Source organism: Empedobacter sp. ULE_I140, assembly GCF_053482575.1.
Genome location: NZ_JBQMTX010000001.1, coordinates 922,741 through 980,411, shown reverse-complemented (window position 1 = coordinate 980,411; position 57,671 = coordinate 922,741). Strand labels below are relative to the sequence as shown.

Genomic DNA, 57,671 nt, shown 5'->3' with positions numbered 1-57,671 from the left:
CCAACGCAATTGCTTCTGATCCTGATGCACAGTAACGATTTACTGTAACACCTGGAACTTTGTCTGTGTCTAATCCCATTAATGAGATAAGACGTGCCATATTCAATCCTTGTTCTGCCTCTGGCATTGCACATCCAACGATTAAATCGTCGATACGTGCTGGATCTAAAGTTGGATAATCTTGCATTAAGCGCTTGATTACTGTAGCTGCCATTTCATCTGGACGCGTAAAACGCAATGTTCCTTTTGGCGCTTTTCCTACAGCTGTTCTATATCCTGTAACTATATATGCTTGTTTCATTTTTTTTAAGTATTATTAGATTGTACAATGTAAAATGTATGATGTACAAAGTATTTAATTATAGTTCTGAATTAATTTGACCAACATATTCTGTATATGTTTTAAATCTTTTAATAAATTATCCGAAATCTCTACTTGAATAAATTCTAAATCTCTTGCTAAAATAATTTGACATTCCAATTCGAAAGACGAACCTAAAGCTATATTGAGAAAATTAATAAATTGAGCATTCGAATTTCGACCAGCACCTTCTGCAATATTTGAAGCTATCGATACGCAAGCTCTTCTTGATTGAGAGGTCAAACCATAAATCTCACTTTTAGGATAATTTGAAGTAATCTCATAAAACCTTTTCGTAAAATTCATTGTTTTTTGCCAAACGATTAACTCTTTAAAATCATGCATAAATACTTTTTACATGTTACTTTTTACTTAATACAAATATTAATTACGCAACGGTTTACCTGTTTTTAACATATGCTGAATACGCTCTAATGTTTTTCTTTCTCCACAAAGAGATAAGAATGTTTCGCGCTCTAAGTCTAACAAGTATTGTTCTGAAACATAAGTTGATTCAGACAAATTACCACCTGTCATTACATATCCTAATTTATTCGCAATTAAACGATCATGATCCGAAGCAAAACGTCCAGCAACCATAGAATCTGTTCCAACATAGAACATTCCCATTGCTTCTTTTCCTAACACTTCTACTTTACGTTGAATTGGTTGTGTATAACCTGCTTCTGCCATAATAATTGCATGTTTCTTCGCTTCTGCAATTTGACGTTCGGCATTTACTACAACAATATCTTGCTCACGAATAATTCCCATATTCTTCGCTTCATAAGCTGAAGTTGCCACTTTCGCAGTTGCGATATTCATGAAATTATCACGTAAATGATTTACTTTTACATCATCTTTTAAAGCGAATTCAGTTGCACGGCGCGCAAATTCTTTCGAACCTCCACCACCTGGGATTAATCCAACTCCAACCTCAACCAAACCAATGTAAGTTTCGGCAGCAGCTACAATTTTATCCGCATGCATTGACATTTCGCAACCTCCACCAAGCGTCATTCCGTGAGGAGCAACAACAACTGGAATAGATGAATAACGAACACGCATCATTGTATCTTGGAACATTTTGATTGCCATATTCAATTCCCACCAATCTTGTTCTGCAGCCATCATCATAATCATGGCTAAATTAGCACCAACAGAGAAATTATCTCCTTGGTTACCAATTACAACTCCACGATAATCTTTTTCTGCTAACTCGATTCCTTTATTGATTCCTTGTAAAACTCCTCCTCCAAGAGAATTCATTTTAGAACGGAACTCAATATTGATGATTCCATCTCCTAAATCTTGAATAGATATTTCTTGGTTTGACCAGATTTCATTTGTTTTTCTGATGTTATCTAAAATAATAAATGCATCTTGACCTGGAATTAATTCGAATTGTTTTGATGATTGATTATAGAATAATTTCTTACCATTTTCGATTTTATAAAAAGAATCTGCACCTGAAACAGCTAATTCTTTTACCCAATCCGAAACCTTGAAACCTTCTGATTCTACTAATTGAATTCCGTTTTGTAACCCAACCAAGTCCCATGTTTCAAATGGACCATATTTCCAAGCGTAACCTGTTTTTAAAGCGTCATCAATTGGATAAAGTACATCTGTAATTTCTGGAACACGTTGAGAAACGTAAGCGAATAATGAAGCAAAATGTTTGCGAATCAATTCTCCAGCCTTACCAGAATCTTTCAATAAAATACCTAATTTATTACGCATAGATCCTGCATTTTTAGCAGTTTCTACAGCTGTAACTTTTGCACGTTCCATTGGACGATACTCTAACGTATCAAGATTTAAGGCAAAACGATTGGTATTCCCTTCTTTATCAATTTCTTTATAATAGAAACCTTTTTTCGCTTTATCTCCTAAGAATTTATTTTCGATTAAGAAATCCAAGAATTTTGAATCTTTCAAACCTTGGATCATTTCGTCATTTGGCGCATTTTGCTGTAAACCTTTTGTTACATTATATGCTGTATCCAAACCAACCAAATCACCCAATTTGAATGTTCCCGTTTTTGGACGACCCAAAATAGAACCTGTCAAAGTATCAACTTCTTCAATCGTTAATCCAATTTCTTGCGCCAATTCCATCACTTTCGCCATCGAGTAAACTCCTACTCTATTCCCGATAAAACCTGGCGTATCTTTACATAAAACTGGTGTTTTACCTAAAAATAAAGATGCATAGTTTTGGAAAAACTCAACAACAGATTTATCTGTTTGAGGAGTTGGGATAATTTCGAATAATTTTAAGTAACGTGGCGGATTGAAGAAATGCGTTCCGCAGAAATGTTTCTGAAAATCTTCTGAACGACCTTCAGCCATCAAATGAATTGGAATACCAGAAGTATTAGAAGTGACTAAAGTTCCTGGTTTACGGAAGTTATCTACACGCTCAAAAATAGATTGTTTAATATCCAATCTTTCGATCACAACCTCTATTACCCAATCCGAGTTTTTAATCTTCTCGAAATCATCATCAAAATTCCCTACAGTTATACGAGAAGCAAATGCTTTGTCATAAATTGGTGAAGGATTGCTTTTTAAAGCAGCATCTAAGTGAGTTTGAGCAGTTCTGTTACGAACTACTTTACTCTCTAAAGTAAGTCCTTTCGCTTGCTCTTGTGGTGTAAGCTCGCGAGGAACCATATCTAACATCAAGACTTCGACTCCGATATTTGCAAAATGACATGCAATACCAGAACCCATCACTCCTGATCCTAATACAGTTACGTGTTTAACGTGTCTTCTCATAATTGTTTTTAAATATTTTTTTGTCCGATATTAATTGGTTAATCTTATAAATCACTTCCAAGAAAATTTGCATTTTCTCTGGTTCGATGTGATTATTAATTGATTCATTAAATTGCAAAACAAAATGTTTTGAAATATCTCTCATTTTTAATCCTTCTTCAGTCAAAGTGATCAACACACTTCTCCCATCTTCTGGATTTGGTTTTCGAACGATAAAATTTCTTGCTTCTAAGTTTTTTAATGTTCTCGACAAGCTTGTTGGCTCTATTCCCATCTTTGGTCCTAGCGACGTACTTGGCGTACCTCCTTTCGGATCTATTGATAATAATGTAAAGGCATACACCATTGTAGAATCGTAAGCACCTGCTTGCTCATTATACATTTTCTGAACTGACAACCATGTTGAACGCAATAAATAATCTATCGTTAAATCTTCTCTTAACATATTTTAGTGTATGTCTAACAAATATAATCTTTTTTTTATTATGCAAGCATAATAAAGTTTTAAAATTTAATTTTGTTTAACAAATAATGATTCAATTTACTATTTCTCAATGAAATGTAACTTTAAATTATGATTAATAAAATAAATAGTATGATTAAATAATACTTAAATTTATTCCATTAATAAAAAACCGACTGTAGTAGTGTAAAAATACGCTATAATTAGTATCGAAAATAAGTATAATGTTGGTTTTGTATTATAAATAAATAAGATTGTTTAATCTCTTTTCAACGGCATACATTCGTAGAAATTTTAAAATACTGCTTATGGAATCAAACCATACGATGAACAAAGTAACAGCGGCAACGCTCTTAATCGCATTTGGAATCATTTACGGTGATATTGGAACAAGTCCTTTATATGTAATGAAAGCGATAATTGGCGAGAATCGCGTGATTGAAGAGAGCATTGTCTACGGAGGCGTATCATGTGTTTTTTGGACTTTGTGTTTTCAGACTTCTATCAAATATGTATGGTTGACACTAAAAGCGGATAATGATGGCGAAGGAGGAATTTTTTCTTTGTATTCATTAATCAAGAAAAAAGGTAAAAACCTAATTATTCCAACCATCATTGGAGCTTCTGCTTTGCTCGCCGATGGAATTATCACCCCCCCCGTTTCCGTCTCTTCTGCTGTTGAAGGACTACGAATGCTAAACGGACTCGAAAATCTACCTACTATACCTATTGTCATCTTTATCCTTTCGATGTTATTTTTCTTCCAACGATTTGGAACAAATAAAGTAGGAAAAATATTTGGACCATTTATGGTTTTATGGTTTACAATGCTTCTAGGCTTAGGAGTTTTACATATCGTACATCATCCAAGTATCATCAAAGCATTAAACCCTTATTACGCGTATAACTTGTTAATGAATTATCCTCACGGATTCTGGATTCTTGGTGCTGTATTCTTGTGTACAACAGGTGCTGAGGCATTATACTCCGATTTAGGACATTGTGGTCGAAAAAACATTAGAATTAGTTGGTTGTACGTTAAAATTTGTTTAGTAACAAACTATTTAGGGCAAGCAGCTTGGTTAATGCACCAAGACAACCCTATGTTAGACGGTAGAAATCCTTTCTACGAAATGATGCCAGATTGGTTCTTGATCCCTGGAATTTGTATTGCCACAGGTGCAGCTATTATTGCATCACAAGCTTTGATTACAGGATCTTTTACATTAATCAATGAAGCAATTAACTTAGGTTTCTGGCCAAGAACATTAATTATTCAACCAAACGAACACAAAAGCCAAGTTTATATTCCTACAATCAATTTTATGTTATGGGCTGGCTGTGTCTTTATCGTTCTATATTTCCGAGATTCGTCCCATATGGAAGCCGCCTACGGTCTTGCCATAACGGTTACCATGTTAATGACGACTTTCTTGTTATCCTATTATCTTAATTATTATACAAAATTCAACAAAGTATTTATTGTGGCAATTTTGTCGATTTTCGTAGCAATAGAATCTTCATTTTTCGTAGCAAATGTTGTCAAATTTGTTGATGGTGGCTATTTAGCATTATTAATGGGATGGCTGTTCTTTGTAATAATGTATTGTAGTTTTTACGGAAAAATTCTTAATTCACGAAACTTAGAATTCGTAAAAATAAAGCGCTACGCAAATGTATTAACAGAATTGAGCGAAGATAAAACAATCAATAAATACTCGACTTTCTTGTTTTACTTAACGAAATCTACGAATCCAAAAAATATCGAAAAATACAGTATTCAATCTATTTTATCAAAACGCCCAAAACGTGCAGATGTTTATTGGTTTGTAAACATTAACCGAGATAGTGAACCCTATACGTTGAGTTATAAAATATTGCCAATTGTCGATCAAAAAATATATCGAATTACATTTAATGTAGGATTTAGAGTTCAACCAAAAACAGAACAATATATCAAAAAAGTAATCAACGATATGTATGCAAATGGAGAATTAGAATTAAAATACCTGAGTACCTGTTTGAAAAAATACAATCAAGATCCTGACATGAAATTTGTTTTGATTGAGAAATTTCCTTCAATTGAAACCAAATTAAGTATGAAAGAATTTTTCACACTAAAAGTTTATTATTTATTAAAGAAAATAGAATTCAACATTCCGAAATCTTTTGGTCTAGAAAAGAACGACGTTGTTATAGAACACATTCCTCTTTATATGCACAAACATAATATTGACGATTTAAAAAGAATTCAATAAGAAATAGAAATCCTGAAATAATTTTTCAGGATTTTTTTTGTAAATATTTTATAGATTGATAATTATCAAATAATTTTTATAAATTTATATCAATCAACAAAATAAAATATTTATAAAAAATTAAATTATGTTCGAAATTTATCAAGACAAAGCAGGAGAATATCGTTTTCGTTTGAAAGCTAAAAATGGACAAAATATTTTGGCAAGCGAAGGTTATAAACAAAAAGCAAGCTGCGAAAACGGAATTGAATCTGTTCGCAAAAATTCGCAAGATGATTCTAAATACGAATTAAAAGAAGGTGCTTCTGGTAAATGGCATTTCAATTTAAAGGCAACAAATGGACAAGTAATTGGGACAAGCCAATCGTACGAAACTGAATCTGGCGCTAAAAATGGAATTGCTTCTGTAAAAACAAATGCTGCTGATGCAGAAATAAAAGAAGTAGAAGGTTAATTACAAACCGTCATAAAAAGCTGAAGCCTTGGATAAATCCAAGGCTCAACCTAATTAACACTAATATGAATTAACACTAAAAACTTATGAAGTAAAATAATGTTCAACTTTATTTTAGATGCGATCCAAGCATCCAAGCAGTTTTTTGATGTTGTTCTAATAAACCAACTAAGAAATCCGAAGTTGAGATATCATGAAATTCATCAATTTCTACTACAGCCTGCGCCAAAAAGTCAATAATAACTTCGTGATCGTGTAGTAAATCAGCAATAAAACTTAAACTATCTTTGTTTTCAGTTTTTCTTGTTTCTGATAAGTGAGCTAACTGCAAATACTCTGCCATAGTTGCTGGTGCATAAACATCTTTTTGACGAATTTTTTCTGCAACATCATCTATAACAATTTGTAACTCGTTATATAACGATTCAAAATACACATGTATTGTCTGAAAATCAGGACCTTCTACATTCCAATGTGCATTTCTTGTTTTTAAGTATAAAATATGTTCATCAGCTAATAATTTAATTAAAATATCAGCGATTTTTTGCTTTTTTTCTGGCGATAATAATTTCATATGATTAAATTTTATATTGTCTATTTGATTAACTTTACTAATGCAAATATAAAACCAGAAAATGAATGAATTATAGATTTATTAAATCTTATTTCTATTCTTTTATAATTAAAAACTATGAACGACTCGAATTAACTTAAAATAAATAATGATGTTTACTTAAAAACAGAATTACTATTTTTGATAAGACAAATTTATAGTGGTTTTTTCAATTAGAGCCATTTTTAAAAGTTAAAAATTAATTAAATTTCTATGAAAAAGTTTCTTTTATTTATCATTTCTTTAACCCTAAGCAATACTTCTTTTTCTCAAACAAATCAAAATCAAACACTTAATGACAATTGGCGTTTCGGTGGTGGTTTGGGACTATCTTTTGGGAATAATAGTTATTTTGGATTTAATATTTCTCCAAGTGTTGGATACATGGTTGCAAACAATTTAGAATTGGGTGCGACAGCTGGCTATCAGTATGCAAAAGATGATTATGTAAAACAAAATTTGTTTAATGTTGGTCCTTACATTAACTTTTTTCCAATCGAAAATATTTTCTTGAGAGCCAATTATATGTACTACACAGGAAAACAAAAATACAACGATCGTACGCCATATTACAACAGTATTTATGAAGCTAACATGGACGAATCTGCGTTATGGTTGGGAGCTGGATATCAATCGAGTGGACCAGTAAGATTTCAAGCTGGTGTGATGTACAATGTTTTATACAAAGAAAACGAAAGTATATTTTCTTCAGGATTACAACCTTTTATGGGCGTTTCAATCGGATTATAAGTCATAAAAAATCCATCTAAAGTTTTTAGATGGATTTTTTTATATTTATTTCAATTCGTCTTTTAAAAATTTTCCTGTCACACTTTTAGAATTTTTAGCAATTTCTTCTGGTGTTCCTTCGGCGACAATTTTACCTCCTTTACCTCCACCATCAGGACCAATATCAATCACATAATCAGCCAACTTTATCACATCTAAATTATGCTCGATGATGATAACCGTATTTCCAAATTCCACAATTTTATTAATCACTTTCATCAACACATTTACATCTTCGAAATGCAAACCTGTTGTCGGTTCATCTAAAATATAAATTGTTTTTCCTGTCTGTTTTTTTGCCAATTCTGTTGCTAATTTCACACGTTGCGCTTCTCCTCCACTCAATGTTGTCGACTGCTGACCAAGCGTGATGTACCCCAAACCTACATCTTGCAACATTTTTACATAACGATATATTTTCGGAATTGCTTCAAAGAATTCTACCGCTTCATTTACCGTCATTTCTAACACATCCGAAATCGATTTTCCTTTATAGCGAACCTCCAACGTTTCGCGGTTAAATCGTTTTCCATTACATGTTTCACATTCAACATGAATATCAGGTAAAAAATTCATTTCAATTACACGCAAACCTGCTCCTTGACAAGTTTCGCAACGTCCACCTTTTACATTAAATGAAAAACGTCCAGGTTTATAACCTCTAATTTTCGCTTCAGGTAAATTTGTAAACAACGTACGAATATCAGAGAAAATTCCCGTATAAGTTGCAGGATTAGAACGAGGCGTACGACCAATTGGCGATTGATCAACTTCGATTACTTTATCCAAATGTTCTAAACCTTCGATTTTTTTGTAAGGCATTGGATCTTTTTCTGCTCTAAAGAAATGTTGATTCAGAATTCTGTACAATGTTTCATTAATCAACGTTGATTTTCCAGAACCCGAAACACCCGAAACCACAACCAATTCACCCAAAGGAATGGTAAGATTTACATTTTTTAGATTATTTCCTGATGCACCAAAAAGTTTCAATTCTAATCCATTACCTTTTCTTCGTTCTTTTGGAATTTCGATTTGTAACTGATTGTTTAAGTATTTTGATGTTAATGTATTTGATTTCAACATTTGTTCCGGCTCACCTTCCCAAACAATTTGACCACCATTTTTTCCTGCTTTTGGTCCAACATCAACCACATAATCCGATTCCAAGATCATGTCTTTGTCGTGTTCTACAACCAAAACCGAATTTCCGATATCGCGTAATTTCTTCAACGAATCAATCAATCTGACATTATCGCGTTGATGCAAACCAATACTTGGCTCATCTAAAATATACAACACATTTACCAGTTGAGAACCAATTTGAGTTGCCAAACGAATTCGCTGCGCTTCGCCTCCAGAAAGGGTTCTCGAAGAACGATTAAGACTCAAATAATCTAATCCGACGTCTAATAAAAAAGATAAACGTGTATAAATTTCTTTCAGAATCTCGTGCGCAATTTGTTGTTGATTCGACGTCATCGAAACTGGCGCATTTTCAATCCATTTTTGCAACGATTGAAGATCCATTTCTGCAACTTCTCCAATATTTTTATTGTCAATTCGGAAGAAAAGCGATTCTTTTTTAAGGCGTTTTCCTTCGCAAGTTGGACAAATAACTTTCTTTCCAAACTTTTTGCTAATCGAACTTGAAGACGGATTATTTTTATCTTCCATTATTTCAGAAAGAAATTCATTCAATCCTTCAAAATCAATTTTATATGTTTTTTTGACTGATGCAAACTTAAGATCAACATTCAAGGTTTCTTTCAAACCATTCATTACATCATCAATCAATGCTTGAGGAAGTTTTTTGAATGCTACTTTTTGATCTACATTATGTTTGACAAAAATCGCTTCCAATTGTTTTTCTATTCGAGAAGATGATTTTAACGCTTCAAATAATTCTTCCAAATTATCAAACAACGATTTTTCGCTATCTTGAAATAATTTTTCGTGATTAACCACTTTCAACTCACCTAGACCTGTACAAGTTGGACAAGCTCCTTTTGGCGAATTGAACGAAAATGTATTCGGTTCTGGCAACGCATATGACATTCCTGTCGATGGGCACATTAACGAACGAGAAAAGAACTTCGTTTCATTGGTTTCGTAATCCAAAATCATCGTAATTCCGTTTCCTTGCTGCATTGCATGATCGATACTTGAACGCAAACGTTGATCGTTTACCTTATCATTCAGCAACATTTTATCCACAATCAACTCAATATCATGCGTTTTGTAGCGATCTAACATCATTCCTGGTACAATATCTTTCAACTCGCCATCAATGCGCATTTCAAGAAAACCTTTTTTAGAATATGTCACAAAAACCTCACGATAATGACCTTTTCTTGAACGTACAATTGGTGCTAAAATCGCAATTTTCTTTCCGCTATATTGTGTACGAATCAACTCAATGATTTGCTCTTCTGTATAAGCAACCATTTGTTCGTTTGTTTCAACAGAAAAAGCCGTAGAAGCACGCGCATACAACAAACGAAGAAAGTCATAAATTTCTGTAATTGTACCAACAGTAGAACGCGGATTTTTATTGGTCGTTTTTTGCTCAATTGCAATAACTGGTGACAAACCATCAATTTTATCAACATCTGGACGTTCCAAACCACCTAAAAATTGACGCGCATAAGCCGAAAAAGTTTCGATATAACGACGTTGTCCTTCTGCATAAATCGTGTCAAAAGCCAACGAAGATTTTCCACTACCACTTAAACCCGTGATTACCACAAGTTCGTTTCGAGGAATCTTTACATCAATATTTTTCAGATTATGTTCACGTGCACCGTAAACTTCAATAAAATCTTTGTCCATGTTCGTTTGTAAGAAGTTGCAAAAATACAAAAAAAGCCACATTTCTGTGGCTAAGTGTACTTTAAAAATTGTTAATTCTTAAGTATTTATTGTTTCTTAATTGGAATATAAATTCGAGAAATTAGTTTTAAACTATCAGTTTCCTTCGGATCGTTTAACATAATCTCTAATTGTTTTGTATCCAATTGTAGTTTTTTAGATTTTGCATAATTCTTCATTTTTTCGATTGTTTTCGCACGCTTAGAACGAGGTCCTAAATGCAATGTCAACAAATAATCTCCACCAGGAACAACCACTTTTTTCATCTCTTTTTGCAAAGGCAAATCTTCTATTAATTGTATTCCAGCAAAAAATGTTGTCTTATCTTTTTCTTTATCAAAATCAGTAAAATAGACATATGGGAAACCTAGATCGAAATCAAAACCACCTTCATCTTTATTCATTAATGATTTATAAATCACCTCAAAAGCGCCATCCACTTTAGCCATTATATCTTTTTCTGCTAAACTTGACTGTTTACGAATTGCTAATAAATTTGTTCGACCTAATTCTACAATTCGATATTCACCATAATTCAATCGACCTTCTTTTTGATCCTTATCTAATCTAACTTTCACTTTTTGATTGAGGTTATCCAAAGATTTTTCAAATTTAGATTCAGGATTTTTGAAAAAAGCAAAATAGCGGTAGAAATAAGGAATTTCTTGACTTAAATAATTCAATTTTGCAGTTGTTTTCCCATTTTCTTGTTGTTCAAATTTAACATTAAGACTATCTAATTTTTCCCAACCATCATACTTTATCGTATAATTGACGAAACGATTTATCGAAAAATTTTCAATCGTTACTTTTCCAGAAGCAATTGAAGCATCTTCAGAATCCCAAATCATATAATTTTCGTCCTCTTCTTTTGTATTAGAAAATTTCTTGATTGTCAAAGAATCCGCAGCTGTAAATTGTTGCCATTTCGAAAATTGACGAAGATTATAAAATTCGTCGTACACCAAACCAACAGGGGCATCAAATTCATATTGCATTTCTTCATCGAAACGACTTGGTAAAACGATTGGCAATAAAGCCAAAACCGCAATAATGATTACTAAAAAAAGATTTATTTGTTTCATTTACAAAATTGATTGTACAAAAATAGAAATACTTTGTAGGACTCTTAATATTAATCTGAATTAATCTGTTAAAAATAGTATATTTGAGTAAATAATATAAACTTATGGACTTTACAAATTTAATTCAGGGTGCAATGGGACAACAAATTGTTGGTTCTGCTGCAAAACAATTAGGGATTAATGAATCTCAAGCTCAAACTGCTGTTGCAGCAGCTGTACCTTTTTTATTGTCTGCTTTAAATAAAAATGCACAAGGCGGAGGTGCTGAAGGAATTTCGAATGCTTTAAATCAACATGACGGGAGCATTTTGGATAATCTTTCTGGATTTTTAGGTCAAGGAGGAAATCAACAAGATGGATTAGGAATTTTAGGTCACGTTTTAGGAAATAAACAACAAAATGTAGAATCTGCAATTTCTCAACAATCTGGATTGAATACAGCACAAGTTACTCAAATTTTAGCGTTAGTTGCACCAATTGTAATGGGCTATTTGGGTAAACAAAAACAGTCTGCTGGATTAGATTCAAATGGAATTGCTGGTTTATTAGGCGGTTTAGTTGGTGGTTCTACAACTCAAACAAACCAAAGTGGAGTAAATTTAGGTGGTTTCGAAAAATTGTTAGATCAGGATGGTGATGGACAATTAGGAATTGGAGATGCCATGAGTTTATTGGGTGGATTTTTTAAAAAATAAGTCTTGTCTTAAACTGAATAAAAATACAAAATTTATTAAGCAGGAAATTTTCCTGCTTTTTTTGTTTCAAAAATTATCAACCTATATATTCTAAGTATTCGAAATTATCAAATTCATAAATATTAAAAGTTTGATTTAAAAAATATATTATTTTATTTGTTATTTATTATAATTTTATCAACAATAAAACACAAATAGCATGGATACTTTATTTTACTCAGAAAAATTCATTCAAAGAATTAAATCAAAAAACCCTAACGAAAAAGAATTTTTACAAGCAGTTGAAGAAGTTTCCGAAACCATTTTACCATTTGTAGAAGAAAACCCTAAATACAAAAAGTTCAAAATTCTTGAAAGAATTGCAGAACCAGAACGTATTATTCAATTTAGAGTAACTTGGGTTGATGATAAAGGCGAAATCCAAATCAACAAAGGTTATCGTGTACAAATGAATTCTGCGATTGGTCCTTATAAAGGTGGTTTGCGCTTTCATCCATCTGTTAATCTTTCTATTCTTAAATTCTTAGCTTTTGAACAAGTTTTCAAAAACAGCTTGACAACTTTACCTATGGGTGGCGGAAAAGGTGGTTCTGATTTTGATCCAAAAGGAAAATCGGACATGGAAATTATGCGCTTCTGCCAATCTTTTATGAGCGAATTATCTCGTCATATTGGTGCAGATGTCGATGTTCCTGCTGGTGATATTGGCGTTGGAGGACGAGAAATTGGTTATTTATTTGGTCAATACAAACGAATGCGAAACGAATTTACAGGTGTTTTAACTGGAAAAGGATTAGAATATGGTGGCTCTTTGATTCGCCCAGAAGCTACTGGTTATGGTTTATTATATTTTGTAGAATGTATGTTAGCCGAAAAAAAAGAAACCTTAAAAGGAAAAACAGTTTCTATTTCTGGTTCTGGAAATGTTGCACAATATGCTGCTGAAAAGTCTCTGGAATTAGGCGCAAAAGTGGTTACACTTTCTGATTCTTCTGGATATATTTATGATGAAGACGGTTTTGATACAGAAAAACTAAATGTCATTTTCAAAATTAAGAATGATGATTACGATAGAATTTCAAAGTATGTTGATTATTATCCAAACGCTAAATTTTTCTCCGACCAAAATCCTTGGAAAGTTCCTTGTGATATAGCTTTGCCATGTGCAACACAAAACGAATTGGATTTACAAGATGCGCAAACTTTACATCTCAATGGTTGCAAATTGGTTGCCGAAGGTGCTAATATGCCAACAACTCCCGAAGCGGTTCATTATTTTTTGGATCATCAAATTTTATACGGTCCTGGAAAAGCTGCGAATGCTGGTGGTGTTGCAACTTCTGGATTGGAAATGTCTCAAAATTCGATCCGTCAAAATTGGAACAGAGAAAAAGTAGATTATCGATTAAAAGAAATTATGATAAAAATTCATCACCAATGTAAAAAATATGGAAAAGGTGAATTTCAAGAAAATATAAATTATTACAAAGGCGCTAATATAGCTGGTTTCGTAAAAGTTGCCGATGCTATGATTGCTCAAGGAATATAAAAATCCATTTATAAAATTCGGTTCCCTTTACTGAATTTAGAATTCAATTGTTTGTTATTAAAGCTGGACTTCTGTTCAGCTTTATTTTTTTAGAGTGGAAAATTAATTTTAAAACCAATACCTCGAACAGATTCAAATTTTATCATTTCGTCGTTCTGAAAATATTTGCGCAAACGTGTCATAAAAACATCCAAACTTCTACCCATAAAATAATCGTTTTCACCCCAAATTTTTTCTAAAATCTCTTTACGACTCACTAATTTTTGATTATTCTGAATCAAGAAACTCAACAATTCTGCTTCTTTTTCTGTTAACTGAAATTTTTCTTCTTGATAAGATAATTGCAATTGATTTGGAAGAAAAACATAAGCTCCAATTTTGATCAATTCTTCTAAAACAGGTTGATTTCGTTTCAAAATATTTTTTATTCGCAAGACCAATTCTTCAGGATCGCAAGGTTTTGTGATATAATCATCTGCACCTAATTTCAAACCTAAAACACGATCAAAACTTTGCGCCTTAGCAGTCAAAAATAAATATGGAATTGTAATGGTTTCGGCTAATTTTTTCGCCAAAGAAAAACCATCAATTTCGGGTAACATGACATCAAAAATGATTAATTGAGCTGATTCCAACGATTCTATTTCCTTCAATAGTTTTTGTGGATGATCAAACCAAGTCACTTCAAAATCAGAAAATTCTAGATATTGTTTGAGAACAGTTCCCAAATCTTGATCATCTTCTACTAAAATTAATTTAGTTTTCATTCGGCAAAATGATTAAAAATTGAACACCTTTGTCTTTATTATTCTGAACGTTAATTGTTCCTAAATATCGTTCGATTGTATTCTTGACCAAAAATAATCCAACACCCAAACCGCTTACATTTTGGTTAATAGAACGATTCACACGATAATATTTATCAAAAATAAGAGGCAAATCATTGGTTGGAATTCCAATTCCATTATCCGAAAAATTCAATGTTATTTTTTTTTGAAATTTAAAATCTAATACAATTTCAGTAGCTCCATATTTGACTGAATTTTCAATTAAATTCTGAGCAATTTGTTTAAAATCGTTTGTTTTCAGTACATTATTTTTCTCGAAAATACTTTGATTAATAAGTTTAATTTCTGGATATTGAAGTTGAATCTTTTGGATAATTTCATTCAAAATAACCTCATCTAACAATTCAGAATTTTCGTCATTTTTCACAAAAATAGAATCAACAGTTTGCTCCAAACGATTAATTTGTCTGTTCATCATTTGTTGCGTTTCTGGATGTTGAACTTGATGCAAAGCAAATTTCATCGTCGTAATTGGCGTATTCAATTCATGCGCAATAGAGTCTATTGTCAAATGTAATTGATTGATTTTTTCTTCTTGTTTCGATAAATTTTTAAGACTTTTCCAATACAAAAAGACAATTAATCCAACAATCAACAAACTCACAATGATTAAAGGAATAATTTTCTTGAGAATTAAAAATTTCAAATTCAGTAATTCAAAATCTGTCTTTCCTCTAATTTTATATTTATGACGTTCATTTTTATTAATTCCTAAATCAGAATCTGTTTGATTACTAATATCATCCGATGACCAAACACTTTGATTAATATTAGTTGGTTTCGCAATTTTATTTGTCGTTTCGTAAATCACATACTTTTTCTTTGGCAATAATTCTTTATGATTCAATTCATCATAAACCGAATAAACATCTGTACGAAGCGCTATTTCAAAATTATTTTCCTTAGAATAAACGTCTAATAGAGAATCTACAATTGGCGTATAAATCTCATAATTATAATCTACTTTCGTTCGAATTATTTGTAATTCATCAAACTGTTTTTTTTCATCATGATTCAGTTTTTTGAAATAATCTAAAATCTTATCATCATTAGAATCTGTTTCATATTTTGACATAAAATTCATCACTTTAACTCCAATTTCACACGCCTCTTTATTCATATCTTTCTCAATCAATCGATACAAATTGTAGATATAATACCCTTGCAATGCAACCAAAACGATCAATGCAAAAGAGAAAATAAATGTATAATGTTTTTTAGATAATTTCATAAGCTTTCCATCAATTCAAAAATACATTGTTTTCGCACATAAATTACACATTAACTCATCGTTAACCGTTCATTAACCAAGTAAAATCGAAACTTGAAAGAGATTTGTTAAAAATCTGAACCATGAAAATAGTAATGACCTTTTTTTTATTACTTCCTAATTTAATTTTTGCACAAATTATTTCTGGAAAAATTATAGATGAACAAAATCAACCAATCAAAAACAGTTCTATTGAAGTTGAAATTCCTTCACAAGATCCGATTGTAACTGAATCGAATGAAAATGGCGAATTTAATTTTGAGCTTCATCAAGCACAATCATTTACAATTTACATTAAAGAATTTGGTTACCAAGAATTTGAAAAGACATATCAAGCTAACTCAGAAAACTCTTTGATTATTACGCTTCAAAAAGATGAAACAATTAACTTAAAAGACGTTGTTATTTCTGGTCAAAAACCTTTATTGAAACGAAAAATTGATCGAATAGAATTTAATGTCGAAAATACGCCTTTGCAAAATTTAAGTGCTTGGGACATCGTAAAAAATACACCAAATGTTCTTCTAAAAAATGATCAATTAAGTGTAAGAGGAAATACACAAATTTTGGTTACTATAAATGATAAAAAAACACTAATGTCCCAAGATGATTTGAAACAATTGTTAGAAAATACAGATGGTGCCACAGTTTCTTCGGTTGAAGTCATTACCAATCCGCCTGCAAAATATGAGGCTTCGGGAAGTGCGATTATTAACATTAAAATGAAGAAAAATGTACTTTCTGGTTACAAAGGACAAATTGCGACACGCTATCATCAATCGATTTATAGCAAAGGAATGTTGGGAACTTCGCAATCTTACAACACAGAAAAATGGCAATTGACAGGAAGTTATTATTTTGTGAATGGAAAATATATTCGCAAGAATTTTGATGTAACAATTTATGAAAAAGATCAAACCCGCTGGGAAAGTGACATGATTCGCCGAACAGTCGCGAAACAACAACATATTTACAACTTTGCTTCTCAATATTCAATCGATAGTTTACAGAATTTTCAGTTTGGAATAAATGGTTCAAGAAATCCTGCATCAATTGGAAATTATAACGTTCCGACGAATATTTACAATACAACAAATAATCAACTTGAATCATTTTATAAAACACAAAATCATCGTCGCGAATCTTCAAATAATTTTAATACATATTTGGTTTATGACAAAAAATTTGGGCAACATAATTTGACGTGGAGCAACAATTTTAGTCATCCTTATTACAAAGAAAATCAAGATGTTTTAACAAAATTGAATTTCAAGGATAAACCTTATGAAGAAAATCGTTTTTTGAGCGCGGCACTTCAAAAATTGAATCTATTTTCTACACAAATTGATTATAGCTTGACCGAAGAAAATTATGGTTTGGAAGCTGGAGCGAAATATAGTTTTGTGAAGAATGATAATGATTTAGATTTCTTTGAGTCGATTCAAAATCAAATCGAATATCACCCCGAAAAAAGTAATATTTTTGATTACAAAGAACAGATTTTTGCGTTGTATATTTCTGGAAATTACAAATGGAAAAAATGGGAAGCAAAAGCTGGTTTGAGATCTGAAACAGCTCTTATAAATACGATTTCTGATAATCCAATTAGCCAAAATAAACGAACAAATACCGATCTTTTTCCAACTTTATATGTACTATATAATTTTGAAAATGCTGGACAAATTGGTTTGAATTATGGAAAAAGAATTGATCGACCAGATTATAATTTCTTGAATCCTTCAAAATCATATTACAATCTGTTTTCTTATTTTCAGGGCGATGCCAATGCGATTTCTACGATTATCCACAATTTGAGTTTATCTTACACTTTGAAAGATTGGAATTTTGAAGCCTATTATCGATACGAGAAAAATCCAACGATGGAAATTTCTATTCAAAATCCTGAAACTTTCGAAACAGTTTATCATTTTACAAACATCAAAAATGGAGAAGCTTTTGGAGCAAATCTTTCGAAAAATTTTAATCTAAAATCGTGGTGGAAACTGAATTTATTTACAATGGGAGAATATAATCAAAACTATTATTTTGGGCCAGATAATCTGCAATACAAAAACGATGTCTTTTTTTATCACCTTTCATTGAGCACTCAATTTGATTTAGACAAAGCAAAAACATTTAATATTTCGACAGGATATCATTATAATTCCCCAGCTATTCAAGCTTCATTTGATATTAGTTCTTCTCAAAACACCTATTTGATTTTAAACAAAAAAATATGGGATAAACGTTTTGAAATTGGTTTGGTTTTCAATGATATTTTTAAAACTGATCGCAATACGATTTCTACGAAATACGCAAACCAAAATCAATATTTCAAAGATTATCGCGATACACAATATTTTATGTTGAATTTGAAATACAATTTCGGAAACCAGAAAGTAAAAGAAGCGAAACAAGCGGAAAAAACTGCAGAACAAAATAGAATTTAGCGTTACAAAAAAAACTTAAGTTTTATTAAATTTGAGGAAAAGCAATAAAATGAATTCAGTAAAAATCATTCGAACAAATTCTTCTAACAAAGATTTTCAAGAATTGGTAACAGAATTAGATAAAGATTTAGCGATAAGAAATGGCGAATTTCATTCTTTCTTTTCGCAATACAATAAAGTTGACAAAATAAATCACGTTGCTATCGCCTATTTAAACGAAAATCCTGTTGGTTGTGGCGCTATAAAACATTATTATGATACAACGATGGAAGTGAAAAGAATGTATGTAAATCCTGATTTTAGAGGAAATAGAATTGCAGCTAAAGTTCTGAATGAGTTAGAAAATTGGGCAATCGAATTAAATTATGAACGATGTATTTTGGAAACTGGATTGAAACAACCCGAAGCAATCTCGTTGTATGAACGATGTGATTACACAAGAATCGAAAATTACGATCAATACAAAGACATCGAAGAAAGTGTTTGTTATGAGAAAATATTGAACTAAAAAAGCCTCTAAAATAGAGGCTTTCAAATGAATATATTTTTAAAATTTTATCCTTTATAAATAACAGTTCCTCCAGCTTGCGCTTTTGGAAAAATTGTAACATCGGCAATTTGTACATGTTCTGGTTGTTGCAACAAATACTCTATTGCATTTGCAATATCCTCTCCAACCAATGGCTCAAAACCCTTGTATACATTATCCGAAAGTACTTGATTTCCTTTGAAACGAACCAAAGAAAATTCTGTTTCTACTGCTCCTGGTGCAATATTGGAAACTTTGATTCCGTAAGGCAACAAATCATAACGCATTCCTTTACTCAACGATTCTACCGCCGCTTTCGACGCACAATATGTTCCTCCATTTGGATAAACTTCTTTTCCTGCAATCGACGAAATGTTGATGATATGCGCATTTGATGATTGTTTAAGAATTGGAATAATTGCTTTCGAAACGTAAATTAATCCTTTTACATTGATATCAATCATTGCTTCCAAATCTTCCAAATCAGCTGTATCAAAAGGTGATAATCCGTGCGCATTTCCCGCATTATTGATTAAGATATCAATATTTTTCCATTCATTTTCTAAACTTTCTACTGCATTAAAAACAGCTTCCTTGTCTCGAACATCAAATTGAATGGTTTTCACGTCCGTAATTTGACTCAATTCTGCCTGAATTTCATCTAATCGTTCTTGACGGCGCCCACACAAAATTAAACGATAATTTGGTGCTAATTTCTTTGCTGTCGCCATTCCTATGCCAGATGTTGCTCCGGTTATGAAGACTGTTCTATTCATTTTCTTAAATTATTAAAAGTGCTTTTTTAAGACCGTCTAAGATACAAGCTAAAAAGAAATTAAAAAATGATTTATCCTGTTTTCGTTCGATATTTTCTACTTTTTCTTCTTTCATTTTTCCACGCGAATCATTCTTTACAGCAGCGTTTCCTATAGCCGACAAAAATTTTCTTTTCGAACCATCATCACGCAAAACATTCACTTTCAAATCTTGATAATCTATTCCAAAATTTCCGCTTGCAGCTTTATCATTTCCATCAAAATTAAATTTTATTTGATTGAAAAATCCGTCTACAGAAACCTTAAGATACGGTTTCACAAAAGGATCAAGATTTTTTGCAGGAAGTTTTGAAATTGAACCATTGATATTAAATTTCTCTGAACGATTCATTGGATTAAATGTCCAATTTGCACGCAAATCACCATTCATAAACTCTGAACGCCAATCAACATCAACATCTGGCAGCGATTTTTTACGATAACCCGAGTTAACATTTTTAACCGTTGCATTTATAGACGAAAACGTCAATTTTCCTGTTCCGATACTTTTAGCCGTTTCCTCTTCATATTCTAATTTAGAGTTGACCAATTGCAATTGTTTCACCCCTAAATCGAATTTCATTTCACGTAATTTTTGTGAAAACATTGTTTTACGTTTTGTGTCATCAGGTGGAACCAAACTTCTATAAATATTTGCATAAAGCTGGTTCAATTTTATTTGATTGGCTTTCAAAAAGAAATCTTTGGATGGAGAAATTCCCCACTGAATTCCATTTCCTTCTAATTGATTGACAGAAACAGTGTATAAATCGGCTTGTTTATCTAATGAAGCTGTATACGCTTTTCGAGTAAGTTTTGGTGTTAATTTTAATTGATTCAACGTCAAGTTTCCATTCTGAAATTGCAAAGCTCCAGTATTCATCTTATACATTTTTCCTAAATCGAAATCAATTCCTGAAGATTTTAACAACACAGATTTATACGAAAATGGTATTGCTTCTTGAATAGTTTTTGGATCAACATTGATTTGATTAAACGCTAACTGAATTTGCTTCAATGTTAAATTCGGCGTTTTTTGTTTATAAGGAACCACATCTAAATGTCCATTTACCAACGAAATTTTATCAACTTTTATAACATCATTAAACTCTTTTGAGGTTTTTCCTTCGCGCTGCGCCACTCGTCTTGGTTGTCCATAAATCGTAAATTTTGGATTTTTGAAAATAACATGATTAACATGAAGTTCTTTCCCATAATCATTTTTCAATCCTAAAACCTTCAAATTAACATTATTGAAATCAAATTTTTGTGAAGCAATAAAACGCGATTGCTTGATTTGAATCGTATCAATTCCAAGATTAAAATTAATCAAGAACTTTTCTGTTACATTTTCAACTTTCTTCGCAATAACTTTTTCATTCTTTTGATCAATGATTTTCACATTTACCTCATCCAATTTGATTGAATTTGTATGAAAATAGAAATCACCATTTTTTATTCCCCAACTGTTATTATTTAACGTCAAAATTGGTGCTTCGACATCTAATAATGTGTTTGATTTTGTATAATTTCGATTAAATTGATTTTTTGAAATTAATGGTTTCATTTTGAAATTTTTCAGAATCAATTTCTTTTCTGTCAAATCAAAATTAGATGCTGTTAACGTGTGCATTTCATTCAATCGATAATACATCGAATCCAACTTAATACGGAAAGTTTTATAATCAATCGGAATATCATTTGTTCGCGTCAACGCATTCATTTTTATTCCTTCGATATTTAACGACACATTATTTATTGCATATTTTACCGTTTTTGCATTCGAGAAGAGTGAACGAATTTTACCATTTTCTATTTGTAATTTTTTGATATTAATTAACTCCGCATCTTCCGTTTTTATGCTTACTTTTTTAGTTGATTGTTTCTCAACTTTATTCTCAGGTTTGGCAGAAATAATGGTAATTTTTGGATTTTTGAATTTGATTAAATCTGTTTTAAAATATAATTTATCTTCTGAAGTAAATCCCCAATCCATCTTAGAAAGCGAAAGAAGTGGTGATTCAATATCCAATAAATCATTTTCAGAATCGTTTGGAACGTACATTTTTCCGTTCATTTTAAGCGGTTTCATCAAGAAATTATCCAACTCAAAATCAGTTTCATTAAAACGAACTTTTCGTGCTCTAATCAATTGTTGATCTTTTACCACAAAAAACATCGAATCTAATTTAATATCAAAAGCAGAATATCTGAACGGAATTTTTTTGTCCGCTGTTCGCTCATTGAAACGAACGCCATCAAAATCGATCGAAAAATTAGAAACATTTGCTATATGTTTTTTTCCTGATTGAGAATACAAATTAAACTCGCCATTGTTGATATTCACATTGGAAACATCTATACTTTGCCCAACTTTGGATTGTGCTGTATCTTTTTTGACCGAATCTTTTTTCTCTTTGAGATAATAATTTACAGAAGGATTATTGATGTTGATTGAATATGCTGCAACTTCTTTTTTGGTAATTAATTTTATAAAATTGATACCGACAATATTTATTTCTTTCACTTTTCCTGTTGCGTCAATCGAATCCTTTATTAACAACGAATCTTTTGGAGAAACTTCAACATTTTTTAGTGATAAAGACGAATTAAAAATAGAAAAGCTCAAATCTTCGTAAGTCAGATTATAAGCGGTATCGTTTTTTTCTGCAATGATTTTTGGAAGTCGATCATTCAGAAAATAGGAGATGTAAAAACTTAAAATAAAAAGTACCGCAATAATTGAAATTAAAGCGATACCTATTTTTTTTATCCAACGGTTGTTAATCATTGATATAGTTTGGTTAACAGTCTTAAGAACAATTATTATACCAGATATAACAAAATGTTAAATTTATTCGTTGATATCGTAGATTTCTTTGATATTTTCTAAGATTTTATCGAAGTTTAAATTCAAATCAATTAATTTTCCAGTAAACAAATCGAACACCCAACCATGTACTTCTAATCCATTTTCCATTGCACGTTGTACAAAAGGATTTTTTACCACATTTACACATTGTTCTTGTACATTTAGCTCTACCAAACGGTTGTAACGCATTCCTTCGTTTTCGATTGCATTCAATTCTTCTGAATGTAAACGATAAACATCACGAATATTACGCAACCAAGGATTCATAATTCCTAAATCTTTCGGAATCATTGCAGATTTAATCCCACCACAATTATAATGTCCACAAACTACAATATGTTTCACTTTTAGGTGTTCTACCGCATAGTCTAAAACAGAAGTGGTATTCATATCCAAACTAATTACCATGTTCGCTATATTGCGGTGTACAAAAACCTCACCTGGCTCCGCTCCCAACAATTCTTCTGCCGTCACACGACTATCCGAACAACCAATGTAAAGCACTTCTGGATTTTGACCAGCCGAAAGCTTATCAAAATATTGCTCGTCTTGTCCTAAACGTTTATTTACCCACTCTTGATTGTGTTCAAAAACTTTTTCTAAATTCATAATTTTCTAAATTACATCTTGCACTTCTGGATGTTTACCAACATAAACGCTCACATAACTACAAAATGGTATGATTTTCAACTGATTTTTTCTTGCGTAATCTACAGCTTCTAACACTAACTTTTCTGCCAAACCTTGCCCTCTCAATTCAGGATTAACACCTGTATGATTAATCAACATTTGTTCTTCTTTCAGCATAAAAGTTAATTCGCCAACTTCTTTATTATTCTCATCAAGAAGTATAAAAACGCCATTTTTTCCTTCTAAATTCAATTCAATTTTCATAGAATAGTATTTTAAATTCAAATTAATCTTTTTGGATGAGATTTGGTCAAAAAGATTTGTTAAAAGTCTCAATATACAAGACAAATTTACGGGTGAAAAGTTTTTAATTCAAAGAAAATTTAAACAAATAATAACAATCAATTTACAATCATCTTTCTATTTGATAATCAACAACAAGCTATTCTATATAATATTTAATGTATAGGTTTGAGTTTTTTACTTGATTATTTATTACATTTGTTAGATATTTTAAGGAAATATTCTTCATATGAAATTTATTGTATCGAGCAACACGTTATTAAAAAATGTTAACTTAATCGGAGGGGTTATTAACTCTAATAATACTTTACCAATCCTTGATAATTTTTTATTCGAATTGGATGGTAGCCAATTAACTATCACTGGTTCTGATTTAGAAACAACAATTTCAACAACTTTAGAAGTTGAGTCTAATGATAATGGAAAAATTGCAATTCCATCAAAAATCTTAACTGATACGTTGAAAACTTTCCCTGCGCAACCGCTTACTTTTATCCAAAAAGAAGGAAATACATTGGAAATTGTTTCAGAACAAGGAAATTATCAGTTAGCATTCGAAGACGCAAACGAATATCCTCAAACTCCAGATATCGAAGACGCAAGCTCTACAACACTTAGTGCAAGCATTTTATCAGAAGCAATTATCAAAACTATTTTTGCGACAGGAAACGACGAATTACGTCCAATTATGACAGGAGTCTTCTTTCAAGCAAATGCAGATATTTTCCGTTTTGTTGCTACAGATGCGCATCGTTTGGTAAAATATACACGCAACGGCTTAGACAATTTACAAGCTGCTGAATATATTATGCCTAAAAAACCACTTAACTTATTGAAAAATATTTTAGGAGGAAATAATGACGATGTTACAATAGAATACAACAACACAAATACACGTTTTTCATTCCAAAATATCGTGTTAACTTGTCGTTTGATTGATGGTAAATATCCTAATTATGAAGCGGTAATTCCAAAAGAAAATCCAAATGTATTAACGATTAACAGAAACTTATTCTTGACATCTTTGAAACGTGTGGCAATTTTCTCTAACAAAACAACAAACCAAGTTCGATTAAAATTAGTTGGAAATTCATTGACAATTTCTGCTGAAGATATCGATTTTGCAAACAAAGCAGAAGAAAGACTTCCTTGTGATTACAACGGAACTGACTTACAAATCGGTTTCAATTCTCGTTTTTTAATCGAAATGTTGAACAATTTACAATCAGAAGAAATAACATTGGAAATGTCTGAGCCAAATCGTGCAGGAATCATCAAACCAGTTGATGGACTAGAAGATGGCGAAGAAATCTTAATGTTAGTTATGCCAGTTATGTTAAACGCATAATCAAAAAGAATACATAAAATTCATTTATACAATACAATGAAAATTTCATACAATTGGCTAAAAACCTACATTGATACAGATATAACACTTGATGAAGTGTCTTCAACACTTACAAGTACGGGTCTAGAAGTAGAAGGTGTAGAGCAAGTAGGTGGAGCTAAAAATTATTTGGAAACCGTATTAGTTGGTAAAGTTCTATCAGCTATACCTCATCCGAATGCAGATAAATTAAAAGTTACTAAAATAGATTTAGGAGATGGAAAAGAAACGCAAATTGTTTGTGGAGCTCCTAATGTTGCAGCGGGTCAAAATGTACCTGTGGCAACTGTCGGAACGGTTTTACCTTCTCCTGATGGTGAATTTAAAATCAAGAAGGCAAAAATTCGTGGTGAAGAATCTTTCGGAATGATTTGTTCTGAAGTAGAATTAGGAATTGGTACAGATCATTCTGGTATTTTAGTTTTACCAGAAAATTTAAAACCTGGAACTTCTACGTTTGATCTTTTCGGAAAAAATGATGAAGTTGACCACGAAATCGAAATTGGTTTAACGCCAAATCGTGCGGATGCAATGTCACATTTCGGTGTAGCGCGTGATTTACATGCTGCGCTTAAAACTCGTGATATCGCTTCAACATTCAAAACATATGATGTCTCAAATTATCCTACGACAGATTTCGGAAAAAGTCCTATTTCTATCGAGGTTAAAGATACAGAAGCAGCGCCTCGTTATGCAGGTGTTTACTTAAAAAATCTAAAAGTTGCTGAGTCGCCAGATTGGTTAAAAAATCGTTTGCAAGTTATTGGATTATCACCAATTAATAATGTGGTTGATATTACCAATTACATTTTACACGATTTAGGACAACCTTTACATGCTTTTGATGCAGCTAAAATTGAAGGAAATAAAGTGATCGTTCAAAAATTAGCAGAAGGAACAAAATTCACAACTTTAGATGGCGTTGAACGTACATTAAAAGGACATGAATTGATGATCTGCAACGAAAATCATCCAATGTGTATTGCAGGAGTATTCGGAGGAAAAGATTCTGGAGTTTCGGATGCTACTACAACTATTTTCTTAGAATCAGCATATTTTGAACCTGTAACAATTCGTAAAGGTGCAAAAGCACATGCTTTGAATACAGATGCTTCTTTCCGCTTTGAACGTGGAATTGATCCTAACACAACAATCGATGCATTGAAAAAAGCTGCGATGATGTTAGTTGAAATCGCTGGCGCTGAAATTGCATCTAATATTGATGATATTTACGAAAATCCAATTCAAAACTTTAATGTAAAATTACGTTTACATAAAGTGGTTGAATTATTAGGAGTTGAAATTCCAGAACATAAAATCAAATCGATTTTAGAAAATTTAGAAATTAAAATTTTGTCAGAAAATGATGGAATTTTAGATTTAGAAGTTCCAGCTTATCGTGTAGATGTACAACGTGATGTAGATTTGATTGAAGATATTTTGAGGATTTATGGATACGATAATATCGAAATTCCTTCAAAATTTTCGTTTTCTTATGTTCCAAATCAAAAAGTTAGTCCAGATAAAATCGAAGATTTTATTGCGCGTCAATTGATTTCTTTCGGATTCAATGAAGCGATGAATAACTCGTTAACGAAAAGAGAATACGAAGAAATTTTCTTTTATCCAGAAGGTGAAAGTGTTGCAATGTTAAATCCTCTTTCTGCTGATTTAGCTGTAATGCGTCGCACTTTGTTGAATGGTTTATTAGAAAATGTTGCGTTCAATATCAATCGTCGTAATTCGGATGTTAAATTGTTCGAATTTGGGAAAGTTTATCGCAAAATTGATGGTATTTACGAAGAAAATAAATGTTTAGGAATCGTTCTTTCAGGAAACTTTAATAGCGAATCGTGGACAGGTAATTTACGTAAAGCTTCATTTGCTGATTTGAAAGGTTTGATTAAACAAATTTTTGTTCGATTAGATATTCAAATTACAGATGAGTTACCTGCAAAAGATGATAATTTCTTAGATGGAATTGAATTTGTTTCTGGTCAAAAATCATTAGGAAAACTTGGAATCATCAGCAAAAAATTAGCAAAAAAATTAGGCGTTAATCAAGATGTTTTCTTTGCTCAATTAAATTGGGATGCAATGGTTGCTTTAGCAAACAAACACGATTTGAAATACAAAGAAATCTCTAAATTCCCAGGTTCTCGTAGAGATTTAGCTTTATTGCTTGATTCTTCTGTGAAATATGAAGAATTGTACAAAGCGACAAAAGAAGTCAAAACGAATTTGTTGAAAGCCGTTAATTTATTCGACGTTTACGAAGGAGATAAATTGCCAGCTGGTAAAAAATCGTATGCTTTAAGTTTTATGATTCAAGACGAAAATAAAACATTAAGCGATCAAGAAATTGATGGTTTAATGAATAAATTAATCAAATTGTATCAAGAAAAATTCAACGCTGAGTTGAGATAAAATATTCCGAAAAATGAAAAAGATTGTAACTTTATTTTCAGCAACTCTTTTGATGAGTTTTATAGCAACTTCTTGTTCTACAAGCGCAAGTACTGCTAAAATTAAACCTAAAGCGGAAGTTTCGATTTCAAATCAAAATTGGTATTTGATCAACGATAACAACGTAGTAAAAGGTTTGTACGATAAAGACGTGATGTTGGTTATTGACGAAGCTAATTCGACTGTAAGTGGATTTGCAGGTTGCAACAATTTCAATGCTTCTTTTACAAAAGTTAGCGGCGTTACAAGCTTTGTTAATTTTTCTGAAACTAAAATGGCTTGTCCTAATTTGCAAGAAGAAAAAGCATTTTTATCGATGTTGAAAAGTGTAAATCGTTACGAAGTTTCAGGAAAAGAATTACATCTTTACAAAAGCAATATTTTATTATTAAAATTCAAAACAATTTAGTTTTTATAATAAAAAAGCTCCTTACAAGGAGCTTTTTTTATGTTTCTTTATTTTCTTCTACCGATTTTATCTCAACAGTATCATCACTTTGCTTGAAACCAATTTTAGTAATCGGAATTTCTTTTGATGATAAATAAAACTCTAAATCAGCATTTAATTCGATCAGACGATGCGGAAAATCTTGACCAACATTTTGCTTGGCTTCTGTTAAGAAAATTGCGCAATGTTTTAAATAATCAGGCGTTAATTTCGATTTTGCTTCTTGAAATGCAGAAAACAATACCTTTTCTGTCATCACAATATTTTTCGTTTCATCTTTTCTGTATAATGCATATAAACGTTTTTTAAGCGATTGTGTAAAATCAATCATCATTGTATTTGAGAAAATTTTCATTTCAGCCGCATAAGGCGTCCAGAAATCTTTGTTCAACGCATTTTGATTTTTCAAAATTGATAATAACGGAGAATCTTGCGCCAAATTCGTAGTCATGTGATGTAGAAGTAATTGTTTGCGCTCGTCAAAAGTTGGAGGAAAAATCGGAATATGTAAATCAAAACGACCAGGTGCAACGATTTCATCATTCAAATTTGCTAAAGATTCAACAGCTCCAACAATCAAAAGTTCTTTCGTATCATTTTTCTGAATATGTCTAAGAACGGAATAAAACAAATCGACCATTTCGGGATAAATGGTATTTACAGAAGTAGAATGTAATATTTCGTCGAACGAATCAATAAACAATAATGTTTTAGGTTGATTCATCTTTTTTGAAAGAAAATCGGAGAATTTATTCTTTTTGTTATCAAAATTCCCAACTAAATAATCATTGAAAATATGTACAAATTCGTAACCAATCATATCCGCTATTTTCTTTGCCCAATATATTTTCCCACTACCTGGAGGTCCATACAAAATCAAGCCAGCAGGTTTTGAGATTCCCCAACTTTCTCCTTGATCTTTGCTGATAAATGGATCTAACATATCAGTCATATAAAAATACAAATCAGTATAACCAACTAAACTTTTACCAGAAAAATCTTCGCATTGCGGAAATGCTTTTTCTATAAACGGATATTTTCCCCCAATGTAAGAATGAATCAAATAACTTGACACTCCCGTTTTCATCTGCTTTGCAACCTCGGCAGGAATTCCATTTGTCACAAAAAAATGAAGCACTTCTTCTTCTTTCGCTCCAATTGTTTTAGCGATTTCTTCTATTGTTTTTTCTTTGGAATAATCTTCGGCATATCTTTTTAAGAAATCTTTATTCTCTTCCGAAAATGTTATAAATTGTTGTGTTACATTAAAATTTTCGTCAATACAAAAACTCAAATCAATATTAAAATCATTGATAAAATTCTGTAAACTTCCTAAAGATATTTCGAGTTGATTAGATAAATCCTTTAATTTCATTCTGTTGGCTTGTTCTAATTTCTATTAAAAATAAAGATTAATTCGTGAACTAAACCATTTTAAGTTCTAAACTTCTGTTAAAGGAGCAAGCGCATCTATAGATGCGCTTGCTCCTTTTAATTGTATATTTTAAAATTATTTACAATTTAGATGAATTAAGATAATCTTCCATTTCTTCTTTATTTGCTTCATCAGATTCGTCTTTTAGAACACGATGAGCCACTTTACCTACAGTTAAACCTTGAATAACGATTGAAAATAAAACAACGATGTATGTAATCTCTAATAACAAATCTTTCCATTCCGAATTTGGCATCGAAAGAACTAACGCAATTGAAACTCCTCCACGAATTCCTCCCCAAACCAAGACAATAAGTGAACCTTTAGAAAAAGTGTTTTTTCTTAAAATAGTACGAGCTGGAATAACAATTGATAATGTTCGAGATAATAGGACTATAAAAATTGTGGCAATTCCTAATAGAATTTGATCCATTAAATCTTCTATTAACAACAATTCGAAACCTATAAAAAGGAATAAAATGGCATTCATTACCTCATCAATAAGCTCCCAAAATTTGTTTAAATAATCTTGAGTTGTTTTACTCATTGCGAATTTCTTTCCATAATTTCCGATTATTAAACCTGCGATAACCATAGCTAAAGGACTAGAAATATGAAGTTCTTTTGCAATCAAAAATCCTCCCATTACAATCGACAATGTAATTAAAGCTGAAACTTTATAATCATCAATTTTTTTCATCGAATTAGACGCTGTAAATCCAAGTAATAATCCAAGTAAGATTCCGCCTCCGGCTTCCATTAAAAATAATTTTGAAACACTTGAAAAATCAGCATCAAAGCTTGGATTAGTTGCTATTTGTAAAACTACTGCGAACATTACAACGGCCACACCATCATTAAACAGTGACTCTCCTGTAATTTTTGTCTCAATAATTTTAGGAACTTTTGCTTGTTTCAAAATTCCTAATACAACGATTGGATCAGTTGGTGAAATTAATGTTCCGAACAATAAACAATAGATATACGGAATTTGAATACCAAAATATGGCGCAATGTAATATAAAATTACTGATATAATAAATGCTGATAATACTACTGATATTGTAGCATAAGTAGCAATTGTCCATCTCAAGTTTTTCAAATCGAGAATATTAACGTGCATTGCGCCTGCAAAAAGCAGAAAATTAAGCATTGCGCCCATCAATATTTCATTGAAGTCTAAACTATTAAAGAGTTGAAACATGTCTTTTGTATCATCAGGAAAATAGCTATCTCCCAATAAACGGATAGCGATAGATACTAACATGGCGATAATCATAATTCCAATTGTTCCAGGTAATTTTAGGAATCGAAGGTTTGCATAAGAAAATAATGCAGCAAGAACAATTAGAACCGAAAAAGAATAATATAGTTCCATTGGTATTGATTGATTAAAATTTGGAAAAAGTTACAAAAAAAGAGCCACTATAAAGTGGCTCTTTCTATATTAATTTGATTTTTTTATCAAAATTAGTTTTTTGGAGCTTGCCCAATTAAATCCATAAATTGATCTAACTTAGGTAAGATAATAATTTGTGTACGACGGTTTTTAGATTTTCCTTCCGCAGTAGCATTTGTAGTTAATGGGTTATATTCTCCACGTCCACCAGCTGTTAAACGTTTACCATCAACACCGTATTGGTTTTGTAATGCTTGTACAACAGAAGATGCACGTAAAGCAGATAAATCCCAGTTGTTACGGATGTTTGGTTTAGAAATTGGCACATTATCTGTGTTACCTTCAATCAATACATCGTAATCTTTATAATCGTTGATGATTTTCGCAATTTTACTTAAAGTTTCTCCTGCAGCAGGTGAAATTTCGTAGCTACCAGATTTGTACAACATGTTATCAGCTAACGAGATGTAAACAACACCTTTTAATACTTTAACATCAACATCTTTTGCTTCATTGCTAGATAAAGAACGCGTTAAGTTGTTTGTTAAAACCATATTCAAACTATCCGATTTGCTTTTCGCATCGATCAAATGTTTGATGTATTTGTTAGACTGATTGATTTCGTTCACTAATTCAGAAACGTTTTTAGAACCACCATTAATACAATTTTTCAATTGTTCTTGTAATTGTTTAATTTGATTTCTTTCACTCTGAACTGTGTTTTCATACTGACCTTGGTTAGATTCAAAATTAGCTAATTTAGCTTTCGCTACAGCCAATTCTGTTTGACATCCTTGGTTCTCAGAATAAGCAGAATTGAATTTATTTTGTAATTCATCATACTTTTTCTGACTAACACAACTAAATAAAGTTGAAGCAGCGATAACCGCTACTGGCAAAATTGAAACTTTCATAATTATTTTTTTTATTTCAGTTATACGAATATATGTTATTATTTTTTATTGCGAGTATATATTCTGCAAAAACCATGCTGTAAAAATATAAAACTCCTACAATCATTTGGTTGTAGGAGTTTTAACCTTAATATTTTATTTCTATTGTATTAATCCTGAGGAATATATAAAACCTGACCTGGATAAATCTTATCTTCGTGTTTTAACATTGGTTTGTTTGCTTCGAAAATTTTTGGATACTGCATTGGATCTCCATAAACTTCTTTTGCAATTTTAGATAAAGAATCTCCACTTTTTACAGTATACATTGTCTTAGATAAATCTGGAATCTCAATTCTCAAAGGTGTTTTCAATGTTAATTGATCTTCTACTCCTTCCACTCCATCAATGTTACCTGCTGTTGCTAAAATTTTTTGTTTCTCGTTGATGTCCAACGCTTGTCCAGCTACTACAATTTTATCTCCATCAGTAGAAAAAGTTACTCCTGACAAATCAAATCCTTGCTTTGCAACTTGTTCTTGTACTTTACCTGCTTTTTCTTCTGGTGTTTCTGCACCTCCGAAGACTTTCTCTCCGGCATTTTTGATAAATGAAAATAATCCCATAACGAGTTGATTTTAATAATATTTATTTGTTGATATTTAGTAAATATATAATTTCTCTAACAATTATCGTGCAATTGATGAATATTTCTTTTTTAAATTTTCGGTAATCGAGAGTTGTTGTTGAATTTGACTTGTTAATTGATTAATTTTTGCATCCAAAACTTTATCGTTCTCTTCGGCAATTTGTATTTTTCCGCTCAATGTTACTACTTGATCTTCTATCGATCGCAAAGAATTTTCTGTTTTTATCTTTTTCTTCATCAAACCATCAGTTACTTTATCATTCGATTCTCTTTCCAATTGATTCACCACCAAATCTAACTTATCGCCCAAAGCTTGCTTTTTACTTTCTAATTTCAATAAGGTGTTATTATCTTTTAGATATGATTTGATCGAGTTTCCTTTTTTCAATTGTGCATCAGCGTTTTCTTTTGTCAATCGAATCATATTTTCGTTCGCTAACCTCAACTCATTTCGTACACAACCTTGCTTCGTTTTTGTTGCTAAATCTTGCAATTGAGCATAAATTTTATCAAACTCTGCCGAATTACTATTAAATGTCATTCCATTTTGATCCGTTAATGTATTAATCACAGTCGTTTTTCCATTTTCTTCATCAACCAAACTAATCACAGATTTATACACATCTTGCGAATTTTTGAACTTGATATTACTCGCTTCATGTCTTTTCAAAAAAGCAGAAGAACCTTCTTTGTTCGTTACCCAATTTTCCCACGATTTCACAATCAAATTCTGCGCACAATTATCCGTAGAAAAAGCAAAAGATTTCAGTTCTTGTCCGTTCATTTCGTACTCAACTTCAAACAATCCTTCATCAGATTGTGCATTAACATAAGCTGATGTTAACAAAGTTGTAATGGCTAAAAGTAATAGTTTCATCAAGTTGATAGTTTAAATTTATGTTCACAATTATTTATCCAATTTACAAAATATCGGAGTTTAAGAAAAGATGTTGTACAGATTTTTTATAATGGTTAATTTTAACCAGAAATTAATCAAACCGCATGCAAACAAAAATTTTATTAATTTACACAGGAGGAACAATTGGAATGGCGAAAGATTATGGTGACCAATCCTTGAAACCTTTCAATTTTGATAATTTGTTGAAACAAATTCCGGAATTGGGTCTGTTAGATTGTTCTTTCGATTATCATAGTTTCGATACGCCTATAGATTCGTCTGATATGAAACCTAAATATTGGATAGAAATTGCCGAAACCATTCAACAAAACTACGAAAACTATGATGGTTTTGTTGTTTTGCACGGAACAGATACAATGGCGTATACAGCTTCTGCAATGAGTTTTATGATTGATAACCTCGAGAAACCTGTCATTTTCACTGGTTCGCAATTACCAATTGGAGATTTGCGCACAGATGCGAAAGAAAACTTAATTACTTCGATTCAATTGGCTTCGTTACGTAAAAATGACAAACCAATTATCAAGGAAGTTTGTGTGTATTTTGAATATAAATTGTTTCGTGCGAATAGAACAACTAAGATTAATGCAGAAAACTTTGATGCTTTCGAGTCGCCGAATTATCCAGTAATTGGAGTTTCCGGTGTTCATCTGGAAGTGAAAGAAGATTTATTGTTAAAAAATGTTGTTACGGATAAACTTTCGATCAACAAAAATCTAAATGCTGATGTTGGTGTCTTGAAGATTTTCCCTGGAATGAATCGTTCTTTTATCGAAAGTGTTTTAAACGCTCCGAACATGAAAGCTTTTATTATTGAGGCTTTCGGAACAGGAAATATTTTTACCGATAGTTGGTTTATTGAATTGCTGGAAGAAGTAACGAATAAAGGAGTTCATCTTATCATCAACACGCAATGTGCTGGCGGAATGGTAGAACTTGGACGTTATGCTACAAGTGATGCGTTACTAAATATGGGCGCAATTTCGAGTTATGATTTGACAATGGAAGCTGCAATTACCAAAGCCATTTATTTATTAGGTCAAAACCTTTCGAAAGAAGAATTCAAAACGCAATACGAAGCAAACTTGAAAGGTGAACTTCGCCATCATTTTTACAATGATTAAATCAAAATAATATAAAACGAAAAAAATCTCTACTTGGTAGAGATTTTTTTATGTTCTAAATTTTATTTCTTCCCCGACATTGAAGCGCCATCAGATTCTCTTAATTTGAAAAAGATGTAAGTTGATAAAATTGTCATCACGCCCATCGTCAAAAATGAATAACGAAAAGCTTGTACTTCCACTCCATTTACAAATCCTGCTTGTCTAAAAACACCTAAAATTAATGCAGCTACAGAAATTCCAAATGTTAGTGATAATTGTTGTGTAACCGATAATAAACTATTCCCTTCGCTGGATGTATTTTCGTCCAAATCTGCTAAAGACAAGGTATTCATCGCCGTAAATTGAATTGAACTAAAAAATCCATTCAAAACCATTAACGGAATGATATAATAAATTGGTGATTTCGATTCTAAAAAGAAAAACATACAAATGATTAATCCTAAAGTTATTGTATTGGAAATCAACATATTTCGATAACCAAATTTATTCACAATTGGCACAACAAACGATTTTGCAATAATGTTACTTGTTGCAGATGGAATCATAATTAATCCCGCTACAGTAGCCGAATATCCATAACCAACTTGCAATAAAAGCGGAATAAGAAAAGGTATTCCTCCAATTCCTAATCGTGTAATAAGATTTCCTATAATACCAATTCGCAAAGTTCTAATGTTAAACAAATTCAAATCGATTAAAGGATGTTGTTTATGTTTTGCATGATAAATATACAAACCAATCAAAAAGGCAGAAACTACAGTCAATGCCAATACAGTTTGCAGGCCAATCACACGAGAAGATGTCAATTCCATAATCAATGTTAAGACAGTAACTCCTCCACTAAAAAGAATCAAACCTCTGATATCAAATTTAAAAACTGGATGTTTAAAATCGGGGATCGCAAAAGTTGTCATCCAAAGTGCAATAATTCCGAATGGAATATTCACGATGAAAATCCAATGCCATGATAAAGTTTCAACCAAAATACCTCCAATTGTTGGTCCTAAAAGTGGTCCTATTAACCCTGGTATGGTGATAAAATTAATTACTTTTAATAATTCACTTTTTGGATAAGCATATAAAATTGCTAAACGTACAACAGGAACCATCATCGATCCTCCAATCGCTTGTATAACGCGTGAAATGACTAAAAAAGGTAAAGTTGTGGCAAATGCGCAAAGTGTGGATCCAAGTGTAAAAATCAGTATAGCAGATTGAAAAACTTTTTTCGTTCCGTATTTATCCGAAAGCCAACCACTCAAAGGAATTAACAAAGCGATTGTTAACGTATACGCAACAATAATCGACTGAATTTCTAAAGGCGATTTTCCTAATTCTTTTGCAATTGTAGGTAAAGATGTATTTAAAATTGTAGCGTCCAAAGCTTGCATAAAAATTGCCATCGCACCAAGCCATGGCAAAAACTTCAACATTTTTGGACTTAAAATATGATCTGAATTCATTCAAATTCCTATAGCAAATTCTATTCCTATTTTAACATTTCGAAAAATCATTGAAAAAGATTAAATTTGAACTATGTTTCTCAACGCGCATACACATCATTTATCCGATCAAACAGATGTTTTGGAACTGTATAATCAGTTTCCAAATGAGTTGAATAATGAAGCTAAATTATTTTCAATTGGGATTCATCCAGCTTACATCAAAACCTCATCAATAAAGGAAGAAATCGAAATTATTAATCAAACTATTTCGAATAAAAACTGTTTAGCAATCGGTGAAATTGGATTAGATAAATTGTGCGAAACAGATTTTGAATTACAAATCAACGTTTTTAAAAAACAGTTAGAAATTGCGATGCAATATCAACTTCCAGTCATTATACATTCGGTTCGTGCTTATCAAGAAATTTTACAGATTCGAAAACAAATGAAATTGACGATTCCGTTTATTTTTCATGGTTTCAATAAGAATGAACAGTTACTCAATCAAATTATTGCGCAAAATTGTTTTGCATCTTTTGGTAAAAATCTTCTATCAAACAAAAACTTACAAATTATATTTGCAAATCTTTCTGCGAATCAATTCTTTTTGGAGAATGATGCAAGCGAAATTTCTATTGAAGAAATTTATACTTTTGCAGCGGATTTGAGAAAAATTACAATCGAGGAATTACAACTTCAACAAGCGAAAAATTGGAAAGCAGTTTTCGGTTACGAAGTTCAATCATAATTAAAATACATTTCAATGGCAGTTTGGCAAGAAAGAGCTGAATTATTATTCAAAGAAGAAGGTTTAGAAATCCTAAAAAATTCGAACATTTTAGTTGTTGGTTTAGGTGGAGTTGGCTCTTTTGCCGCAGAATTTATCGCACGCGCAGGAGTTGGAAAAATGACAATTGTTGATGGTGATACTGTTGATATTACAAATATTAATCGACAATTACCCGCTTTACACTCAACTGTTGGAATGAACAAAGTAGACATCGTTGGCGATCGTTTAATGGACATTAATCCTGAATTAGAATTAACGCGTATCAACGAATTTTTGAGTCCAGAACGTACACACGAAATCGTCACACCAGATTTTGATTATGTGTTAGATTGCATCGATTCTGTTACACCAAAAATTAATTTGATTTTAGCTGCAAAACGCAAAAAAATTAAAGTAATCAGCAATATGGGCGCTGGAGGAAAATATTTGGCAAGCAAAGTACAAGTGCGTGATATTAGTAAAACAGATGTTTGTCCTTTGGCAAAAAATGTTAGAAAACGATTAAAAAAAGAAGGAATTAATAAAGGTGTAAAAGCTGTTTTTTCGACAGAAGTTCCTGATGAATCTTCGGTTAAATTAACGGATGGAAAAAATTATAAAAAATCGTTTTACGGAACTAATTCGTGGATGCCTGGTTTATTCGGGTTGCATGCGGCAGAAACGGTGATTCGACATTTATTAAAAAAAGATAAATAATTAAGTACTTTCTTAAAGATTTAATTAATTTAGTTGCGAATTAACAAAGAGACGAAAAAAATGAAAATCAATTACGATTATATCACATACGAGGATGTTTTGAGAGCACGTCAATTTATGTACGAGCAAGCGTTGGAACAGAATGCGACTAATTCGTTGTTGAACACTGCGAGAGATTTATTTGGAAACAGCAATTTCGAGATGTGTATCAAAATTTGTGAAGGTTTATTGGATGCGAAAGACCCAAAACAATTGTACGATGCTAAGAAATTAATTGCTTTATCATATTATAGTTTACAAGATTTTGAGAATGCGGATAATGCATTTTTCGATATCGCTCAAAACTCTGATAATTCAGACGATTGGTTTAATGTTGTCATTTCTGCAGCTTTAAATAAAAATATCGAACGTAGTAAAGAATCTTTTGGAATTGCATTAGAAAAATACACGAAATTTGGTCATCAACGTAATATGCCTTCAGTACAATTGATGTTGCATTATATGATTACGTTAGAAACTGTAAAAGAATACGTTTTGGCTTTGGAACAATGTAGAATGTTGGTACAAGTTTACGCTAAATTGAAAAAAACAGACGAAAAATTCTTAAGTTCTCGTGGTTTAGAACAAATCGAAAACTTTTTGGAAACTGCAAAACCAGTTTTGAAAAAAGCGAAAAAGAAAGAATTAACAGAAATCAAAAAAGAATTGGTTGAAGCCTTAGACGCAAACGGCGTAGAAAAAGTAGAAGCTTTTTTTGCTGAGTTTTAAGAAAATTATTTTTACGAGAAATATAAAATCCACTTCGAGAGAAGTGGATTTTTTGTTTTAATTATTTTCTTTGATAAAATTATAAATTTTCATTGTTAATTTTTGAGCTTCATCTGTAAGTTGATTAAAGTCTAAAAGAACATTCACTACACCTTGAGCAAATTGGACTTTTTCTTTTATTGTTCCACTCTCATTTTTATACATTTTATTTAGTCCTTCAATATGATTATCTATAAAAGTACCTATTGCAGTGTTAGGATTAAACTTTGCTTTATCCTTAAATTTTATACTTTCTTTATCTTTCGTTTTATCAATTAATTTTAAAGTTTCTAATAAAATTTCTTTAGTTAATAAATTTTCTATTTCTTTAGCTTGCAGACAATAATATTGATCTCCTAATTTTTGTTGAAGTTTAGTAAACCTTTCATATTTAGCGCCTGATTTAGCATTATCGCTATCTGTTAAAAGAAATAATTTACCACACAAACGCTCTACATTAATACCAGAAGTATCTAAAAAACTCCAATGTGTAATATTATTTCCTCCATATTCTACAAAAGAGTAATGAATATCTTCAAAATATTTTTTAGATTCTTTTGATAAACTTTCTTGATAAAGTTCTAAATACTTTCTGATATAAATTCTATCTGTTATTCCTTCTACCCAAATTGTACAATTCGTTAGAAAAACAGATGAATTTTTAACACCTAAATGTTCTAATAAAGTTATATCTGGATTATCAATATTATGTATAAAAAATTGTTCTTTTTCCTTAGTAAATTTGTAAACAGAAATTTCTTTATAATCTAATGTCATATCCAAAAAATGATTAGAATGAGTTGTAAAGAAATATTGAAACTCTTCAAAACCTTTCGTGTTCAATAAAGTTTCAATTAAAATACGTTGGAAACCTGGATGTAAATAAACATCAGGTTCTTCAATATAAATCTTAAGGTTTTTTCCTTTATTAAAAAATAAAGGATAAGTAAGAATAATAATTGCTTGTACGCCTTCCCCTAAATTATATATTGGTCTATCTTCTTCACCTTCGATATTAATGTAAACATCTTTTTCTTTTAATCTTGGAATAATGGTAATCTTCTTATTCTGGAAGAATGTTTGACTCAAAAATATTTCAAAATCTTTTACTAACTTTCTTTGCTCGTAATTTCCAAGTAATAATTCTTGAACATCATCATAAAAAGATAAACCTGTAAAAATAGATTTAATAGATTCATCTGTATTAAACTCAAGTTTCGCATCTTTAAAATAATCATTTTTTGTTCTTTCAAAATAAAAATCTTCTCTCGTAAATTCCTCATTTTGATAATTAATGCTTCTTAAACCACGAAGAATTGGAATATATATTGCTTTGTTTGAAAAATCTAATTTTAAAAGATTATTATTAAAATCAACTTTATTAAAATTATCCTTTAAAGATTTTAAATTATTATATATATCTTTATTAATTCCATGATAACTTGAATATTGTTTATTTAAATCAATTTTATTGTATTCATCGAACAAAATCACTAATTCTTCTTTATCATATTCATCTTTAATATAAAAATTATCTACATTAAGCCTATTATCAACTTCATATGGATAATTTATCTTCAGATTTTTTATATTAATTGATACTTCATCATAAATTTCGCTTAACTCAATTAATTTTAATTGAATTAGATTATATCTGATTTCTTCAATTGAGAACAAATCTCTCAAAAAACGACTTTTTCCAGAATTATTAGGTCCGATAAAAATGTTAATTTTAGAAAGATTATTCAAATTATTTTCCTCGCATTCTGTTTGATATTGTTTTGTTACATCAGTTTTAAGCTGTAAAGATTTAAACATAAAATTTCCTAATAGATTTCTACTAAAATACAATATTCTGTATACTTAATAAATTTCATTCTAAATTTTAAAATAATTTCAATTTTTTCAAACGTGTGTTTTTCAAAATAAATAATCTTTTTATAGCTTTATAACTATTTAATTAACACATGAGTCACGGAAAACTAAGAGAAGATCATAATTGCCAAAATTGTGGACATTACGTAGAAGAACATTATTGCACACATTGCGGACAAGAAAATGTAGAAACACGTCAACCGTTTCACTTTTTATTTACTCACTTTATCGAAGATTTTGTTCATTACGATGGAAGTTTTTGGCAAACAATCAAAAAACTATTTTTGAAACCTGGAGTTTTAACCAAAGAATATTTGAGTGGTAAACGAAATAGTTCTGTTAATCCTGTTAAAATGTACATTTTTGTCAGTTTTGTAACGTTTTTCCTTATTTCTATATTTCCTTCTCATAAAACTGAATATAATGATAGTTCCAATGAACCTATATCAATAGAAAATACTGAAAAAATTCAAAAAGCACTTAATGCTACAATAGACACTTTACAGAACAAAGGATTGACAACTGTCGAGCAAAGTGCAAAAATAAAATCTGAAGTTGAAAAAAATAAAAATGCAAACTCTTTAGAAGATTTGAACGAGGAATCTATTGAAAACTTGCAATCTAAAGTAAAAAATAACGTTCCAATATTATCTCCCTTTATTGAAAAATACCAAGAGTTGAGAAAAAGAAAGGTTTCTGACGATCAATTAGGAGAAGCTATTGTTGAGAAATCTTTGCATGTCATTCCGAAAGTTTTGTTTGTATACATGCCTTTGTTTGCTTTCTTCTTATGGATTTTTTACAACAAAAAGAAATGGTGGTATTTTGATCACGGAATTTTTACACTGCATTATTTTACGGTAATTCTTTTATCTATTTTAGTAATTTTTCTTTTGAATAAACTTTCAAATTATATTGATAGTAATGCTGTATCAGCCATAATAGCTTTGATTAATACATTGATTGTTTTATATATTATTGTTTACTTTTTCCTTGCATTGAAAAAACTCTATAACCAAGGATTTATCATTACAACAATTAAAGGTGCTATACTTTTAGGAATTAATACGTTTATTTTCTCAATAATTGTTATTGGAATTATTATGTATTCATTTCTTCATGTTTAATCAAGATTATTAGGCAATCACGTATGATGTGTTCCTGAAACAAGTTCAGGATAACTTAAGTTGAACTCGTTTCAGCTTCGCATTAAATTTAGATTCCTTCTTTTGTCGGAATGACAAATTCAAAAAAATAACATAAAAAAAGCCTCGCAAATGCGAGGCTTTCTAACTTCTAATATCTAGATTCTAATTTCTATTTATTACGGTATTCATTCCAAGTTTTGATTTTTAAATCATCCATCGATAATTTTGTAAATGCATTAATGAAAGCCGAAGCTAAACGTGCATTTGTTACCAACGGAATATTGAAATCTACAGCTGTACGACGAATTTGATAATCGTTGTCTAATTCCGCTTTTGTTAAGTTTTTCGGAATGTTGATCACCATATCAATTTTCTTGTCATGTAAATAAGACATTACATTTGGCTCTTTTTTATCAGAAGGCCAGTAAACAAGCGTAGAATACACATCATTTTCTGTAAAAAATTTGTGCGTTCCTTCTGTTGCATAAATTTTGTAACCTTTTGCGATTAATTGTTTCGCAGGCTCTAATAAAGCAACTTTAGAAGCAATTGGTCCACCAGAAATTAAAACGGTTTTCTCAGGAATTTCATATCCAACAGATAACATTGATTTTAATAAAGCTTCTTCTGCTGTATCACCGATACACCCTACTTCTCCTGTCGAAGACATGTCAACTGATAAAACTGGGTCAGCTCCTGCTAAACGTGTAAATGAGAACTGAGAAGCTTTCACTCCTACATAATCTAAATCGTAAACGACTTCTGAATGTCCTTTTTTTACTTCTAATCCTAATAAAACTTTTGTTGCTTTTTCGATTAAATTATTTCCTGCAACTTTCGATACGAATGGAAACGAACGAGAAGCACGAATATTAGTTTCGATAACACGAACTGTATTATTTTTTGATAAAAACTGAATGTTCATTGGTCCAGAAATTTCGAAACGTTTTGCAATTTTCGCTGCAACTTTACGCATTTGACGAATTGTTTCGATGTACACTTTTTGTGGTGGATAATACATTGTTGCATCTCCTGAGTGAACTCCCGCAAATTCTACGTGTTCAGAAACTGCGTAATCTACAATTTCTCCATTTTGACAAACTGCATCCAACTCAATTTCTTTTGCTCCTTGTACGAATTCTGAAACTACAACTGGATAATCAGGAGAAACTTCTTTCGCTAATTTCAAGAAAGCATCTAGCTCATGTATATTCGAAACTACGTTCATCGCAGCTCCAGATAAGACATAAGAAGGACGAATTAACACTGGGAAATTAACTTCTTCCACAAATTTGTGAATCGCTTCTAAAGAAGAAAGCTCTTTCCAACGTGGTTGATCGATTCCTAATTCATCTAATATTTCTGAGAATTTGTGACGATTTTCTGCATCATCAATTCTTAAAGGAGAAGTTCCTAAAATATTAATTGATTGATCGTACAATTTCATCGCTAAGTTATTCGGAATTTGACCTCCTGTCGAAATAATTGTTCCTTTAGGTTGTTCAAAATCTAAAATATCCATTACACGTTCAAAAGACAATTCTTCGAAGTATAAACGATCTGACTCATCATAATCTGTCGAAACCGTTTCTGGATTATAGTTGATGATAATTGTTTTGTAACCATTTTTTGATGCTGTATGCGCTGCATTTACAGAACACCAGTCAAACTCTACAGACGAACCAATACGATAAACTCCAGATCCTAAAATACAAACTGCTTTCTCAGTTTCTGGCTCCAAATCATTTTCAGTTCCGTGATAGGTTACATATAAATAATTTGTTTGTGCTGGGAATTCTGCTGCTAACGTATCAATTTGTTTTACAACAGGTTTAATTCCGAAGTTTTTACGTAATTCACGAACTGTTAATTCGTTTCTGTGTACGTTTTGATCTCCTTTTACTAAAACTGCAATTTGTTGATCCGAGAATCCTAATAATTTTGCACGTTTTACTAAATCTGCTTCAACTTGTTCAAATCTTTCTAATGCTTCAAATTCTTTTGATACATTAAAAATTCTTTCTAAACGTTGTAAAAACCATAAATCGATTTTTGTTAAATCGTGAATTTTTTCAATCGAATATCCCGCTTTGAAAGCTTCAGTAATCGCATATAAACGCTCGTCATTTGGCTCAGCTAACCACGTATCCAAAGATTCACCTTCTGGAATTTTGAATCCATTTGCTACGAAACCTCTATGTCCGATGTCTAACATACGAACTCCTTTCTGAATTGCTTCCTCGAAAGAACGTCCAACTGCCATTACTTCTCCAACAGATTTCATTGCAGAACCAATGTTACGACGAACTCCGTAGAATTTATTTAAATCCCAACGAGGCAATTTCACCACACAATAATCTAACGCTGGCTCGAACATCGCAGATGTCGTTTGCGTTACACTATTTTTCAACTCATCTAAAGAATAACCTAATGCCAATTTAGCAGCCACGAAAGCTAAAGGATAACCTGTTGCTTTTGACGCCAAAGCTGACGAACGAGATAAACGAGCGTTCACCTCAATTACACGATATTCCTCAGAAACTGTGTCGAAAGCATACTGAATGTTACACTCTCCAACTACGCCAAGGTGACGAATTGTACGGATGGCAACTTCACGTAATTTGTGATATTCTGAATTTGATAAAGTTTGAGAAGGCGCAATAACGATTGACTCTCCCGTATGAACTCCAATCGGATCGAAGTTCTCCATGTTACAAACTGTGATACAGTTATCGTAAGAATCACGCACTACTTCGTACTCGATCTCTTTCCAACCTTTTAATGATTCTTCCACTAAAACTTGAGAAGAATAATTGAAAGCTTTTTCAACTAATTCTAATAATTCTTCTTCGTTATTTGCGAAACCAGAGCCTAAACCTCCTAAAGCGTACGCTGCACGAATGATTAATGGGAAACCGATGCGTTTACCAGCTGCCATTGCGTCTTCTACAGTTTCTACTGCTTCTGAACGAGCAGTTAAAACACCAATTTGGTCTAATTTTTCGATGAAAATATCACGATCTTCCGTTGCTTCAATTACTGGAATTTGAGTTCCTAAAACCTCAACACCATATTTCTCGAATATATTTTCTTTATTTAATTCAACCGCACAGTTTAAAGCTGTTTGTCCTCCAAAGGCTACTAAAACTCCGTCTGGTTTTTCTTTTTGAATAACTTTTTCTACAAAGTAAGGTGTTACAGGTAAGAAATAAACTTCGTCTGCAATACCTTCAGAAGTTTGAACAGTTGCAATATTTGGATTGATTAAAACTGTTTTAATTCCTTCTTCTTTTAACGCTTTTAACGCTTGCGAACCAGAGTAATCAAACTCACCTGCTTGACCAATTTTTAATGCTCCTGATCCTAATACTAATACTTTTTTAATATCTTTTTTTAACATCGTGATTCTGATTATGCGTTTGCGTTTTTATATTTTTTTACTTCTTCGATGAATTCATCAAATAAATATTCTGTATCAACTGGTCCTCCCATTGCTTCTGGGTGGAATTGAACTGTAAAGATTGGTTTTGATTCGTGACGAATTCCTTCACACGTTCCATCATTTAAGTTCGTAAAGAATGTTTTAAATCCTTCTGGTAATTTAGAATCATCTACTGCGAAACCGTGGTTTTGAGATGTAATAAAACATCTTTTTGTTCCAACTAATTGTACAGGTTGATTATGTGAACGGTGTCCGTATTTTAATTTGAAAGTAGATGCTCCAGCAGCTAAACTAACCAATTGATTTCCTAAACAAATTCCGAAAATTGGTTTATCTCCTTTCAAAGATTCTTTGATATTATTAATTGTAGGAATACATAAAGCTGGATCACCAGGTCCATTCGAAATAAATAATCCATCATATTCTAATGTTGAATAATCATAATCCCAAGGAACTCGAATTACCTCAACATCACGATTTACAAAACAACGGATGATGTTATTTTTCACTCCACAATCAATCAAAACAATTTTGATATCAGCACCTTCGTTGTAACGAATCACTTCTTTACAAGAAACTTGATCTACTAAATTATCTTCGTTCGGATCGTAATATGCGACATCTGTATCAGCAACAATTTTTCCTAAAGTAGAACCTTGCTCACGTAATTTTTTTGTAATCATACGTGTATCAACACCATAAATACCAGGAATGTTTTGACTTTCTAACCAAGCTCCTAATTTTTGAATAGCGTTCCAATGCGAATAATCATCAGCATAATAAGAAACAACCAAACCAGTTACTTGAATTTGGTTCGATTCCATCCAAGCTTCAATTTCATTAATCATTGCTTTATCATCTGGAACACCATAGTTTCCGATCATTGGAGCTGTCATCACCATAATCTGCCCTTTGTAAGAAGGGTCAGTCAAACTTTCATTATATCCAACCAAAGCTGTGTTGAATACTACTTCTCCTGCGGCAGAAGTATACGCACCGAAAGATTTTCCTTCGATTTCTAATCCGTCTTGGAATACTAATTTTACTGTCTTATCCATTGATGATAATGTTAATTTCAGTTTCTAAAGCTGATATGAATTTATCTATGTATTGTTTTGTTACTGTTAAAGGTGGCAATAAACGAATAACGTTTGTACCAGCGTAGCCTACAAAAATATTGTGTTTTGTAACTAAGTTATTTTTTAATTCGCCGATTGGGAAATCAAACTCGATTCCAATCATTGATCCTCGACCACGAACTTCTTTAATTTTTGGAAATTTATTTAATTGGATTCCAACATATTCTCCAATTTCTTTTGCATTTTCGATTAAGTTTTCTTGCTCAATCACATCTAAAACGGCTACCGCTGCAGCACAAGCTAAATGATTTCCTCCAAAAGTTGTTCCTAATAATCCGTAAGAAGCTTTAAATTCTGGAGAGATTAAAACTCCACCGATTGGAAATCCGTTCCCCATTCCTTTTGCCATCGTAATCAAATCTGCTTTGATACATGAATGTTGATGCGCAAAGAATTTCCCAGATCGTCCATAACCACATTGAATTTCATCTGCGATTAAAACCACTCCATTTTCTGTACATACTTTTCTTAATTCTTGTACAAATTCGTCAGAAGGTAAAATGATTCCTCCAACTCCTTGAATTGGTTCGTAAATAACCGCTGCAACATCTCCTCCAGCAATTACTTCTTTCACTGCATCAATATTATATTCTACGAAAGATACTTTGTGATGAGCATTGTAAGGCGCAACAATTTTTGGATTATCTGTTAGCGCAACTGTTCCAGAAGTACGTCCATGAAACGCATCTTTGAACGCAATTACACGATCTTTTCCTGTATGAAAAGATGCTAATTTCACTGCATTTTCGTTAGCTTCTGCTCCAGAGTTAATCAAGAATAAAGTATAATCTTCGTAACCTGATGCTTTACCTAATTTTTCTGCTAATTCTTGCTGAATCGGAATATTAACTGAGTTCGAATAAAACCCGATATTATTAATTTGTTCTGTTAATTTCTCAACATAATATGGATGAGAGTGACCGATAGAAATCACTGCGTGACCTCCATAAAGGTCCAAATATTCTTTTCCGCTTTCGTCCCAAAGTATACAATCTTTAGCTTTAACCGGAGTTACATTCATTAATGGATATACGTCGAATAGTTTCATTTAATAAGTTTTAAGTGATGAGTTTTGAGTAATGAGTTAAGCGCTTGTTCTAATTTTATTTATTAATCCAATTAGCATTGCTTTAATTTCATTACACTCATCCGTTAATTTTGAATATTCTTCAATATTTATATAATTCAAATCTTTAGCTAACAAAATAAAGTATGTAACTTCATTTAAAGAGCCTAAAGAAATATTTAAAAATTGAGCAAAGTCTTTATTTGAGTTTCTTCCACAACCTTCTGCAATATTTGCAGGTATAAAAGATGATGCTCTTTTGATTTGAGAAATTAATCCAAATTGTTCTTCTTTTGGAAATTGATTTACAATTTTATATAAATCTAAAACCAAGAGATGTGAACGATACCAAACTTGTAATTTTCTATAATCTTGCATACTCAAAACTTATAACTCAATACTCACAACTTTTTAAAACGCCACCGTTTTAAGATTAAGTCCTAAGTTTTCTTCCCAACCGAACATCAAGTTCATGTTTTCTACGGCTTGTCCAGATGCACCTTTTGTTAAGTTATCAATGATAGAAGTAATTAACAATATATCATCTTGTTTCTGTACGTGTAAAAAACATTTGTTGGTATTTACAACTTGTTTCAGAGCGATTGGAGCATCAGAAACGTGTGTAAAAGGCTCATTTTTGTAATATTCGTTGAAGATATTTTTTGATTCTTCTTCTGATAAATCAGATTTTAAATAAACACCTGCTAAAATTCCGCGCGCAAAATCTCCTCGCATTGGTAAAAAATATACTTTGTTATTGAAATCTTTTTGTAATTGATTCAATGTTTGGTAAATTTCACCTTCATGTTGATGTGTAAATTCTTTGTAGAAAGAAACGTTATTATTTCGCCAACTAAAGTGCGTAGAAGCAGATAAACTTTGTCCGGCACCTGTAGAACCCGTTACAGCATTGATGTGAATATCATTTTTGATTTCATTTTTCGCTGCCAATGGTAACAATGCTAATTGAATAGCTGTTGCAAAACAACCTGGATTTGCAATATTTTGAGCTGTTTTGATTGCTTCGCGGTCTAATTCTGGTAAACCGTAAACAAACGTTCTATCTTCGAAAATGTGGTTCGCATTTAATCGAAAATCGTTACTCAAATCAATAATTTTTGTGTTCGCTGAGTATTTATTGTTCTGTAAAAACTCTGCCGATTTTCCGTGACCAAGGCATAAAAAAACGACATCAGCATTTTCGTCTATTTTATTCGAAAATACGATGTCAGTTTCTCCAAACAAATCGTCGTGCACTTTGGTAACGGGGTTGCCTGCATTTGATGTACTGTACACAGACGAAATATTAACCATCGGATGATGTATCAATATTCTTAGCAGTTCGCCTGCTGTGTAGCCAGCACCTCCTACAATGCTTACGTTAATTTTGTTTGTCATTTGTTATGTTTTGCGCGTGTTTTTTTTAAGGTATAATACCTATACTATATTTCTAAAATAAAGTGGACTCGTTGGAATCCACTTTAAAGAATCAATTAATCGAAACTATGAACAATCTTTAATTGATTACCGAATATTTTGATGAAACCTCTTGCATCTCTACTGTCCCAAGCTTCGTTTTCTTCTCCATAAGTAGCGACTTTAGATTGCATCATATCATAAGGCGATTCTATTCCAATCATTGAGAAATGATAAGGATTTAATTGTACTTTCACTTTTCCTGTTACATGATTTTGAGAAGATTCTAAGAATGCTTCGATATCACGCATTACTGGATCCAAGTATTGAGCTTCGTGTAATAAAGTTCCGTACCAGTTTGATAACGAATCTTTGTGCAACAATTGCCATCTTGTAAGTGTATGTTTTTCTAATAAGTGGTGTGCTTTGATTAATAAATAAGCTGCTGGCGCTTCAAAACCTACACGTCCTTTGATACCTAAAATTGTATCTCCTACGTGGATGTCGCGACCAATTGCGTATTCACCTCCGATTTCGTTTAATTTTTGAATTAAAGCTACTGGAGATAATTTTTCTCCATCTAAAGCAGTTGGAATACCTTTCTCAAATTCAATTTCGATAACAGATGGTTCTGTTCTTGATAATTGTGTTGGATAAGCATCTTCTGGCAACGCTTGGTTAGATGTTAATGTTTCAACTCCACCAACAGATGTTCCCCAAATCCCTCTGTTAATAGAGTATTTAGCTTTTTCCCAACTATAGTTTACACCATTTGCTTGTAAATATTCAACCTCTTGTTGACGAGATAATTTTTCGTCACGAATTGGTGTAATGATTTTAGATTGTGGTGAGATAACTGCAAAAGCAACATCAAAACGAATTTGATCATTTCCTGCTCCTGTAGATCCATGTACAATGTATTCTGCATCTACATCTTTTGCATACTGAGCAATTGCAATTGACTGAAACATACGTTCTGCACTTACTGATAATGGGTAAGTGTTATTTTTCAAGATGTTTCCGTAGATTAAGTAGCGAACACAATCGTTGTAATATTTGTCTGTAATATCAATTGTAACGTGTTTAGAAGATCCTAATTCGTAGGCACGTTCTTCGATATCTTTTAACTCTTCTGCCGAAAATCCACCAGTATTTACAATTACTGTATGCACTTCCATTCCTTGATCTTTTGTTAAGTTAACCAAACAGTACGATGTATCTAAACCTCCACTGTAAGCTAAAACTGCTTTGTTGCTCATTGTTTGTTTATTTGTTTATATTGGGAATAATTCTTCTTAATTCATTGGTAACCTCTTCACGACTACTCTCTTCTTTCATTACGATTAATACCGTATCGTCTCCAGCAATTGTTCCAATTATTGTATTGAAATGTGTGTTGTCAATCTCAAAAGCGATTCTGTTTGCATAACCTGGTTTTGTTTTGATAACTCCCAAATTTTTAGAGAAAATCAAACTTGCATTTTCGTTATGTGTAACGGTTGCCGTTGGAACAGCACTTTCTGTAAGGCGATAAATGTATTGTCCCGAACTATTAGGAACTTTTGAAACTTTCAATTCGCGCAAATCTCTCGATAAAGTTGCTTGAGTAACTGTGATCTCTAAATCAATTAATTTTTTTAATAATTCGTCTTGATTACTTATTTCTTGATCTGTTATTAAATCTTTTATAATCTGGAATCTGTATTTTTTATTACTCATTTTGAATATTTATTCGAAATTTTATGCAAATATACTCATTTTAGACAAAAAAAAACCTTAGTTCGTATATTTATTCATTTTCTTTTTTTGATTGATTTGCCAATGCACGCTTAGCGTACTCGTCATCAAGGTTATCATAAACCAATCCTGTGCAAATACAACGCTCGCGATCATTTTCCATCAAGATGTGATAGTTTTTACAACTTTTACATCCATTCCAAAATTCATCCGATTGTGTTAATTCCGAAAATGTTACTGGCTTGTATCCTAATTTTGTGTTCATACGCATTACAGCTAAAGAAGTTGTAATACTAAAGATTTTTGATTTCGGGAATTTTGTACGTGACAATTCAAAAACAGCGTGTTTTATTTCGCGTCCAATTCCTGAACTCCTTAAATCTGTACGAACAATTAAACCTGAGTTTACGACGAATTTTTCTTCTTCGTACGTTTCTATGTAGCTAAACCCTGCTATTTGATCATCATCATCAAAAGCAATCACAGCATTTCCATTACGCATTTTGCGTTCAAGATAAACTGGATTTCGTTTAGCAATACCCGTTTTTCTCATACGAGCTGATTCTTCGTACCATTCGCACAACAATTCTGTGTACTTGGCATCATCTGCATTTGCTATTCTAACATACATAATTTAAGGGAAAGTCGATTAATAAAGAGGAATTGAGAAAAGATGACCTTTTGTCATCACACTTAAGTAAAATATGAGAACCAAAAGGTGCGCTTTCATTACGAAAGCCACTCTCATAATTGAGAAGAACAATTTCAGTAATTTCTTCCATTAATCAACAAGATATTCAGTTATTATACTGAGATGCAAAGTTAAATATTATATTTTTGTATCACCAAAAAAAAGCAAACAAAATTTACATATTTATTAAAATGTTGAAAATTATTAAAATAGGAGGCGGAATTATCGATAACGAGCAAGACTTAGAACAATTCCTACAAACGTTTTCCGAAATTAAAGAACCTAAAATTTTGGTTCATGGAGGAGGAAAAGGTGCTTCGAAGATGTTAAATCAATTGGGAATCGAACCAAAAATGATCGAAGGTCGTCGCATTACAGACAAACCAACGTTGGATGTTGTGACAGGATTATATGCTGGAAATTTGAACAAATCTATCGTTTCTAAATTACAAGAATTTGGATGCAATGCATTAGGTTTATCTGGTGCAGATGGTAATGCAATCAAAGGTTCTAAGCGTCCTGTAAAAACTATTGATTATGGTTTTGTTGGAGATTTGAATGATGAAAGTGTCAACAAAGAATTATTTCAATTATTAATTGATAACAATATCACATCAGTAGTTTGTGCGATTACACATGATGGAAGTGGACAATTGTTGAACACAAATGCAGATACTATTGCATCTACAATTGCGGTTGCTATGTCACAAGAAAATGAAGTAGAATTAAATTTCTGTTTTGATAGAATTGGCGTACTTCGTGATGTAAATGATGACACAACATTGATCCCAAAAATTAACGAAACTTTATATTTGCAGTTAAAAGAAGAAGGTGTAATTTTCGAAGGAATGCTTCCTAAATTAGACAATTCATTCAAAGTAATCAATGCGGGTGTAAAAAATGTATGTTTGGTACACGCGCGCAACATTAACTCAGAGATTAAAACAATTTTATGTTAGAATTAGCTGTTCTCAAAAAGAAAGCTGTCGATTTATTATGTCAATTAATCGAAACTCAATCTTTTTCGAGCGAAGAAGATAAAACGGCCGATATTATTTTCAAGTTTTTAACTGATCATGGTGCTACCGCTCATCGTCAGAATAACAATGTTTGGAGTATTCATCCAAATTTTGATGAGAACAAAAAAACAATTTTATTAAACTCTCATCACGACACTGTAAAATTTGGCTCTTCTTGGACATATGATCCATTGAAAGCTACAATCGAAGGTGATAAATTAGTAGGTTTAGGAAGTAACGATGCAGGAGCTTCTGCGGTAAGTTTATTAGCTACTTATATCAATTTTTTGAATGATGATTTACCATTTAATCTAATTGTCGCAATCACAGCTGAAGAAGAAAGTTCAGGGCAATTAAATGTTGCAAGTATTTTACCTAATTTACCAAAAATCGATTTGGGAATTGTAGGTGAACCTACGCAAATGGACATGGCAATTGCAGAACGTGGTTTAGTTGTAATGGACGTAATTGTAAAAGGAAAAACTGGACATGCTGCAAGAAACGAAGGTGTAAATGCAATTTACGAAGCGATTGATGTGATGAATTGGTTCAAAACGTATCAATTCGAAAGAGTTTCTGATATGTTAGGACCAGTAAAAATGACGGTTACACAAATTGAAGCAGGAAAGCAACACAATGTAGTGCCAGATGAATGTCGTTTGGTTGTAGATTGTCGTGTAAACGAATTATATTCAAATCCAGAAGTTGTTGATATTATTTCAAGTTATTTGCCAAAAGCAGAAGTTAAAGCACGTTCGTTGCGTTTAAATTCTTCACGTATTTCAGAAAATCATCCAATTGTACAAAAAGGAATCGAATTAGGTTGTACAACATATGGTTCGCCAACAATGTCGGATCAAGCAATGATGAATTTCGAAACGGTAAAAATGGGACCTGGAGATTCAGCTCGTTCTCATACACCAGACGAATATATTTATTTATCCGAAATAGAACATGGAATTGAACGATATACAAGTTTATTAAAAGATTTTACGTTTTAAATTAAGAATAAACTCTTATAATCGAAAAAGCATCTTCTTACAATTGAAGATGCTTTTTAATTTTATCAAAACTGATAATTAAAACCTGCAAAACATAAAGATATGTTCTAAAAATTAAACACAAAAAAAGAGGCTAATTAATTTTAGCCTCTTTTTTTATATATGAAATTAAGTCTTACTCAATTTGCATTTTAACTGGAATGTTGAAATTCAACTTCGCAGCACGACCATCTTCTGTTTGAGCAGGTTTGATCGTTTTCCCTCTTTTTTGTTGACGTTGTGTAATACGCTCTAAAGCTTTTTTAGCTTCAGGACCTAACTTAGCATCACCCATTGGAGAAATTCCAACGATTCTACCTTCAGTGTCAATTTGGAAAGAAAGTTTAGCAGCTACTACACCAGATAAACCTTGACCAGCAGCGTCATTCGCAAAATCTTGCAACTCGTCTTGTAAATCTTGTGATAACTTTTTAGATAAACAGTCTGTTGCAGCTTGTTTACCTTTTGCAGCATCTTTCTCACAACCAGGATATACCGCCATTACAGCCGCTGTACGAGCAGTTACTGTAGATGGAGCTGCAGGTTCTGTACCTTTCCCTGGATTAGGAGTACTTGGTGTATCCTTTGGTGCTTCTTTTTTAGTATTTACTTCATTAGCACCTCCAGTTTGTGTTGTTGATTTTGGCCCTTCTCTATCTACTAAACCTAAATCTTTATCGGCCATTTCCTTTACTTCGACAATAGGCTCTTCTTTTTTAGGCTGAGCTTTAGGTTCTGGCATAACCACTCTAACCTGAGCTGTTTCTTCTTGATATCTTTGTTCTGGCTCTGGCTTTGGTGGCTCTGGTTCAACCACTTCTTCCTCTTTTGGAGGCTCAGGAATATTCAAATCCTCAAGCTGAACATCTACGACTACGTCTTCTGACTTTTTACTTTCAAACAAACCTGTTGCAGAAGCAATAAGACCAAAAGCTAAAATCGCAATTACTATAAATCCACGAATGAAAGCTTTCAATAATGTACTCTTCTCAGACATTCTCATGTCATAAGCTCCATACGCTTTATTTCTACCTTCAAATACAATCTCGTCTAAGGATTTTAGTTTGTTGTTATTTTCTGACATTTTAATTCTTTTAAATTTAACAATTAAACTAATTATTTACCTACTTTTTCGTCGAACACTTTTTGTTCAAAAGGTGCAACAGGTACGATTCCGTAACGAGTAGACTTTGTAATTTCCATTTCATCTAAGATAGTTACTAAATTATCATACGTAGCATCATCCATAGGTTTGATAATTACAGTAAACTTATCTTTATCTGCTCTACCTTGTGCTGCTGTAATAACATCACGAATTTTAGAGTAGTCAGTTTCATTTAGAGTTCCTCCGTTTAATCCTGCCTGATCTTGTTGATGCCAAAATAACTTATTATCCTTTCCAATTAAAATTGATATAGAATTATTCAATTTTATTTCTGGTTTATCAGTTGGATCTAATTTGTCAATTTTTGGAGGCATATTCAAGTTCATTACATTTGGTTTGATCGATGTCGCCGCAAACATAAAGAAAGTAATTAATAAGAAACCTAAATCAACCAAAGGAGCCATATCGACTTTCGTCGAATTCTTTTTGGAACGGACTTTCTTTCCGCCACCGTCATCGTGACTTTCTATTTGTGCCATTTTCTAATTTCTTAATAATTATTCTTGAGATGTAATTAACTGGAACTTATTCATATTTTTCATTTGCAATTGTTGAATCAAATTCTTGAATTGAATATATTCAGATTTTTGATCCCCTTTAATTGCCAAGAAAATATCTGGGTTCACTTCTTTTGCTTCAAATACCCAATCAATTAATTCTTGATTTTTGTTCGGTATCGTATCTAATGGAATACCTGGATGATATGATTGTTGTTTATCAGTAGACTGATTCAAATAATTTCTCATCTCTTTCATTGGTACACCAAACTCTACTATGCTTTTGAATGCATTCTTTTCAGCATCTGTAAACTTTACTCCGTACTTATCACCCATTCTTTCTAATGTAGGAATACGATCTTTTTCTTCTAATCCGAATAAGAACTTACCTTCACCATCAATTTTAATGATCATCATGTTTTCAGCAGCCATTTTTTGGTTCGAAACAGATGTTGGTGTTACGACAGGAACAACTTCAGGTTCTCTAAAGTTAGATGTCAAAATAAAGAAAGTTAACAAAAGCCAAGCCATGTCAGACATAGCTGTTAAGTCCATCGAAGGACCTCTTCTTTTTGGTTTTACTCTTGCCATTTTCTCTGTATTATTAATTAATATTCTAAATTGTTTGTTGTTTGATTTTGTCCTTATACTATCCTTCTAAGGCTTCGTCAATTGAATATTAATTGTGAGCAGAGAAAGATTGTTGGATACTCATTCCTACTTCGTCAATTTTGAATGTTAAATCATCAATTTTAGAAGTTAAGAAAGCATACATAATAATAGCGAATGCAGAAGCACCAATACCCATACCTGTATTAATTAAGGCTTCGGCAATACCTACTGATAATTGAGCTGCATCTGGAGATCCTCCTCCTTCACCTAATGCGAAGAATGCTTTAATCATACCGATTACTGTACCCATTAAGGCAATTAACGTACCTACAGAAGCAATTGTAGAGATAATAGTCATGTTTTTCTCTAATGTTGGCATTTCTAATGTAGTCGCTTCTTCTAACGTTTTACCTAATTGAGCTAATTTTTGCTCTTTGTTTAACGTTGTGTCGTTTTCTAAAGCTTTGTAAGTTGTTAAACCTTCTTTAACTACGTTACCTACAGCTCCTTTTTGTTTGTCACATAATTCGATTGCTTTGTTAACTTCATTTTTGTTTAATAAAGCACGAATGTCATTTACAAACTTCTCAGCAGATCCAGTTCCTTTTGCTTTGTTTAAAGCGATAACACGGTCAATAGAGAAAACGATTACCATAAAGAAGAAAGACATTAAGAATGGAATAATCACCCCTCCTTTATGAATAATTCCTAAAAAGTTCAAAGGATTACCTTTTTCTACATCACCTCCTTCGAAATTACCTTCTGCTCCAAATACAAACTTGAAAATCCCCATTGCGATTGCAATTAAAATGATCATAGTAATCACAGGGTTAAGACCTCCCTTTTTAGTTTTAGCTGGTACTGTTACATTCTTTTCCATTTACTAATTCTTTTAAATATTATGATTTTTATTAATGTGGGTGTAAATTAAGTGAAAATTTTTTAATTCTTCTAAATTTTTTACGTTGTTATCATATTAAATTTTCAATCTACTTGAAATCAATAGAATTTTTTACTGATTTGACAATTAAAAAATAATCAAAACAATATATCTAATATTAAACAATGTATAATTTTATTAAAATCAGCCTTTCCACAAAAAATAACCTATCGCAAATTTATTCAATAATTATACATATTTATATTTTTTTTTAAGAATTAAATTATTATTTTGACTTTTGCACTTCAATAATTATAAATGCTATGAAAGTTTGTATTGCCGAAAAACCTAGTGTTGCTAAAGATATCGCAAAAGTAATTGGTGCGAATCAAAAGCACGATGGATACTATGAAGGAAATGGATTTCAGGTCACTTGGACTTTCGGACACTTGTGTACATTAAAAGAACCGCAAGATTATACACCCGAGTGGAAAAGCTGGGATCTTAATTATTTGCCAATGATTCCGCAAAGTTTCGGAATTAAATTAATTGCAGATAAAGGTGTCTCGAAACAATTTCATATCATCGAAAAATTAGTTACGAACGATCAAGTCGACGAGATAATAAACTGTGGCGATGCTGGACAGGAAGGTGAATTGATACAACGTTGGGTTTTACTTAAAGCGCGTGCTAAAGCGCCAATGAAGCGTTTATGGATTTCTTCGTTGACAGAAGAAGCGATTAAAGAAGGTTTTGATAATTTGAAAGATGGAGAAAAATATTTCAATCTTTTTTCTGCTGGACAAGCGCGTGCGATTGGCGATTGGTTATTAGGAATGAACGCTACACGATTATTTACCAAAAAATTTGCGCCGCCAAAAACGGTTCTTTCTATTGGTCGTGTCCAAACACCTACATTAGCAATGATTGTTCAGCGTCAAAAAGAAATCAATGCGTTTATTATTGAGGAATATTGGGAATTGAAAACGATTTTCAAAGAAGTAGAGTTTAATGCGACAATACCTCGTTTAAAATCTGAAGAAAAAGCCAAACAAGGTTTAGATTTTATAAAAGATCGAGAGTTTGAAATCATTGATTTCGAAGTAAAAGAGGGGCGTGAAAAAAATCCTCGCCTATTCGATTTAACTGCTTTACAAGTAGAAGCGAATAAAAAATATGCGTTTTCGGCAGAAAATACCTTAAAATATATACAAAGTCTTTACGAGAAAAAATTTGTGACCTATCCTCGTGTTGATACCACTTATCTATCGGAAGATATTCATCCTAAAGTTCCTGGAATTTTAAATAAATTAACCGCTTATCAAAATTTGATTGCCCCTTTGATGGCACAACCAATTCCGATGTCGAAAGCAGTTTTTGATAATACAAAAGTAACCGATCACCACGCTATTATTCCTACAGAAATCTTTCCACAAGGTTTATCGAACGAAGAAAAACGTATCTATGATTTGGTTGCACGACGTTTTATTGCTGTTTTTTATCCAGAGTGTAAAGTTGCCAACACAACTGTCGAAGGAAAAGTTGAAAATAATGGAAAAGACGGTCAACTTTCTGCTATAAATTTTAAAGCAACGGGAAAACAAATTCTCGAAATGGGTTGGCGCGAAGTCTATGCAAAAGATAAAAAGGAAGACGAAAAAGATGAGGAAAAAATAATGCCGATTTTTGAGATTGGTGAAAAAGGTCCTCACGAACCATTTATTCACAAAGGAAAAACAACTCCACCAAAACATTATACAGAAGCAACTTTATTGCGAGGAATGGAAACTGCTGGACGACAAGTGGATGATGAAGAAATGCGCGAATTGATGAAAGAAAATGGA

50 protein-coding genes (2 of these 50 only partly in view) are annotated in these 57,671 nt (G+C 31.9%); 18 read left to right on the top strand and 32 right to left on the bottom strand.

The features are described 5' to 3' along the window. The 4 genes in view from ACTS9J_RS04685 to ACTS9J_RS04670 are tightly spaced (at most 54 nt apart) and all read right to left on the bottom strand, a layout consistent with a single transcriptional unit that may run on beyond the window. Positions 1–301, bottom strand: the start of a protein-coding gene (locus tag ACTS9J_RS04685) for an acetyl-CoA C-acyltransferase (RefSeq protein ID WP_038336965.1). It extends 881 nt beyond the left edge of the window; 301 of the gene's 1,182 nt are visible here — the first part of the coding sequence; the start codon lies at positions 299–301; its stop codon lies off the left edge, out of view. Positions 302–355: 54 nt separating this feature from the next. Beyond that, positions 356–706: a four helix bundle protein gene (locus ACTS9J_RS04680; protein ID WP_114999168.1), complete on the bottom strand. Its 351-nt coding sequence runs from the start codon at positions 704–706 to the stop codon at positions 356–358. A gap of 39 nt (positions 707–745) precedes the next feature. Further along, a complete protein-coding gene (locus ACTS9J_RS04675; RefSeq protein WP_448352930.1) occupies positions 746–3,145 on the bottom strand; it encodes a 3-hydroxyacyl-CoA dehydrogenase/enoyl-CoA hydratase family protein in 2,400 nt (799 codons plus the stop codon). Then, positions 3,129–3,590, bottom strand: a complete 462-nt coding sequence (locus ACTS9J_RS04670; RefSeq protein ID WP_448352929.1) for a MarR family winged helix-turn-helix transcriptional regulator — start codon at positions 3,588–3,590, stop codon at positions 3,129–3,131. Before ACTS9J_RS04670 ends, ACTS9J_RS04675 begins: the two co-directional genes overlap by 17 nt. A gap of 326 nt (positions 3,591–3,916) precedes the next feature. On the opposite strand from ACTS9J_RS04670, the gene ACTS9J_RS04665 reads away from it, so the two are divergent. Further along, positions 3,917–5,866: a KUP/HAK/KT family potassium transporter gene (locus ACTS9J_RS04665; protein ID WP_221854639.1), complete on the top strand. Its 1,950-nt coding sequence runs from the start codon at positions 3,917–3,919 to the stop codon at positions 5,864–5,866. A 127-nt stretch (positions 5,867–5,993) separates the two neighbouring features. Further along, entirely contained in the window at positions 5,994–6,320 is a 327-nt protein-coding gene (locus ACTS9J_RS04660; RefSeq protein WP_219035290.1) for a YegP family protein, read from the top strand. 109 nt (positions 6,321–6,429) lie between these two features. Here ACTS9J_RS04660 and ACTS9J_RS04655 read toward each other — a convergent pair whose 3' ends face one another. Beyond that, the gene (locus ACTS9J_RS04655) at positions 6,430–6,894 is read right to left on the bottom strand and encodes a Dps family protein (RefSeq protein WP_038336951.1); all 465 of its coding nucleotides are present in this window, start codon (positions 6,892–6,894) and stop codon (positions 6,430–6,432) included. A 252-nt stretch (positions 6,895–7,146) separates the two neighbouring features. Here ACTS9J_RS04655 and ACTS9J_RS04650 point away from each other — a divergent pair, with 252 nt between their 5' ends. After that, positions 7,147–7,683: a hypothetical protein gene (locus tag ACTS9J_RS04650; RefSeq protein ID WP_448352928.1), complete on the top strand. Its 537-nt coding sequence runs from the start codon at positions 7,147–7,149 to the stop codon at positions 7,681–7,683. Positions 7,684–7,728: 45 nt separating this feature from the next. Here ACTS9J_RS04650 and uvrA read toward each other — a convergent pair whose 3' ends face one another. Continuing rightward, complete coding sequence (gene uvrA, locus ACTS9J_RS04645; protein ID WP_448352927.1) at positions 7,729–10,554, bottom strand: excinuclease ABC subunit UvrA; 2,826 nt, start codon at positions 10,552–10,554, stop codon at positions 7,729–7,731. Positions 10,555–10,640: 86 nt separating this feature from the next. After that, complete coding sequence (locus tag ACTS9J_RS04640; RefSeq protein WP_448352926.1) at positions 10,641–11,678, bottom strand: GyrI-like domain-containing protein; 1,038 nt, start codon at positions 11,676–11,678, stop codon at positions 10,641–10,643. A 104-nt stretch (positions 11,679–11,782) separates the two neighbouring features. Between ACTS9J_RS04640 and ACTS9J_RS04635 the strand changes: the two genes are divergently transcribed. Beyond that, positions 11,783–12,373, top strand: coding sequence for a DUF937 domain-containing protein (locus ACTS9J_RS04635; protein ID WP_180905983.1), 591 nt, complete (start codon positions 11,783–11,785; stop codon positions 12,371–12,373). A gap of 199 nt (positions 12,374–12,572) precedes the next feature. Beyond that, positions 12,573–13,922: an NADP-specific glutamate dehydrogenase gene (gene gdhA, locus ACTS9J_RS04630; protein WP_221854634.1), complete on the top strand. Its 1,350-nt coding sequence runs from the start codon at positions 12,573–12,575 to the stop codon at positions 13,920–13,922. Between the two features lie 89 nt (positions 13,923–14,011). On the opposite strand, the gene ACTS9J_RS04625 is transcribed toward gdhA, so the two are convergent. Together ACTS9J_RS04625 and ACTS9J_RS04620 are read right to left on the bottom strand one after the other, a co-directional pair. Beyond that, the gene (locus ACTS9J_RS04625; protein WP_125350247.1) at positions 14,012–14,689 is read right to left on the bottom strand and encodes a response regulator transcription factor; all 678 of its coding nucleotides are present in this window, start codon (positions 14,687–14,689) and stop codon (positions 14,012–14,014) included. Further along, positions 14,679–16,001 carry a sensor histidine kinase gene (locus ACTS9J_RS04620; protein WP_125350246.1) on the bottom strand — a complete coding sequence of 441 codons (1,323 nt, stop codon included), beginning with the start codon at positions 15,999–16,001 and terminating at the stop codon, positions 14,679–14,681. The genes ACTS9J_RS04625 and ACTS9J_RS04620 overlap by 11 nt, the downstream gene beginning before the upstream one ends. Before the next feature lie 122 nt (positions 16,002–16,123). Between ACTS9J_RS04620 and ACTS9J_RS04615 the strand changes: the two genes are divergently transcribed. After that, the gene (locus tag ACTS9J_RS04615) at positions 16,124–18,490 is read left to right on the top strand and encodes an outer membrane beta-barrel family protein (RefSeq protein ID WP_448352925.1); all 2,367 of its coding nucleotides are present in this window, start codon (positions 16,124–16,126) and stop codon (positions 18,488–18,490) included. A gap of 49 nt (positions 18,491–18,539) precedes the next feature. Then, positions 18,540–18,998 (top strand): GNAT family N-acetyltransferase, encoded by a 459-nt coding sequence (locus tag ACTS9J_RS04610; RefSeq protein WP_448352924.1) that lies wholly within the window; start codon positions 18,540–18,542, stop codon positions 18,996–18,998. Between the two features lie 47 nt (positions 18,999–19,045). On the opposite strand, the gene ACTS9J_RS04605 is transcribed toward ACTS9J_RS04610, so the two are convergent. The 4 genes from ACTS9J_RS04605 to ACTS9J_RS04590 all read right to left on the bottom strand — a co-directional run bounded on the left by ACTS9J_RS04605 (position 19,046) and on the right by ACTS9J_RS04590 (position 23,600). Further along, on the bottom strand, positions 19,046–19,795 hold the full coding sequence (locus ACTS9J_RS04605; protein ID WP_448352923.1) for an SDR family NAD(P)-dependent oxidoreductase: 750 nt from the start codon (positions 19,793–19,795) through the stop codon (positions 19,046–19,048). Between the two features lie 4 nt (positions 19,796–19,799). After that, the gene (locus tag ACTS9J_RS04600; RefSeq protein ID WP_448352922.1) at positions 19,800–22,625 is read right to left on the bottom strand and encodes a hypothetical protein; all 2,826 of its coding nucleotides are present in this window, start codon (positions 22,623–22,625) and stop codon (positions 19,800–19,802) included. A gap of 63 nt (positions 22,626–22,688) precedes the next feature. Further along, positions 22,689–23,315 (bottom strand): carbonic anhydrase, encoded by a 627-nt coding sequence (locus ACTS9J_RS04595; RefSeq protein WP_125350240.1) that lies wholly within the window; start codon positions 23,313–23,315, stop codon positions 22,689–22,691. 6 nt (positions 23,316–23,321) lie between these two features. Next, on the bottom strand, positions 23,322–23,600 hold the full coding sequence (locus tag ACTS9J_RS04590; protein ID WP_038337243.1) for a GNAT family N-acetyltransferase: 279 nt from the start codon (positions 23,598–23,600) through the stop codon (positions 23,322–23,324). Between the two features lie 268 nt (positions 23,601–23,868). Here ACTS9J_RS04590 and dnaN point away from each other — a divergent pair, with 268 nt between their 5' ends. From dnaN to ACTS9J_RS04575, 3 genes are read left to right on the top strand one after another with little or no spacing between them, the layout of a single operon-like run. Then, a complete protein-coding gene (gene dnaN / locus ACTS9J_RS04585) occupies positions 23,869–24,987 on the top strand; it encodes a DNA polymerase III subunit beta (RefSeq protein ID WP_038337242.1) in 1,119 nt (372 codons plus the stop codon). A gap of 36 nt (positions 24,988–25,023) precedes the next feature. Beyond that, entirely contained in the window at positions 25,024–27,453 is a 2,430-nt protein-coding gene (gene pheT / locus ACTS9J_RS04580; RefSeq protein WP_448352921.1) for a phenylalanine--tRNA ligase subunit beta, read from the top strand. 13 nt (positions 27,454–27,466) lie between these two features. Continuing rightward, complete coding sequence (locus ACTS9J_RS04575; protein ID WP_416410716.1) at positions 27,467–27,901, top strand: META domain-containing protein; 435 nt, start codon at positions 27,467–27,469, stop codon at positions 27,899–27,901. A 37-nt stretch (positions 27,902–27,938) separates the two neighbouring features. Here the strand turns inward: ACTS9J_RS04575 and ACTS9J_RS04570 are convergent, their stop codons facing one another. The 5 genes from ACTS9J_RS04570 to ACTS9J_RS04550 all read right to left on the bottom strand — a co-directional run bounded on the left by ACTS9J_RS04570 (position 27,939) and on the right by ACTS9J_RS04550 (position 33,193). Continuing rightward, complete coding sequence (locus ACTS9J_RS04570) at positions 27,939–29,315, bottom strand: AAA family ATPase (protein ID WP_219034953.1); 1,377 nt, start codon at positions 29,313–29,315, stop codon at positions 27,939–27,941. A gap of 139 nt (positions 29,316–29,454) precedes the next feature. Beyond that, positions 29,455–30,753 carry a cation:proton antiporter gene (locus ACTS9J_RS04565; RefSeq protein WP_448352920.1) on the bottom strand — a complete coding sequence of 433 codons (1,299 nt, stop codon included), beginning with the start codon at positions 30,751–30,753 and terminating at the stop codon, positions 29,455–29,457. 92 nt (positions 30,754–30,845) lie between these two features. Then, positions 30,846–31,688: an OmpA/MotB family protein gene (locus ACTS9J_RS04560; RefSeq protein ID WP_181816279.1), complete on the bottom strand. Its 843-nt coding sequence runs from the start codon at positions 31,686–31,688 to the stop codon at positions 30,846–30,848. Between the two features lie 149 nt (positions 31,689–31,837). Next, the gene (gene lysM / locus ACTS9J_RS04555; protein WP_219034954.1) at positions 31,838–32,293 is read right to left on the bottom strand and encodes a peptidoglycan-binding protein LysM; all 456 of its coding nucleotides are present in this window, start codon (positions 32,291–32,293) and stop codon (positions 31,838–31,840) included. A gap of 63 nt (positions 32,294–32,356) precedes the next feature. After that, on the bottom strand, positions 32,357–33,193 hold the full coding sequence (locus tag ACTS9J_RS04550; protein WP_219034955.1) for a hypothetical protein: 837 nt from the start codon (positions 33,191–33,193) through the stop codon (positions 32,357–32,359). Between the two features lie 125 nt (positions 33,194–33,318). Here ACTS9J_RS04550 and ACTS9J_RS04545 point away from each other — a divergent pair, with 125 nt between their 5' ends. Continuing rightward, positions 33,319–34,359 (top strand): asparaginase, encoded by a 1,041-nt coding sequence (locus ACTS9J_RS04545; protein WP_180905964.1) that lies wholly within the window; start codon positions 33,319–33,321, stop codon positions 34,357–34,359. A gap of 62 nt (positions 34,360–34,421) precedes the next feature. Here the strand turns inward: ACTS9J_RS04545 and mdtD are convergent, their stop codons facing one another. Next, positions 34,422–35,825, bottom strand: a complete 1,404-nt coding sequence (gene mdtD, locus ACTS9J_RS04540) for a multidrug transporter subunit MdtD (RefSeq protein ID WP_219034956.1) — start codon at positions 35,823–35,825, stop codon at positions 34,422–34,424. Positions 35,826–35,898: 73 nt separating this feature from the next. Between mdtD and ACTS9J_RS04535 the strand changes: the two genes are divergently transcribed. The 3 genes from ACTS9J_RS04535 to ACTS9J_RS04525 are packed head-to-tail and all read left to right on the top strand — an operon-like array spanning position 35,899 to position 38,061. Then, positions 35,899–36,555 carry a TatD family hydrolase gene (locus ACTS9J_RS04535; protein ID WP_221854622.1) on the top strand — a complete coding sequence of 219 codons (657 nt, stop codon included), beginning with the start codon at positions 35,899–35,901 and terminating at the stop codon, positions 36,553–36,555. 15 nt (positions 36,556–36,570) lie between these two features. Next, complete coding sequence (locus tag ACTS9J_RS04530) at positions 36,571–37,293, top strand: tRNA threonylcarbamoyladenosine dehydratase (RefSeq protein ID WP_038336843.1); 723 nt, start codon at positions 36,571–36,573, stop codon at positions 37,291–37,293. 60 nt (positions 37,294–37,353) lie between these two features. Further along, positions 37,354–38,061, top strand: a complete 708-nt coding sequence (locus tag ACTS9J_RS04525; protein WP_125350289.1) for a hypothetical protein — start codon at positions 37,354–37,356, stop codon at positions 38,059–38,061. A gap of 57 nt (positions 38,062–38,118) precedes the next feature. On the opposite strand, the gene ACTS9J_RS04520 is transcribed toward ACTS9J_RS04525, so the two are convergent. Beyond that, positions 38,119–39,918, bottom strand: a complete 1,800-nt coding sequence (locus tag ACTS9J_RS04520; RefSeq protein WP_221854621.1) for an ATP-dependent nuclease — start codon at positions 39,916–39,918, stop codon at positions 38,119–38,121. A 149-nt stretch (positions 39,919–40,067) separates the two neighbouring features. Here ACTS9J_RS04520 and ACTS9J_RS04515 point away from each other — a divergent pair, with 149 nt between their 5' ends. Beyond that, complete coding sequence (locus ACTS9J_RS04515) at positions 40,068–41,102, top strand: DUF3667 domain-containing protein (protein ID WP_280037735.1); 1,035 nt, start codon at positions 40,068–40,070, stop codon at positions 41,100–41,102. Positions 41,103–41,292: 190 nt separating this feature from the next. Here ACTS9J_RS04515 and carB read toward each other — a convergent pair whose 3' ends face one another. The 8 genes from carB to ACTS9J_RS04475 all read right to left on the bottom strand — a co-directional run bounded on the left by carB (position 41,293) and on the right by ACTS9J_RS04475 (position 50,554). Next, positions 41,293–44,523, bottom strand: a complete 3,231-nt coding sequence (gene carB, locus ACTS9J_RS04510; RefSeq protein WP_448352919.1) for a carbamoyl-phosphate synthase (glutamine-hydrolyzing) large subunit — start codon at positions 44,521–44,523, stop codon at positions 41,293–41,295. Between the two features lie 11 nt (positions 44,524–44,534). Continuing rightward, on the bottom strand, positions 44,535–45,623 hold the full coding sequence (carA, locus tag ACTS9J_RS04505) for a glutamine-hydrolyzing carbamoyl-phosphate synthase small subunit (protein ID WP_280063111.1): 1,089 nt from the start codon (positions 45,621–45,623) through the stop codon (positions 44,535–44,537). Continuing rightward, on the bottom strand, positions 45,616–46,752 hold the full coding sequence (locus ACTS9J_RS04500; protein WP_291064234.1) for an aspartate aminotransferase family protein: 1,137 nt from the start codon (positions 46,750–46,752) through the stop codon (positions 45,616–45,618). The genes carA and ACTS9J_RS04500 overlap by 8 nt, the downstream gene beginning before the upstream one ends. 36 nt (positions 46,753–46,788) lie before the next feature. Continuing rightward, positions 46,789–47,148, bottom strand: coding sequence for a four helix bundle protein (locus ACTS9J_RS04495; protein WP_313253396.1), 360 nt, complete (start codon positions 47,146–47,148; stop codon positions 46,789–46,791). 33 nt (positions 47,149–47,181) lie between these two features. Beyond that, positions 47,182–48,168 carry an N-acetyl-gamma-glutamyl-phosphate reductase gene (argC, locus tag ACTS9J_RS04490; protein ID WP_291064232.1) on the bottom strand — a complete coding sequence of 329 codons (987 nt, stop codon included), beginning with the start codon at positions 48,166–48,168 and terminating at the stop codon, positions 47,182–47,184. 95 nt (positions 48,169–48,263) lie between these two features. Next, positions 48,264–49,445 carry an argininosuccinate synthase gene (argG, locus tag ACTS9J_RS04485; RefSeq protein ID WP_286496058.1) on the bottom strand — a complete coding sequence of 394 codons (1,182 nt, stop codon included), beginning with the start codon at positions 49,443–49,445 and terminating at the stop codon, positions 48,264–48,266. A gap of 7 nt (positions 49,446–49,452) precedes the next feature. Next, positions 49,453–49,905 carry an arginine repressor gene (locus ACTS9J_RS04480; RefSeq protein ID WP_221854616.1) on the bottom strand — a complete coding sequence of 151 codons (453 nt, stop codon included), beginning with the start codon at positions 49,903–49,905 and terminating at the stop codon, positions 49,453–49,455. Between the two features lie 70 nt (positions 49,906–49,975). Beyond that, positions 49,976–50,554, bottom strand: coding sequence for a GNAT family N-acetyltransferase (locus ACTS9J_RS04475; RefSeq protein WP_219034927.1), 579 nt, complete (start codon positions 50,552–50,554; stop codon positions 49,976–49,978). Between the two features lie 251 nt (positions 50,555–50,805). Between ACTS9J_RS04475 and argB the strand changes: the two genes are divergently transcribed. Together argB and ACTS9J_RS04465 are read left to right on the top strand one after the other, a co-directional pair. Beyond that, entirely contained in the window at positions 50,806–51,573 is a 768-nt protein-coding gene (argB, locus tag ACTS9J_RS04470; protein ID WP_291064836.1) for an acetylglutamate kinase, read from the top strand. Then, a complete protein-coding gene (locus tag ACTS9J_RS04465) occupies positions 51,567–52,634 on the top strand; it encodes a M20 family metallo-hydrolase (RefSeq protein WP_416410995.1) in 1,068 nt (355 codons plus the stop codon). Before argB ends, ACTS9J_RS04465 begins: the two co-directional genes overlap by 7 nt. A gap of 175 nt (positions 52,635–52,809) precedes the next feature. Here ACTS9J_RS04465 and ACTS9J_RS04460 read toward each other — a convergent pair whose 3' ends face one another. The 4 genes from ACTS9J_RS04460 to ACTS9J_RS04445 all read right to left on the bottom strand — a co-directional run bounded on the left by ACTS9J_RS04460 (position 52,810) and on the right by ACTS9J_RS04445 (position 55,827). Then, positions 52,810–53,757 (bottom strand): hypothetical protein, encoded by a 948-nt coding sequence (locus ACTS9J_RS04460; protein ID WP_038336862.1) that lies wholly within the window; start codon positions 53,755–53,757, stop codon positions 52,810–52,812. A gap of 32 nt (positions 53,758–53,789) precedes the next feature. Further along, the gene (locus tag ACTS9J_RS04455) at positions 53,790–54,317 is read right to left on the bottom strand and encodes an ExbD/TolR family protein (RefSeq protein ID WP_038336863.1); all 528 of its coding nucleotides are present in this window, start codon (positions 54,315–54,317) and stop codon (positions 53,790–53,792) included. 18 nt (positions 54,318–54,335) lie between these two features. Then, positions 54,336–54,926: a biopolymer transporter ExbD gene (locus ACTS9J_RS04450; protein WP_280037740.1), complete on the bottom strand. Its 591-nt coding sequence runs from the start codon at positions 54,924–54,926 to the stop codon at positions 54,336–54,338. 88 nt (positions 54,927–55,014) lie between these two features. After that, positions 55,015–55,827, bottom strand: a complete 813-nt coding sequence (locus tag ACTS9J_RS04445; RefSeq protein WP_038336866.1) for a MotA/TolQ/ExbB proton channel family protein — start codon at positions 55,825–55,827, stop codon at positions 55,015–55,017. A gap of 323 nt (positions 55,828–56,150) precedes the next feature. Between ACTS9J_RS04445 and ACTS9J_RS04440 the strand changes: the two genes are divergently transcribed. Continuing rightward, on the top strand, positions 56,151–57,671 hold the 5' portion of the coding sequence (locus tag ACTS9J_RS04440) for a type IA DNA topoisomerase (RefSeq protein WP_416410994.1). The gene runs 621 nt beyond the window's last position; the window shows 1,521 of its 2,142 coding nt (coding positions 1–1,521); the start codon lies at positions 56,151–56,153; the stop codon falls past the right edge of the window.

What these genes read in the sequence shown, in the direction of transcription:
- ACTS9J_RS04680 (WP_114999168.1), bottom strand. Translation starts at nt 706, where the DNA reads ATGCATGATTTTAAAGAGTTAATCGTTTGGCAAAAAACAATGAATTTT.
- ACTS9J_RS04675 (WP_448352930.1), bottom strand. Translation starts at nt 3,145, where the DNA reads ATGAGAAGACACGTTAAACACGTAACTGTATTAGGATCAGGAGTGATG.
- ACTS9J_RS04670 (WP_448352929.1), bottom strand. Translation starts at nt 3,590, where the DNA reads ATGTTAAGAGAAGATTTAACGATAGATTATTTATTGCGTTCAACATGG.
- ACTS9J_RS04665 (WP_221854639.1), top strand. Translation starts at nt 3,917, where the DNA reads ATGGAATCAAACCATACGATGAACAAAGTAACAGCGGCAACGCTCTTA.
- ACTS9J_RS04660 (WP_219035290.1), top strand. Translation starts at nt 5,994, where the DNA reads ATGTTCGAAATTTATCAAGACAAAGCAGGAGAATATCGTTTTCGTTTG.
- ACTS9J_RS04655 (WP_038336951.1), bottom strand. Translation starts at nt 6,894, where the DNA reads ATGAAATTATTATCGCCAGAAAAAAAGCAAAAAATCGCTGATATTTTA.
- ACTS9J_RS04650 (WP_448352928.1), top strand. Translation starts at nt 7,147, where the DNA reads ATGAAAAAGTTTCTTTTATTTATCATTTCTTTAACCCTAAGCAATACT.
- uvrA (WP_448352927.1), bottom strand. Translation starts at nt 10,554, where the DNA reads ATGGACAAAGATTTTATTGAAGTTTACGGTGCACGTGAACATAATCTG.
- ACTS9J_RS04640 (WP_448352926.1), bottom strand. Translation starts at nt 11,678, where the DNA reads ATGAAACAAATAAATCTTTTTTTAGTAATCATTATTGCGGTTTTGGCT.
- ACTS9J_RS04635 (WP_180905983.1), top strand. Translation starts at nt 11,783, where the DNA reads ATGGACTTTACAAATTTAATTCAGGGTGCAATGGGACAACAAATTGTT.
- gdhA (WP_221854634.1), top strand. Translation starts at nt 12,573, where the DNA reads ATGGATACTTTATTTTACTCAGAAAAATTCATTCAAAGAATTAAATCA.
- ACTS9J_RS04625 (WP_125350247.1), bottom strand. Translation starts at nt 14,689, where the DNA reads ATGAAAACTAAATTAATTTTAGTAGAAGATGATCAAGATTTGGGAACT.
- ACTS9J_RS04620 (WP_125350246.1), bottom strand. Translation starts at nt 16,001, where the DNA reads ATGAAATTATCTAAAAAACATTATACATTTATTTTCTCTTTTGCATTG.
- ACTS9J_RS04615 (WP_448352925.1), top strand. Translation starts at nt 16,124, where the DNA reads ATGAAAATAGTAATGACCTTTTTTTTATTACTTCCTAATTTAATTTTT.
- ACTS9J_RS04610 (WP_448352924.1), top strand. Translation starts at nt 18,540, where the DNA reads ATGAATTCAGTAAAAATCATTCGAACAAATTCTTCTAACAAAGATTTT.
- ACTS9J_RS04605 (WP_448352923.1), bottom strand. Translation starts at nt 19,795, where the DNA reads ATGAATAGAACAGTCTTCATAACCGGAGCAACATCTGGCATAGGAATG.
- ACTS9J_RS04600 (WP_448352922.1), bottom strand. Translation starts at nt 22,625, where the DNA reads ATGATTAACAACCGTTGGATAAAAAAAATAGGTATCGCTTTAATTTCA.
- ACTS9J_RS04595 (WP_125350240.1), bottom strand. Translation starts at nt 23,315, where the DNA reads ATGAATTTAGAAAAAGTTTTTGAACACAATCAAGAGTGGGTAAATAAA.
- ACTS9J_RS04590 (WP_038337243.1), bottom strand. Translation starts at nt 23,600, where the DNA reads ATGAAAATTGAATTGAATTTAGAAGGAAAAAATGGCGTTTTTATACTT.
- dnaN (WP_038337242.1), top strand. Translation starts at nt 23,869, where the DNA reads ATGAAATTTATTGTATCGAGCAACACGTTATTAAAAAATGTTAACTTA.
- pheT (WP_448352921.1), top strand. Translation starts at nt 25,024, where the DNA reads ATGAAAATTTCATACAATTGGCTAAAAACCTACATTGATACAGATATA.
- ACTS9J_RS04575 (WP_416410716.1), top strand. Translation starts at nt 27,467, where the DNA reads ATGAAAAAGATTGTAACTTTATTTTCAGCAACTCTTTTGATGAGTTTT.
- ACTS9J_RS04570 (WP_219034953.1), bottom strand. Translation starts at nt 29,315, where the DNA reads ATGAAATTAAAGGATTTATCTAATCAACTCGAAATATCTTTAGGAAGT.
- ACTS9J_RS04565 (WP_448352920.1), bottom strand. Translation starts at nt 30,753, where the DNA reads ATGGAACTATATTATTCTTTTTCGGTTCTAATTGTTCTTGCTGCATTA.
- ACTS9J_RS04560 (WP_181816279.1), bottom strand. Translation starts at nt 31,688, where the DNA reads ATGAAAGTTTCAATTTTGCCAGTAGCGGTTATCGCTGCTTCAACTTTA.
- lysM (WP_219034954.1), bottom strand. Translation starts at nt 32,293, where the DNA reads ATGGGATTATTTTCATTTATCAAAAATGCCGGAGAGAAAGTCTTCGGA.
- ACTS9J_RS04550 (WP_219034955.1), bottom strand. Translation starts at nt 33,193, where the DNA reads ATGAAACTATTACTTTTAGCCATTACAACTTTGTTAACATCAGCTTAT.
- ACTS9J_RS04545 (WP_180905964.1), top strand. Translation starts at nt 33,319, where the DNA reads ATGCAAACAAAAATTTTATTAATTTACACAGGAGGAACAATTGGAATG.
- mdtD (WP_219034956.1), bottom strand. Translation starts at nt 35,825, where the DNA reads ATGAATTCAGATCATATTTTAAGTCCAAAAATGTTGAAGTTTTTGCCA.
- ACTS9J_RS04535 (WP_221854622.1), top strand. Translation starts at nt 35,899, where the DNA reads ATGTTTCTCAACGCGCATACACATCATTTATCCGATCAAACAGATGTT.
- ACTS9J_RS04530 (WP_038336843.1), top strand. Translation starts at nt 36,571, where the DNA reads ATGGCAGTTTGGCAAGAAAGAGCTGAATTATTATTCAAAGAAGAAGGT.
- ACTS9J_RS04525 (WP_125350289.1), top strand. Translation starts at nt 37,354, where the DNA reads ATGAAAATCAATTACGATTATATCACATACGAGGATGTTTTGAGAGCA.
- ACTS9J_RS04520 (WP_221854621.1), bottom strand. Translation starts at nt 39,918, where the DNA reads ATGTTTAAATCTTTACAGCTTAAAACTGATGTAACAAAACAATATCAA.
- ACTS9J_RS04515 (WP_280037735.1), top strand. Translation starts at nt 40,068, where the DNA reads ATGAGTCACGGAAAACTAAGAGAAGATCATAATTGCCAAAATTGTGGA.
- carB (WP_448352919.1), bottom strand. Translation starts at nt 44,523, where the DNA reads ATGTTAAAAAAAGATATTAAAAAAGTATTAGTATTAGGATCAGGAGCA.
- carA (WP_280063111.1), bottom strand. Translation starts at nt 45,623, where the DNA reads ATGGATAAGACAGTAAAATTAGTATTCCAAGACGGATTAGAAATCGAA.
- ACTS9J_RS04500 (WP_291064234.1), bottom strand. Translation starts at nt 46,752, where the DNA reads ATGAAACTATTCGACGTATATCCATTAATGAATGTAACTCCGGTTAAA.
- ACTS9J_RS04495 (WP_313253396.1), bottom strand. Translation starts at nt 47,148, where the DNA reads ATGCAAGATTATAGAAAATTACAAGTTTGGTATCGTTCACATCTCTTG.
- argC (WP_291064232.1), bottom strand. Translation starts at nt 48,168, where the DNA reads ATGACAAACAAAATTAACGTAAGCATTGTAGGAGGTGCTGGCTACACA.
- argG (WP_286496058.1), bottom strand. Translation starts at nt 49,445, where the DNA reads ATGAGCAACAAAGCAGTTTTAGCTTACAGTGGAGGTTTAGATACATCG.
- ACTS9J_RS04480 (WP_221854616.1), bottom strand. Translation starts at nt 49,905, where the DNA reads ATGAGTAATAAAAAATACAGATTCCAGATTATAAAAGATTTAATAACA.
- ACTS9J_RS04475 (WP_219034927.1), bottom strand. Translation starts at nt 50,554, where the DNA reads ATGTATGTTAGAATAGCAAATGCAGATGATGCCAAGTACACAGAATTG.
- argB (WP_291064836.1), top strand. Translation starts at nt 50,806, where the DNA reads ATGTTGAAAATTATTAAAATAGGAGGCGGAATTATCGATAACGAGCAA.
- ACTS9J_RS04465 (WP_416410995.1), top strand. Translation starts at nt 51,567, where the DNA reads ATGTTAGAATTAGCTGTTCTCAAAAAGAAAGCTGTCGATTTATTATGT.
- ACTS9J_RS04460 (WP_038336862.1), bottom strand. Translation starts at nt 53,757, where the DNA reads ATGTCAGAAAATAACAACAAACTAAAATCCTTAGACGAGATTGTATTT.
- ACTS9J_RS04455 (WP_038336863.1), bottom strand. Translation starts at nt 54,317, where the DNA reads ATGGCACAAATAGAAAGTCACGATGACGGTGGCGGAAAGAAAGTCCGT.
- ACTS9J_RS04450 (WP_280037740.1), bottom strand. Translation starts at nt 54,926, where the DNA reads ATGGCAAGAGTAAAACCAAAAAGAAGAGGTCCTTCGATGGACTTAACA.
- ACTS9J_RS04445 (WP_038336866.1), bottom strand. Translation starts at nt 55,827, where the DNA reads ATGGAAAAGAATGTAACAGTACCAGCTAAAACTAAAAAGGGAGGTCTT.